This window comes from Luteipulveratus flavus (genome assembly GCF_029439465.1).
Lineage (GTDB): Bacteria > Actinomycetota > Actinomycetes > Actinomycetales > Dermatophilaceae > Luteipulveratus > Luteipulveratus flavus.
In genome coordinates, this window is sequence record NZ_JAROAV010000024.1 from 56,643 (window position 1) to 114,313 (window position 57,671).

General features: G+C 70.9%; 53 protein-coding genes (2 of these 53 cut by a window edge). 19 read left to right on the top strand and 34 right to left on the bottom strand.

Translation table 11 applies throughout. The features are described 5' to 3' along the window. The 3 genes in view from P4R38_RS07185 to P4R38_RS07195 are tightly spaced (at most 41 nt apart) and all read right to left on the bottom strand, a layout consistent with a single transcriptional unit that may run on beyond the window. Positions 1-142 carry the beginning of a tetratricopeptide repeat protein gene (locus P4R38_RS07185; protein ID WP_277191628.1) on the bottom strand. 2,096 nt of this gene lie to the left of the window's left edge, so 142 of the gene's 2,238 nt are visible here — the first part of the coding sequence; the start codon lies at positions 140-142; the stop codon falls past the left edge of the window. Positions 143-181: 39 nt separating this feature from the next. Next, on the bottom strand, positions 182-943 hold the full coding sequence (gene fabI / locus P4R38_RS07190) for an enoyl-ACP reductase FabI (RefSeq protein ID WP_275236930.1): 762 nt from the start codon (positions 941-943) through the stop codon (positions 182-184). Positions 944-984: 41 nt separating this feature from the next. Beyond that, complete coding sequence (locus P4R38_RS07195; RefSeq protein ID WP_277191629.1) at positions 985-1,707, bottom strand: beta-ketoacyl-ACP reductase; 723 nt, start codon at positions 1,705-1,707, stop codon at positions 985-987. A 114-nt stretch (positions 1,708-1,821) separates the two neighbouring features. Here P4R38_RS07195 and P4R38_RS07200 point away from each other — a divergent pair, with 114 nt between their 5' ends. Beyond that, positions 1,822-2,145, top strand: a complete 324-nt coding sequence (locus P4R38_RS07200; RefSeq protein ID WP_275236932.1) for a DUF3099 domain-containing protein — start codon at positions 1,822-1,824, stop codon at positions 2,143-2,145. Further along, the gene (locus tag P4R38_RS07205; RefSeq protein ID WP_275236933.1) at positions 2,142-2,345 is read left to right on the top strand and encodes a hypothetical protein; all 204 of its coding nucleotides are present in this window, start codon (positions 2,142-2,144) and stop codon (positions 2,343-2,345) included. The genes P4R38_RS07200 and P4R38_RS07205 overlap by 4 nt, the downstream gene beginning before the upstream one ends. A 17-nt stretch (positions 2,346-2,362) precedes the next feature. Here P4R38_RS07205 and moaA read toward each other — a convergent pair whose 3' ends face one another. Further along, positions 2,363-3,382 (bottom strand): GTP 3',8-cyclase MoaA, encoded by a 1,020-nt coding sequence (gene moaA / locus P4R38_RS07210; RefSeq protein WP_277191631.1) that lies wholly within the window; start codon positions 3,380-3,382, stop codon positions 2,363-2,365. 32 nt (positions 3,383-3,414) lie between these two features. On the opposite strand from moaA, the gene P4R38_RS07215 reads away from it, so the two are divergent. Next, positions 3,415-4,212, top strand: coding sequence for an SURF1 family cytochrome oxidase biogenesis protein (locus tag P4R38_RS07215; protein ID WP_277191632.1), 798 nt, complete (start codon positions 3,415-3,417; stop codon positions 4,210-4,212). Between the two features lie 13 nt (positions 4,213-4,225). Here the strand turns inward: P4R38_RS07215 and P4R38_RS07220 are convergent, their stop codons facing one another. The 3 genes from P4R38_RS07220 to P4R38_RS07230 form a co-directional block, all read right to left on the bottom strand. Next, positions 4,226-6,118, bottom strand: a complete 1,893-nt coding sequence (locus tag P4R38_RS07220; protein WP_277191634.1) for an ABC transporter ATP-binding protein — start codon at positions 6,116-6,118, stop codon at positions 4,226-4,228. A 62-nt stretch (positions 6,119-6,180) separates the two neighbouring features. Beyond that, positions 6,181-6,984 (bottom strand): enoyl-CoA hydratase/isomerase family protein, encoded by an 804-nt coding sequence (locus tag P4R38_RS07225; RefSeq protein ID WP_277191635.1) that lies wholly within the window; start codon positions 6,982-6,984, stop codon positions 6,181-6,183. A gap of 38 nt (positions 6,985-7,022) precedes the next feature. Next, complete coding sequence (locus P4R38_RS07230; RefSeq protein WP_275236938.1) at positions 7,023-8,621, bottom strand: ABC-F family ATP-binding cassette domain-containing protein; 1,599 nt, start codon at positions 8,619-8,621, stop codon at positions 7,023-7,025. A 165-nt stretch (positions 8,622-8,786) separates the two neighbouring features. Here P4R38_RS07230 and ypfJ point away from each other — a divergent pair, with 165 nt between their 5' ends. Together ypfJ and P4R38_RS07240 are read left to right on the top strand one after the other, a co-directional pair. Then, a complete protein-coding gene (gene ypfJ, locus P4R38_RS07235; protein ID WP_275236939.1) occupies positions 8,787-9,743 on the top strand; it encodes a KPN_02809 family neutral zinc metallopeptidase in 957 nt (318 codons plus the stop codon). A gap of 104 nt (positions 9,744-9,847) precedes the next feature. After that, positions 9,848-11,209 carry a sulfatase-like hydrolase/transferase gene (locus P4R38_RS07240; protein WP_277191637.1) on the top strand — a complete coding sequence of 454 codons (1,362 nt, stop codon included), beginning with the start codon at positions 9,848-9,850 and terminating at the stop codon, positions 11,207-11,209. Positions 11,210-11,235: 26 nt separating this feature from the next. Here P4R38_RS07240 and P4R38_RS07245 read toward each other — a convergent pair whose 3' ends face one another. The 10 genes from P4R38_RS07245 to P4R38_RS07290 all read right to left on the bottom strand — a co-directional run bounded on the left by P4R38_RS07245 (position 11,236) and on the right by P4R38_RS07290 (position 21,458). Further along, positions 11,236-13,353: an MMPL family transporter gene (locus tag P4R38_RS07245; protein WP_277191638.1), complete on the bottom strand. Its 2,118-nt coding sequence runs from the start codon at positions 13,351-13,353 to the stop codon at positions 11,236-11,238. A gap of 161 nt (positions 13,354-13,514) precedes the next feature. Continuing rightward, positions 13,515-13,841, bottom strand: a complete 327-nt coding sequence (locus tag P4R38_RS07250) for a metal-sulfur cluster assembly factor (protein ID WP_275236941.1) — start codon at positions 13,839-13,841, stop codon at positions 13,515-13,517. Then, on the bottom strand, positions 13,838-14,308 hold the full coding sequence (gene sufU / locus P4R38_RS07255; protein WP_277191639.1) for a Fe-S cluster assembly sulfur transfer protein SufU: 471 nt from the start codon (positions 14,306-14,308) through the stop codon (positions 13,838-13,840). The genes P4R38_RS07250 and sufU overlap by 4 nt, the downstream gene beginning before the upstream one ends. Before the next feature lies 1 nt (position 14,309). After that, positions 14,310-15,662 carry an aminotransferase class V-fold PLP-dependent enzyme gene (locus P4R38_RS07260; protein WP_277191640.1) on the bottom strand — a complete coding sequence of 451 codons (1,353 nt, stop codon included), beginning with the start codon at positions 15,660-15,662 and terminating at the stop codon, positions 14,310-14,312. A 5-nt stretch (positions 15,663-15,667) separates the two neighbouring features. After that, entirely contained in the window at positions 15,668-16,429 is a 762-nt protein-coding gene (gene sufC / locus P4R38_RS07265; protein ID WP_275236945.1) for a Fe-S cluster assembly ATPase SufC, read from the bottom strand. 14 nt (positions 16,430-16,443) lie between these two features. Continuing rightward, positions 16,444-16,800: a non-heme iron oxygenase ferredoxin subunit gene (locus tag P4R38_RS07270; protein ID WP_275236946.1), complete on the bottom strand. Its 357-nt coding sequence runs from the start codon at positions 16,798-16,800 to the stop codon at positions 16,444-16,446. Between the two features lies 1 nt (position 16,801). Next, positions 16,802-17,989, bottom strand: a complete 1,188-nt coding sequence (gene sufD, locus P4R38_RS07275; protein WP_277191641.1) for a Fe-S cluster assembly protein SufD — start codon at positions 17,987-17,989, stop codon at positions 16,802-16,804. Then, on the bottom strand, positions 17,989-19,407 hold the full coding sequence (sufB, locus tag P4R38_RS07280) for a Fe-S cluster assembly protein SufB (RefSeq protein WP_277191643.1): 1,419 nt from the start codon (positions 19,405-19,407) through the stop codon (positions 17,989-17,991). The genes sufD and sufB overlap by 1 nt, the downstream gene beginning before the upstream one ends. Then, a complete protein-coding gene (locus P4R38_RS07285; RefSeq protein ID WP_346770747.1) occupies positions 19,404-20,186 on the bottom strand; it encodes a helix-turn-helix transcriptional regulator in 783 nt (260 codons plus the stop codon). The genes sufB and P4R38_RS07285 overlap by 4 nt, the downstream gene beginning before the upstream one ends. A gap of 75 nt (positions 20,187-20,261) precedes the next feature. Continuing rightward, positions 20,262-21,458, bottom strand: coding sequence for a glycoside hydrolase family 3 N-terminal domain-containing protein (locus P4R38_RS07290; RefSeq protein WP_277191645.1), 1,197 nt, complete (start codon positions 21,456-21,458; stop codon positions 20,262-20,264). Positions 21,459-21,599: 141 nt separating this feature from the next. On the opposite strand from P4R38_RS07290, the gene P4R38_RS07295 reads away from it, so the two are divergent. From P4R38_RS07295 to P4R38_RS07305, 3 genes are read left to right on the top strand one after another with little or no spacing between them, the layout of a single operon-like run. Continuing rightward, positions 21,600-22,307 carry an ABC transporter ATP-binding protein gene (locus P4R38_RS07295; protein WP_275236950.1) on the top strand — a complete coding sequence of 236 codons (708 nt, stop codon included), beginning with the start codon at positions 21,600-21,602 and terminating at the stop codon, positions 22,305-22,307. Beyond that, the gene (locus P4R38_RS07300) at positions 22,304-23,050 is read left to right on the top strand and encodes an ABC transporter permease (RefSeq protein ID WP_277191646.1); all 747 of its coding nucleotides are present in this window, start codon (positions 22,304-22,306) and stop codon (positions 23,048-23,050) included. Before P4R38_RS07295 ends, P4R38_RS07300 begins: the two co-directional genes overlap by 4 nt. Continuing rightward, a complete protein-coding gene (locus tag P4R38_RS07305; RefSeq protein ID WP_277191647.1) occupies positions 23,028-24,002 on the top strand; it encodes a COX15/CtaA family protein in 975 nt (324 codons plus the stop codon). Before P4R38_RS07300 ends, P4R38_RS07305 begins: the two co-directional genes overlap by 23 nt. 193 nt (positions 24,003-24,195) lie before the next feature. Here P4R38_RS07305 and P4R38_RS07310 read toward each other — a convergent pair whose 3' ends face one another. Next, the gene (locus P4R38_RS07310; protein ID WP_275236953.1) at positions 24,196-25,164 is read right to left on the bottom strand and encodes a heme o synthase; all 969 of its coding nucleotides are present in this window, start codon (positions 25,162-25,164) and stop codon (positions 24,196-24,198) included. 181 nt (positions 25,165-25,345) lie between these two features. On the opposite strand from P4R38_RS07310, the gene tkt reads away from it, so the two are divergent. From tkt to pgl, 6 genes are read left to right on the top strand one after another with little or no spacing between them, the layout of a single operon-like run. Continuing rightward, on the top strand, positions 25,346-27,502 hold the full coding sequence (gene tkt, locus P4R38_RS07315) for a transketolase (protein ID WP_277191649.1): 2,157 nt from the start codon (positions 25,346-25,348) through the stop codon (positions 27,500-27,502). A 1-nt stretch (position 27,503) separates the two neighbouring features. After that, complete coding sequence (gene tal / locus P4R38_RS07320) at positions 27,504-28,649, top strand: transaldolase (protein WP_275236955.1); 1,146 nt, start codon at positions 27,504-27,506, stop codon at positions 28,647-28,649. A gap of 3 nt (positions 28,650-28,652) precedes the next feature. Beyond that, positions 28,653-30,314, top strand: a complete 1,662-nt coding sequence (locus tag P4R38_RS07325; protein ID WP_277191651.1) for a glucose-6-phosphate isomerase — start codon at positions 28,653-28,655, stop codon at positions 30,312-30,314. Then, a complete protein-coding gene (gene zwf / locus P4R38_RS07330) occupies positions 30,311-31,855 on the top strand; it encodes a glucose-6-phosphate dehydrogenase (RefSeq protein ID WP_275236957.1) in 1,545 nt (514 codons plus the stop codon). Before P4R38_RS07325 ends, zwf begins: the two co-directional genes overlap by 4 nt. Before the next feature lie 55 nt (positions 31,856-31,910). Next, complete coding sequence (locus P4R38_RS07335; RefSeq protein ID WP_277191653.1) at positions 31,911-33,131, top strand: glucose-6-phosphate dehydrogenase assembly protein OpcA; 1,221 nt, start codon at positions 31,911-31,913, stop codon at positions 33,129-33,131. Further along, entirely contained in the window at positions 33,128-33,865 is a 738-nt protein-coding gene (pgl, locus tag P4R38_RS07340; protein WP_277191654.1) for a 6-phosphogluconolactonase, read from the top strand. Before P4R38_RS07335 ends, pgl begins: the two co-directional genes overlap by 4 nt. A gap of 67 nt (positions 33,866-33,932) precedes the next feature. Here the strand turns inward: pgl and P4R38_RS07345 are convergent, their stop codons facing one another. The 11 genes from P4R38_RS07345 to uvrA form a co-directional block, all read right to left on the bottom strand. Continuing rightward, positions 33,933-34,283 carry an RNA polymerase-binding protein RbpA gene (locus P4R38_RS07345; RefSeq protein ID WP_275236960.1) on the bottom strand — a complete coding sequence of 117 codons (351 nt, stop codon included), beginning with the start codon at positions 34,281-34,283 and terminating at the stop codon, positions 33,933-33,935. Positions 34,284-34,320: 37 nt separating this feature from the next. Next, on the bottom strand, positions 34,321-34,563 hold the full coding sequence (secG, locus tag P4R38_RS07350) for a preprotein translocase subunit SecG (protein ID WP_275236962.1): 243 nt from the start codon (positions 34,561-34,563) through the stop codon (positions 34,321-34,323). A gap of 147 nt (positions 34,564-34,710) precedes the next feature. Then, positions 34,711-35,481 (bottom strand): triose-phosphate isomerase, encoded by a 771-nt coding sequence (tpiA, locus tag P4R38_RS07355; protein WP_277191819.1) that lies wholly within the window; start codon positions 35,479-35,481, stop codon positions 34,711-34,713. Between the two features lie 21 nt (positions 35,482-35,502). Then, complete coding sequence (locus P4R38_RS07360) at positions 35,503-36,702, bottom strand: phosphoglycerate kinase (RefSeq protein ID WP_275236964.1); 1,200 nt, start codon at positions 36,700-36,702, stop codon at positions 35,503-35,505. A 5-nt stretch (positions 36,703-36,707) separates the two neighbouring features. After that, on the bottom strand, positions 36,708-37,712 hold the full coding sequence (gap, locus tag P4R38_RS07365; protein ID WP_275236965.1) for a type I glyceraldehyde-3-phosphate dehydrogenase: 1,005 nt from the start codon (positions 37,710-37,712) through the stop codon (positions 36,708-36,710). A 151-nt stretch (positions 37,713-37,863) separates the two neighbouring features. Beyond that, on the bottom strand, positions 37,864-38,844 hold the full coding sequence (gene whiA / locus P4R38_RS07370; RefSeq protein ID WP_275236966.1) for a DNA-binding protein WhiA: 981 nt from the start codon (positions 38,842-38,844) through the stop codon (positions 37,864-37,866). A gap of 108 nt (positions 38,845-38,952) precedes the next feature. After that, on the bottom strand, positions 38,953-39,939 hold the full coding sequence (locus tag P4R38_RS07375; RefSeq protein ID WP_275236967.1) for a gluconeogenesis factor YvcK family protein: 987 nt from the start codon (positions 39,937-39,939) through the stop codon (positions 38,953-38,955). Next, positions 39,920-40,807, bottom strand: a complete 888-nt coding sequence (gene rapZ / locus P4R38_RS07380) for an RNase adapter RapZ (RefSeq protein WP_275236968.1) — start codon at positions 40,805-40,807, stop codon at positions 39,920-39,922. The genes P4R38_RS07375 and rapZ overlap by 20 nt, the downstream gene beginning before the upstream one ends. Before the next feature lie 56 nt (positions 40,808-40,863). Then, positions 40,864-42,855 carry an excinuclease ABC subunit UvrC gene (gene uvrC, locus P4R38_RS07385; RefSeq protein ID WP_275236969.1) on the bottom strand — a complete coding sequence of 664 codons (1,992 nt, stop codon included), beginning with the start codon at positions 42,853-42,855 and terminating at the stop codon, positions 40,864-40,866. Between the two features lie 81 nt (positions 42,856-42,936). After that, positions 42,937-43,455, bottom strand: a complete 519-nt coding sequence (locus P4R38_RS07390) for a QcrA and Rieske domain-containing protein (RefSeq protein ID WP_275236971.1) — start codon at positions 43,453-43,455, stop codon at positions 42,937-42,939. Between the two features lie 257 nt (positions 43,456-43,712). Then, complete coding sequence (gene uvrA / locus P4R38_RS07395) at positions 43,713-46,883, bottom strand: excinuclease ABC subunit UvrA (RefSeq protein WP_277191820.1); 3,171 nt, start codon at positions 46,881-46,883, stop codon at positions 43,713-43,715. A 76-nt stretch (positions 46,884-46,959) separates the two neighbouring features. On the opposite strand from uvrA, the gene P4R38_RS07400 reads away from it, so the two are divergent. From P4R38_RS07400 to P4R38_RS07420, 5 genes are read left to right on the top strand one after another with little or no spacing between them, the layout of a single operon-like run. Further along, positions 46,960-48,816: a glycoside hydrolase family 15 protein gene (locus P4R38_RS07400; RefSeq protein WP_277191655.1), complete on the top strand. Its 1,857-nt coding sequence runs from the start codon at positions 46,960-46,962 to the stop codon at positions 48,814-48,816. Then, a complete protein-coding gene (locus tag P4R38_RS07405; protein ID WP_277191657.1) occupies positions 48,806-49,528 on the top strand; it encodes a maleylpyruvate isomerase N-terminal domain-containing protein in 723 nt (240 codons plus the stop codon). The genes P4R38_RS07400 and P4R38_RS07405 overlap by 11 nt, the downstream gene beginning before the upstream one ends. Before the next feature lie 2 nt (positions 49,529-49,530). Next, complete coding sequence (locus tag P4R38_RS07410) at positions 49,531-50,199, top strand: MBL fold metallo-hydrolase (RefSeq protein ID WP_277191658.1); 669 nt, start codon at positions 49,531-49,533, stop codon at positions 50,197-50,199. A gap of 47 nt (positions 50,200-50,246) precedes the next feature. Beyond that, positions 50,247-51,008 (top strand): C40 family peptidase, encoded by a 762-nt coding sequence (locus tag P4R38_RS07415; RefSeq protein ID WP_277191660.1) that lies wholly within the window; start codon positions 50,247-50,249, stop codon positions 51,006-51,008. A 31-nt stretch (positions 51,009-51,039) separates the two neighbouring features. After that, positions 51,040-51,915: an EamA family transporter gene (locus tag P4R38_RS07420; RefSeq protein ID WP_277191661.1), complete on the top strand. Its 876-nt coding sequence runs from the start codon at positions 51,040-51,042 to the stop codon at positions 51,913-51,915. 54 nt (positions 51,916-51,969) lie between these two features. Here P4R38_RS07420 and P4R38_RS07425 read toward each other — a convergent pair whose 3' ends face one another. The 5 genes from P4R38_RS07425 to P4R38_RS07445 form a co-directional block, all read right to left on the bottom strand. Beyond that, a complete protein-coding gene (locus P4R38_RS07425) occupies positions 51,970-52,962 on the bottom strand; it encodes a TerC family protein (protein ID WP_277191662.1) in 993 nt (330 codons plus the stop codon). 172 nt (positions 52,963-53,134) lie between these two features. Further along, positions 53,135-53,491 (bottom strand): DUF3817 domain-containing protein, encoded by a 357-nt coding sequence (locus P4R38_RS07430; protein ID WP_277191663.1) that lies wholly within the window; start codon positions 53,489-53,491, stop codon positions 53,135-53,137. A gap of 78 nt (positions 53,492-53,569) precedes the next feature. Next, positions 53,570-55,681, bottom strand: coding sequence for an excinuclease ABC subunit UvrB (gene uvrB, locus P4R38_RS07435; RefSeq protein ID WP_277191665.1), 2,112 nt, complete (start codon positions 55,679-55,681; stop codon positions 53,570-53,572). A 40-nt stretch (positions 55,682-55,721) separates the two neighbouring features. Beyond that, a complete protein-coding gene (locus P4R38_RS07440; RefSeq protein WP_277191666.1) occupies positions 55,722-56,771 on the bottom strand; it encodes a lipoate--protein ligase family protein in 1,050 nt (349 codons plus the stop codon). Positions 56,772-56,812: 41 nt separating this feature from the next. Continuing rightward, positions 56,813-57,671: the 3' portion of a siderophore-interacting protein gene (locus P4R38_RS07445; protein ID WP_277191668.1), read on the bottom strand. It continues 62 nt past the right edge of the window; only the last 859 of its 921 coding nucleotides appear in the window; the start codon falls outside the window, past its right edge; it ends in the stop codon at positions 56,813-56,815.

Sequence of the window (57,671 nt, forward strand, 5' to 3'; positions counted from 1 at the left end):
CGTCGTCCATGCCGAGCAGGCCGGGCAGGCGTAGCGACACCTTCACCGCCGGGCGGGTGAAGTAAAGGTTGGGTCCCTCGAGCAGCCTCACCTCGGTGGCCTCGACCTCGCCACCGGGGTGACGCGCGTACGGCTCACTCATGCAGGCGAGCGTAACGACCGCGGCAGGGGCGGCGAGACCCTACTGACCGATGGCGTGGACGCCGCCGTCCACGTGCACGATCTCGCCCGTGGTGGCGGGGAACCAGTCGGACAGCAGCGCCACGCAGGCGCGAGCGGCCGGCTCGGCGTCGCGGATGTCCCAGCCCAGGGGTGCGCGCTCGCCCCAGACCGTCTCGAACGTCTCGAAGCCGGGGATCGACTTCGCCGCCGTGGTGCGGATCGGACCGGCGGACACCAGGTTGCAGCGGATGCCCTTCGGGCCGAGGTCGCGGGCGAGGTAGCGGCTCGTCGACTCGAACGCCGCCTTGGCCACGCCCATCCAGTCGTACACCGGCCAGGCGAACTGGGCGTCGAACGTCAGCCCGACCACCGCCGAGCCCTCGCTCATCAGCGGCAGCGCCGCCGCCGCGAGACCCTTGAGGGAGTACGCGGAGGTGTGCAGCGCCGGGGCGACGTCGTCCCAGCCCGCGTCCATGAAGTTGAACGCTCCGGGCGGAGCGTTGCCGATGGAGTGCAGCACGCCGTCCAGCCGGTCCACGTGCTCGCCCAGGCGCTCGGCGAGGGTGTCGAGGTGCTCGCGGTCGGTGACGTCGAGCTCGACGACGGGGGGTGTCGTCGGCAGCCGCTTGGCGATCGCCTGGGTGATCTTCATCGTGCGGCCGAACGAGGTGAGCACCACCTCGGCGCCCTCCTGCTGCGCGAGGCGCGCGACGTGGAAGGCGATCGAGCTGTCCATCAGGACGCCCGTCACCAGCAGCTTCTTGCCGTCCAGCAGTGCCATTCGAGTCCCTTGCCGTGGTGTGTCGTGATGGTGCGCGGGCGTCAGTGGCCCATGCCGAGGCCGCCGTCCACCGGCACGACCGCGCCGGAGATGTACGCCGCGTCCGGGCTCGCGAGGAACCGGACGACGCGGGCGACCTCCTCCGGCTCGGCGAACCGGCCGGCGGGGATCTGCTTCAGGTACGCCTCGCGCTGCGCCTCGGGGAGCGCGCGGGTCATGTCGGTGTCGATGAAGCCGGGTGCGACGACGTTCGCGGTGATGTTGCGGCCGCCCAGCTCGCGGGTGATCGAGCGGGCGAGGCCGACCAGACCGGACTTGCTCGCCGCGTAGTTGGCCTGGCCCGCCGAGCCGAGCAGCCCGACCACGCTGGAGACGAAGATCATCCGTCCGCGCTTGAGCCGCAGCATGCCCTTGCTCGCCCGCCGGGCGCAGCGGAAGGCACCGGTGAGGTTGGTGTCGAGCACCCGGTCGAAGTCCTCGTCGGACATCCGCATCAGCAGGGTGTCCTGGGTGATGCCCGCGTTCGCGACCAGCACCTCGACCGGGCCGCCGAGCCGCTCCTGGACGGCGTCGAAGGCCTGGTCGACCGAGGCGGTGTCGGTGACGTCGCAGGCGACGGCCTCCAGACCGTCGGGCGCCTTCCCCGAGCGCGAGGTCACGATGACCCGGTCGCCGGCCTCGGCGAGGGCGCGGGCGATGGCCTCGCCGATGCCGCGGTTCCCTCCGGTGACGAGCACGTTCCGGGGCTGCGGTGCAGAGGTCACCGTGGTCCTTCCGATCCGGGCCCGCACCGCCGCGAACCGCTCGGACGGCACGCTACATCCCTACCCCGCGGTAGCCGTTCTCGAGCCGTCAGGGCGGCGGCGTACCGTGGAGTGGTGAGCAGGAACAGTCGGCACGACGACGTCGTCCCCTCGGCGACGATGCTGCCGGTCAACCCGCAGGACGACCACCGCAAGCGGATGCGCAACTACCTGATCTCGATGGGGATCCGCACCGTCTGCTTCGTGCTCGCCGTCGTCTTCACCGGGCCGCTGCGCTGGATCTGCGTCGGCTTCGCGGTGATCCTGCCCTACGTCGCGGTCGTCGCCGCCAACGCCACGCAGCAGCGCCGGATCGACGTCATCGGCGCCGTCACGCCGGACGACCCCCCGCCGCAGATCGACCGGCGGCACGACGACTCCGAGCACCACCAGAAGTGACCTCCGCCGACCTGGTGTGCAGCGCGAAGGCCTGCCGCCGTCCAGCGACCCAGGCGTTGCGCTGGAACAATCCGCGCCTGCACACCCCCGAGCGCCGCAAGGTGTGGCTGGCCTGCGATGAGCACACCTCGACGCTGAGCGACTTCCTGTCGTTGCGCGGCTTCCTGCGCGACGTCGTCCCGGTGGACCGGCTGGACTGAGGGCCGTCCGGCCGCACTCAGCCGCCGATGCTCGACATCGGGCGGTCGGGCTGGACGAAGGACGGGTCGTCGATGCCGTGCCCCGCGCGCTTGACCCGCATCTCCCCCACGATCGCCGCCGCGATCTCCTCGTCGTCCGCCCCGGAGCGCAGCAGGGCGCGCAGGTCGGTCTCCCGCTGGGAGAACAGGCAGTTGCGCACCTGTCCGTCCGCGGTCAGGCGGGTGCGGTCGCAGGCTCCGCAGAACGGTGCCGTGACGCTGGCGATGACACCGACGGTCGCGGGTCCGCCGTCGATGAGGAAACGCTCGGCGGGCGCACTGCCGCGGTCGGCGTCCGGCAGTGGCGTCAGACCGAACCGCTCCCCCAGCCGGTCGCGAATCTCCGTGGCGCTCACCATCCGGTCGCGGTCCCAGCCGTGCTGGGCGTCCAGTGGCATCTGCTCGATGAACCGCAGCTCATACCCCCGGTCCAGGCACCACTGCAGCAGGTCCGGGACGCCGGTGTCGTTGACACCGCGCATGGCGACCGCGTTGACCTTCACCGGCACCAGCCCGGCGTCGGCGGCCGCCTTGAGCCCCCGCTCGACGTCGGCGAACCGGTCGCGCAGGGTGAGCTCGCGGAAGGTCTGCGGATCGATGGTGTCCAGCGAGACGTTGACGCGGTCCAGGCCGGCGTCGGCGAGCGGCGCGGCCAGACGGTCCAGGGCGATCCCGTTGGTCGTCATGGCGATCCGAGGGCGCTCCGGCAACGCCGCGATCCGCCGGACGAGGTCGACGAGAGAGCGCCGCAGCAGCGGCTCGCCACCGGTCAGCCGCACCTGCGTGACGCCGAGCGCGGTGAAGATCCCGACCAGCCGGACCAGCTCGTCGTCGGTCAGCATCTCCGGCTTGGCCAGCCACGGCAGCCCCTCGGCGGGCATGCAGTAGGTGCACCTCAGGTTGCACCGGTCGGTGACGGAGACGCGCAGGTCCCGCGCGACTCGGCCGTAGCCGTCGCGCAGCGAGCCCGCGGAGGCGGGAGCGGGGAGGTCCTGCATGGTCTCCAATCTACGGCGGGTACCGTCGCACAGTGCTTCACGTCCTGCTCTCCAGGCGCTGGCTCGCCTGGCTGGCGGTGGCCGTCGTCGTCTCGGTCGCGTGCCTGCTGCTCGGCCGGTGGCAGTGGCACCGGTGGGAGTCCAAGCACGCCATGCAGACCCGGATCAGCGAGAACTACGACGCTTCTCCGGTCGCCCTCGGCCAGATCCTCCCGACCGTGGACACTCCTCTACCCGGTGACCGCGAGTGGACGCAGGTCCGGCTGCAGGGCGAGTACCAGGCGCAGCAGCGGCAGCTGGTCCGCAACCGTCCGCACGAGGGCTCCTTCGGCTACGAGGTCGTGGTCCCCCTCCGCCTCGCCGACGGCGCGAGCGTCCTCGTCGACCGCGGCTGGGTGCCCAACGGCCCGAACGCCGCTACGCCTCCCTCCGTACCGGCGACGCCGACCGGGCCGGTGACGGTCGTGGGGTGGATGCGTCCGGGCGAGCCGTCGCTCGGCCGCGCACCGATCGCCGGCCAGCTCTCGTCGATCAACGTCCGGGACGCGCAGAGCCGTACGGGCGGGCGGCTGCACGACGCGTACGTGCTGATGCGCGGCGAGCGGCTTCCCTCCGGAGCGACTCCGGTACGCCCGCAGGCGCTGGAGAAGCCGGACCAGGGCTCCGCCGCCGGCATCAACCTCAGCTACGCGATCCAGTGGTGGGTCGGCATGCTGGCCGTGCCCGCGTACGTGCTCTTCGCCGCCCGCCGCGAAGCGCGTGACCGCTCGGGGGTCGTGCGTCCGGCCAAGCCCAAGAAGGTGCGCATCTGGGACGAGGAGGACGCCTGACCCGCCTTGCCCGTCAGGTGCCCTGGACGCCGACCGGCTGCTGCTCGCCGGCGTCGCGGAACTGGGTGCGGTAGAGGTCGGCGTACAGGCCGCCCTGCGCGAGCAGGGTCGCGTGGTCGCCCCGCTCCACGATCGTCCCGCCGTCGACCACCAGGATCTGGTCGGCGTCGCGCACGGTCGAGAGCCGGTGGGCGATGACCAGGGAGGTGCGACCCGCCAGGGCGCTGTCCAGGGCCCGCTGGACGGCCACCTCGGACTCACTGTCCAGGTGAGCCGTGGCCTCGTCCAGCACCACGACGGACGGCCCCTTCAGCAGCAGCCGTGCAATGGCCAGCCGCTGCTTCTCGCCGCCGGACAACCGGTGGCCGCGGTCCCCCACCACCGTGTCGAGTCCCTCGGGCAGCGTCTCCACGAGGCTCCACACGTGCGCGGCCCGCAGCGCCTGCTCGAGGTCGGACTCGGTCGCCTCAGGACGGGCGTAGAGGAGGTTCGCCCGGATCGTGTCGTGGAACAGGTGCGCCTCCTGCGACACGACGCCGAGCCGGTCGCGCAGGTCCTGCGAGGCGACCTCCCGCACGTCGACGTCGCCGATCCGCACCGCACCCTCGGTCGGGTCGTACAGGCGGGCGACGAGGCTGGTGATCGTGGTCTTCCCGGCGCCGCTCGGGCCGACCAGGGCGACCAGCTGACCGGGCTCGGCGCGCAGGCTCACGTCGTGCAGTACGGTCGAGCCGGCTCCGCGGTCGCGGCTGCTGACGGTCTCCAGCGAGCTCAGCGAGACCTCGTCCGCGGCCGGGTAGGTGAACCCGACCTCGTCGAGCTCGATCGGCAGCGGACCGGACGGGAGCGGGGTCGGCCGCTTCGGCTCCTGCACCAGCGGCCGCAGGTCGAGGATCTCGAAGACGCGCTCGAAGGACACCAGCGCGGTCATCACGTCGACGCGAACGTTGGACAGCGCGGTGAGCGGGGTGTAGAGCCGGGCGAGCAGCGCCGCCAGGGCGAGCAGGGTCCCGACGGTGAGCGTGCCGTCGACCGCCATCACGCCACCGAACCCGTAGACCAGGGCCGTGGCCACCGAGGCCATCAGCGTGAGCACGACCATGAACGCCGACCGGTTCAGGGCGATCAGGACTCCGATGTCGCGGACCCGACCGGCCCGCTCGGAGTACTCGAGATCCTCCTGGTGCGGGCGCCCGTACAGCTTGACCAGCAGTGCGCCCGCGACGTTGAACCGCTCGGACATGCGCGCACCGAGGTCGGCATTCTCCTGCATCTGCTCACGAGCCAGGCCGGCGAGCCGGCGCCCCATGATGCGGGTCGGGATCAGGAAGAGCGGGACGAGCACGAGGGCCAGGAGGGTGAGCTGCCAGGACAGCGTGCCCATGGCCGCCACGATCGCGATCAGCATCACGATGTTGCTCACGACGTTGGACAGCGTCGAGGTGAACGCCTGCTGGGCACCGATGACGTCGGAGTTGAGCCGGGTCACCAGGGCGCCGGTCTGCGTACGGGTGAAGAACGCGATCGGCTGCCGCAGGACGTGGGAGAACACCTGGCCGCGCAGGTCGTAGATCAGTCCCTCACCGATGCGCGCGGACATGAACCGCTCGAGCACCGACAGCCCCGCCCCGACGACCGCGACCAGACCGACGAGCAGCGCCAGCCGGACCACGAGACCGGAGTCCTGCTTGACGACACCGTCGTCGACGATGCGCTTGAGCAGCAGCGGTGTCGCGATGACCAGGAGCGCCTCGGCGATCGTCGTCACCAGGAACGCGACGATCGTGCGCCGGTACGGCTGGGCGTAGTCGAGCACCCGGCGCGCCGTCCCAGGACGCAACGAGGCGTTCTTGACGGACGCGTCGCGCGTCATCGAGCTCATGGCCTGCCAGGCCCCCATGGACATGTCCGCTCCTTCGCCGATCGGTCAGTGCGTGTGCCAGCCTCGCTCCTGAAGTCAACTTGAGGTCAACCCGGTGCATTCCTCCCGGCCGCCATCGCCGACAGCAGGCGGGCCTGCGCGGTGCGCTCGGCGTAGTGCTGCTGCTCCGGGGTGGAGCCCTGGGCGAACCGCAGCAGCCGCTTCAGCTCGCGGACCGCCTGGGGCGGGTTGGACATCACCGCGTCGGCGAGGTCGCGGGCGGCCTCGCCGAGCTCACCGGCAGGCACGCGCAGCGACGCCAGCCCGGTGTCGACCGCCTCGCCCGCCCCGACCGGACGGCCGGTCGCGCAGATCTCCAGGGCCCGGCTGTACCCCACCTGCCGCACCAGCGCGTGGGTACCGGTGAGGTCGGGTACGAGGCCGAGAGCGGTCTCACGCATGATCAGCTGCGCGTCCTCCGCCACGATCCGCAGGTCACACGCCAGGGCGAGCTGGAAACCGGCGCCCACGGCGTACCCCTGCACCGCCGCGATCGTGATCGCCGGCACGTCGGCCCACACCGCGAAACCCTTCTGGTACGAGGCGATCTCGTCCACCAGCTCGGGCTCACTCCCCTGCGCCTGCTGGACCAGGCTGCGCTCCCCCGGCAGGCCCTCGGGTGTCAGCAGGGCGCGGTCGAGGCCGGAGGAGAACGACTCCCCGGCGCCGCGCACGATCACCACCCGCACGTCGGGCGGCAGGGTCCGGCCGAGGCGCGCGAGGGCCAGCCACTGGCTGGGGACCTGCGCGTTGCGGGTCTGCGGGTGGTCGAGGGTCACCGTCAGGAGGGGGCCCTCCTGGGTCACCTCCAGACGTGGGTGCACACGTCGGCCGGGGCTGCTGTCGTTCACGCCGCGACTGTAGCCGCGACCCGCGACAGCAAGCGCGCTCAGGCGAGCGTCACCAGGTCCGCGTAGTCGGGGCCCCACAGGTCCTCGACGCCGTCCGGCAGCAGCAGGATGCGCTCGGGCTGCAGCGCCTCGACCGCGCCCTCGTCGTGGGTGACGAGCACGACGGCACCCTCGTACGTGCGCAGCGCGCCGAGGATCTCCTCGCGGGAGGCCGGGTCGAGGTTGTTGGTGGGCTCGTCCAGCAGCAGCACGTTGGCCGAGGACACCACCAGCAGGGCCAGGGACAGCCGGGTCTTCTCGCCACCGGAGAGCACGCCGGCGGGCTTGTCGACGTCGTCCCCACTGAACAGGAACGACCCGAGCACCTTGCGGACCTCGGTCTCGCCCAGGTCCGGCGCGGCGGACTTCATGTTCTCCAGGACCGTACGAGCGGTGTCGAGGTTCTCGTGCTCCTGGGCGTAGTAGCCGAGCTTGAGGCCGTGCCCGGGCTTGACCTCGCCGGTGTCCGGCCGGTCGACACCGGACAGGATGCGCAGGAGCGTGGTCTTGCCGGCTCCGTTGAGGCCGAGGATGACCACGCGCGAGCCGCGGTCGATGGCCAGGTCGACGTCGGTGAAGATCTCCAGCGACCCGTACGAGCGGGACAGACCCTCCGCAGTGAGCGGCGTGCGTCCGCAGGCGGCCGGCTTGGGGAACCGCAGCTTCGCGACCTTGTCCTGCACCCGCTCGCCCTCGATGCCCGCCAGCAGCCGTTCGGCGCGCTTGGCCATGTTCTGCGCCGCGGTCGCCTTGGTGGCCTTGGCGCGCATCTTGTCGGCCTGCGCCAGCAGCGTCGATGCCTTCTTCTCGGCGTTGAGCCGCTCGCGTCGACGGCGGCGCTCGTCGGTCTCCCGCTGCTGCAGGTAGGTCTTCCAGCCCACGTTGTACTGGTCCAGCTCGGCGCGGTTGGCGTCCAGGTGGAACACCCGCGTGACGACGGTGTCGAGCATCTCGACGTCGTGGCTGATGATGATCAGGCCGCCGCGGTAGGCCTTGAGGTAGTCGCGCAACCAGACGATGGAGTCGGCGTCCAGGTGGTTGGTCGGCTCGTCCAGCAGGAGGGTCTCTGCACCGGAGAACAGGATGCGGGTCAGCTCGACGCGGCGCCGCTGACCACCGGACAGCGTCCGCAGCGGCTGGCCGAGGATCCGATCGTCGAGCCCGAGGCTGGAGGCGATCGAGGCGGCCTCGGACTCGGCGGCGTACCCGCCCTGAGCGCTGAACTCCGCGTCCAGCCGGGAGTAGCGGCGCATCGCGCGCTCCCGGCGCTCCTCGTCCTCCTCGGCCATGGCCTGCTCGGCGGCGCGCAGGTCCCGGATGATGGTGTCCAGGCCACGCGCGGACAGGATCCGGTCCCGGGCCAGGACCTCGAGGTCACCGGTACGCGGGTCCTGCGGCAGGTACCCGACGTCGCCGCTGCTGGTGACCTGGCCCGCGGCCGGGACGCCCTCACCGGCCAGCACCTTGGTCAGCGTGGTCTTGCCGGCGCCGTTGCGACCGACGAGGCCGACCCGGTCGCCCGCTGCCACGCGGAACGTCGCGTCGTCCAGCAGGATCCTCGACCCGGCGCGCAGCTCGATGCCGGTGGCGGTGATCACGGGTGTGCTCCTGACGTCGTACCTGGGCCGGACAGCAGAACCGGACGCCGACCCGCACTCGTGCGGAACAGGCGTCCGGAGGTTCTCGCGCTAGTGTACGCATCGGTACCTGACGGCCCCGAACCTGCGCGTTCGGGAGCCCACCGCCGACCACGGAGGTCGCTCGTGACGTTCAACGACAACGCAAATCTCGACACCTCACAGGTCGAGTCCGGCGGCAGCGGCGGCGGTGGTGGCGGCATCTCCCCCGGCGGGATCGGGGTCGGCGGCATCGGCGGCCTGATCATCATGATCCTGATGGTGCTGTTCGGCGGCGGCCTCACCGGTGGGAGCGGCGGCGGCACGACCGACCAGTCCGGGGGTGGCGGCCTGACCCAGGACACCTCCCAGATCGGCGCCGCCGGGACCGGTGGCGACGCGGTCTCCCAGCAGATCGCCTCCTGCAAGACCGGCGCGGACGCCAACCGTGACGACACCTGCCGCGTGATCGGCACCGTCAACAGCGTCCAGAACTTCTGGAACGGCGCGCTGCCGAAGTACGGCCAGTCCTACACGCCCGCCAAGACGGTGCTCTACAGCGGCTCGACGCCGACCGCCTGCGGCACCGGCAGCGCCCAGATGGGCCCGTTCTACTGCCCGCTGGACAAGAAGGTCTACATCGACGCCTCCTTCTTCCAGGAGCTGTCCAGCAAGTACGGCGCCGACGACGGCGCCCTCGCCCAGGAGTACGTCGTGGCGCACGAGTACGGCCACCACGTCCAGGACATCTTCGGCGTCCTGGGCCGGGCCCAGCAGGACCCACAGGGTGCCGAGAGCGCGTCCGTGCGCACCGAGCTGCAGGCGGACTGCTACGCCGGTATCTGGGTGAAGTACGCGTCCCAGACCAAGGACTCCGAGGGCAACACGCTGCTGAAGCCGGTCACCGAGGAGGACATCAAGTCGGCCCTCTCCGCGGCCTCCGCCGTGGGTGACGACCGCATCCAGCAGAAGTCCCAGGGCCGGGTGACGCCCGAGTCCTGGACGCACGGCTCGTCCGCCCAGCGGCAGAAGTGGTTCCTGACCGGCTACCAGACCGGCGACGTGAACTCCTGCGACACGTTCAACGCCCAGGACCTCGGCTGACGCGAGTGCGGTAGGACGGGGTGCACACGGCTGAGGCCGGCTCACCTGACACGGGTGAACCGGCCTCGGCATGATGAGCGACAGGCTGGGCGCGGAGGTGAAGCATGCCGCGTCCCAACATCCTGTTCTTCCACGTGGACAACCTCGGCTTCGGGGAGCTCAGCTGCTACACCGCGGGTCCGTTCCGAGGCGTGACGACCGAGCGAATCGACCGATTCGCTCGCGAGGGGTTCCGCCTGACCAACTACTGCCCCGAGTCACAGTGCACCCCGACCAGATCAGCCCTGTTGACCGGCCGGCATGCGATCCGATCCGGAACCCACAGCGTCCCGCTGGGAGCACCGGCCGGGTGGGGTCTGGTCGGGTGGGAGCGCACCCTCGGTGACCTGTTCACCGGCGCCGGTTACGCATGTGCCGCGTACGGGAAGTGGCACGTCGGCGAGGGCACGGGTCGGTGGCCCACAGACAAGGGATTCCGGGAGTGGTACGGCCCGCCACGCACGTACGACGAAGCGCTGTGGCCGACCGACCCGTGGTACGACCCCGACCGCGACCCGGTCTCGCGGATGATCGAGGCGACGACGGACGGCCTCGTCGAGGGCGAGCAGCTGACTCTGGAGGTGCGGCGCGACTGCGACCTCGCCTACCTCGAGCGGGCCGAGACCTTCATCCGGGCCGCCCACGACGAGGGGGAGCCGTTCTTCGTGTACTTCAACCACTCGTTGATGCACATGCCCGTCATCCCCCGTCCGGAGTTCGCGGGTCGAACAGGGCAGGGCGACTGGGCCGACGCCCTGCTCGAGCTCGACACTGACTTCGGCTGGCTGCTCGACCTCCTTGATGGGCTCAGCCTCGCCCGGGACACCGTGGTCGTGTTCGCCGGCGACAACGGTCCCGAGGAGGTCCTTCCGTGGCGTGGGTCGCCGGGGTACTGGCGGGGGTCGTACTTCGCGGGAGGCGAAGGCAATCTGCGCACTCCCTGCATCGTCCGATGGCCAGGTCACACCCGAGCCGGCCAGACGAGCGACGACCTGATGCACGTGACCGACTGGTTCAGCACGCTGCTGGCTGCAGCAGGCATCGACCCTCCGAAGGACCGGATCATCGACGGCCTCGACCAGCTGGAGTGGCTCACCGGCGGCCGTGAGGAGTCCGCTCGGGATGGCTGCGTGTACTGGATGGGCGATCAGATCTACGGAGTGAAGTGGCGCAACTTCAAGCTCAGTCTTGTGCTGCAGGAGCACTCCACCGATGCTCCGCAACGCCTCGCCACACCCCGGCTGACCAACGTGGTCACCGATCCGCACGAGCGCGAGCCCGTCGCGCTGCCGCACCTGCACACGTGGGCCGCCACGCACCTCAACCGGATCCTGACCGACTTTCACGCCAGCCTTCGACGTGAGCCGCTGACGCCGGTCGCGGCACCGCTGAACCACGTGCCCGGCCTGACAGAGAACCGGCCTTGACGACACGTGGTCAAGGTGCGGGCACCTTACTCGTGCGCTCGCGCCACCGCGGCGGGTGCCAGGTGCTCGGCGACCGGTGCCTCGTCCGGCACCGTGCTGAGGCGGCCGGGCCACCAGATCTTGTTGCCGATGTCGAGGTTGAGCGCAGTGACCAGGACCGCACGCACGACGATCGTGTCGAGCAGCACGCCCAGCGCGACCGCGAACCCGATCTCGGCGAACGCGACGACCGGGATGGTGCCGAGGACCGCGAACGTCGCCGCGAGGACGATGCCCGCCGAGGTGATCACCCCACCCGTGGCCGCGAGGCCGACCAGGGCGCCGCGTCTGGTGCCGTGCTGCTGCGCCTCCTCGCGGACCCGGGTCATCAGGAAGATGTTGTAGTCGATGCCCAGTGCGACCAAGAACACGAACACGAACAACGGCAACGACTGGTCGGTCCCACCGAACCCGAAGACGTAGTGGAAGACCAGGCTGCTCAGGCCCAGCGCCGCGGCGAACGACAGCACGACCGTCGCGATCAGAACGACGGGCGCCACGATCGCCCGCAGCAGTCCGCCGAGGACGATCATCACCACGAGCAGCGTCAGCGGGATGATCACCCGGTTGTCGTGGGCGGACGCGTCGTGGATGTCCAGGGTCGTGGCCGAGCTGCCGCCGACCAGGGCGTTCGAGCCGTCGATCCCGTGCACCACCCGCCGGACGTCCTCGACCGTGTCGAACGCCTTCTGGGAGTAGGCGTCCCCGGCGACGGCCGCCTGGACCAGGGCGCGGTCACCCCGCACCTGGGGTGGGCCGAGCGTCTGGACGCCCGCGTCGGAGCGCAGCGCCGAGACCGTGGTCGTGGCCTTGTCGGCGTCGACGAGTACGTAGACCGGGTCGCCCGCGTTGGTCGGGAAGTGCTGCTCCAGCACCTTGCTGGCGACCACCGAGTCCTCGGTGTTGACGAACGTCTCGTCGGTGGACAGGCCGTTGGCGTTGAGCTTGACCAGTCCCAGCGCGCACAGCAGCAGGGCCGCACCGGTCACCACCCACACCGGACGCGGGCGCACCTTGATGAAGCCGCCGACGCGAGCCCACAGCCCCGACTCGGTGGGCTCCCGCGAGCCGAACGAGGGGCGGCGCGGCCAGAACATCCAGCGACCGAAGATGACCAGGAGTGCCGGGAGCAAGGTCAGCATCGACACCAGCGAGAACACGACGCCGAGCGCAGCCACTGGCCCGAGGCTCTTGGTGGAGTTCATCTCCGCGACCAGCAGACACAGCATCCCGAGGATCACCGTGCTGCCGCTGGCCAGGATCGCCGGCCCCGAACGGTGCAGGGCGAGCGCCATCGCCTCGTGCCGGTCCTCGTGCCTGCGCAGCTCCTCCCGGTAGCGCGCGATGAGCAGCAACGCATAGTCGGTGCCGGCGCCGATGACCAGCACGGTGAGGATGCCGTAGCTCTGGCCGTTCACCGTCAGGCCGGCGTGCTCCGCCAGCAGGTAGATCATCGCCTGCGCCGCGACCAGGGCCGCGAACGCGCAGGCGATCGGCAGCACCCACAGGACCGGGCTGCGGTAGGTGAGCAGCAAGATGAGGACGACGACGCCGAGCGTGGCCAGCAGCAGGGTCTTGTCCAGACTGCCGAACGCCGTGGCCTGATCGGCGCCGAAGCCGACCGGGCCGCCGACGTGCACGGCCATGCCACCGCTGTCCTTCGTCGCCGTGGCCTTGAGACCCTTGGCGATGTCCGGCAGGTCGTTCCAGCCGGTCTTCGGGTCGATGTGCAGCGGGACGATGGTCTGCAGGGCCTTCTTGTCCTGCGACGGGACCGGTCCGACCACCTTGCCGACGAGCCCCTTGGTCTTGGCGAACGCCGAGGCGTCGGCCGTGGCCTTGCTCAGGTCGGTGGCGGTGATCCCGCTCGGGCGTTCGTAGACCACGAGCGCCGGCATGCTGTCCTTGTCGATGAAGGCGCCGAGCTGGTCGAACGCCTTGGTGGACTCGGCACTGGCCGGCAACCAGGAGCTCGCCTGGTTGTCCTGCGCGTCCGCGAGCTTGCCGGCGAGCGGCCCGAGCCCGAGGAACAGGACGACCCAGATGGCGGCGACCACCCATTTGCTGCGCCGGCCGCAGACGATGTGAGCGTACGAGTGACTCATGTGCGTACTTCTCCCCGATGATCGCAGGTACGCGCGACCTGCCTCGGTCATCGAGTGTTACAGCGGAGCCGACGAGCCTTCTACTCCATTCCTGCTCTCAGCACGAGACTGCGGACAGCATCTGTCCGCAGTCTCGTCCTCGAGTCAGGCCGTGGTCGACCTCAGACGTTGAACCCCAGGGCGCGCAGCTGCTCGCGGCCGTCGTCGGTGATCTTGTCCGGACCCCACGGCGGCATCCACACCCAGTTGATGCGGTGGGAGGTGACCAGGCCCTCCAGCGCCGAGGCCGTCTGGTCCTCGATGACGTCGGTCAACGGGCAGGCCGCGCTGGTCAGCGTCATGTCGATGACCGCGTGAGACTCGGCGTCGACGGTGATGCCGTACACGAGGCCGAGGTCGACGACGTTGATGCCGAGCTCGGGGTCGACCACGTCGCGCATGGCCTCCTCGACGTCGGCGACGTTGGGCGGTGTGGCGGTCGTGGTCATGACGTGCTCCCGACGGTCTGGTTCTGGTGGTCAGTGGAGATGGTGGCGCCCGCGCGGACCAGTGCGTCGGTGAACGCACTCCACGACAGCAGCGCGCACTTCACGCGGGCGGGGTACTTGGCCACCCCCGCGAACGCGACGCCGTCGCCGATCTGCTCCTCGTCGCCGGCGTCCTGGCCCTTGCTGGTCAGCATCGCGCGCATGGCCCCGAAGGTGCCCATCGCCTCGGCGACCGTGTGGCCGATCACCTCTTCGGCGAGCACCGACGTGGACGCGACGGAGATCGAGCACCCGATCGCGTCGTACGACACGTCCGCGACGCGGTCGCCGTCGAGGCGGACGCGCAGGGTCACCTCGTCGCCGCAGGTGGTGTTGACGTGGTGGGTCTCGGCGTCGAAGGGCTCGCGCAGGCCCGCGTGCTGCGGCCGCTTGGAGTGCTCGAGGATCAGCTCCTGGTAGAGGTCCACGTCACGCTCCCTTCGCGGTGCCGAACACCTCGGGCACCCGGTCGAGAGCCTGCAGGAACACCTGGATCTCCTCCGGCGTGTTGTACGCGGCCACGCTCGCCCGGCTGCTGGAGGTCACCCGCATCCGGCGGTGCAGCGGCCACGCGCAGTGGTGACCGGTCCGGACGGCGACACCGGCGTCGTCGAGGACCTGGCCGACGTCGTGCGGGTGGACACCGTCCACCTCGAACGCCACCGCACCCGAACGCTGCTCGGCCTCCAGCGGACCCAGCACCCGCACCCACGGCCGCTCGGCGAGACCGGCGAGCAGCACGCGGAGCAGCTCGGCGTCATGCGCGCGGACCCGCTCCATGCCGATGGCGTCGAGGTAGTCGCAGGCCACCGCAAGGGCGACCGCCTGCGCGACGACCGGCGTACCGGCCTCGAACCGCTGCGGGGGCGCGGCGTACGTCGTGCCCTCCATCCGGACGGTCTCGATCATCGAGCCGCCCGTGATGAACGGCGGCATCGCGGCCAGCAGCTCCGGGCGGCCCCAGAGCACACCGATGCCGAGCGGGCCGAACATCTTGTGCCCGCTGAACGCCAGGAAGTCGACGTCGAGGTCGCGCACGTCCACCGGCAGGTGCGGCACCGACTGGCAGGCGTCCAGGACGGTCAGCGCGCCGACCGCCTTGGCCCGCGCCACCAGGGTGCGCACCGGGTTGATGGTGCCGAGCACGTTGGAGACGTGGGCGAACGCGAGCACCTTGGTGCGCTCGTTGACGATCTCCTCGAGGTCGCTCAGGTCGAGCTCGCCGTCGTCGGTGATCGCGATCCAGCGCAGCGTGGCGCCGGTGCGGCGGGCGAGCTCCTGCCAGGGCACGAGGTTGGCGTGGTGCTCCATCTCGGTGACCACGATCTCGTCGCCCGGGCCGATGCGCAGCCGGGCCGCGACCTCGGGGTCCGCCCCCTCCAGCGCACCGTCGAAGCCGGCGTTGCTGAACGCGTACGCGACCAGGTTGATCGCCTCGGTGGCGTTCTTGGTGAAGACGACCTCGCCCACACCCGCGCCGACGAACCGGGCAACCCGCTCGCGGGCGTGCTCGAACTCGTCGGTCGCCTCCTCGGCGAGCTGGTGCGCCCCGCGGTGAACCGCCGCGTTGTGCTGCTCGTAGAAGCGCCGCTCGGCGTCCAGGACGACAGTGGGCTTCTGCGACGTGGCCCCGGAGTCGAGGTAGACCAACGGTCGCTGCTCCCGGACGGTACGACGCAGCAGCGGGAAGTCGGCGCGGATGCGCTCGACCTCGGCAGGCGTGAGAGCCCCGCCGGACACGCCCTCGCGGGCGGCCGGCGCGGCGTCGTACGTCGTGGTCATGGCGCTCAGGCCTTCGCAGCCGTCACGTAGCGGTCGTAGCCCTCGGCCTCGAGGCGGTCGGCCAGCTCGGGGCCACCCTCCTCGGCGACCCGGCCGTCCACGAACACGTGCACGAAGTCGGGCTTGATGTACTGCAGGATCCGCGTGTAGTGCGTGATGAGCAGGACGCCGACGTCGGTCGACTCCTTCGCGCGGTTCACGCCCTCGGAGACGATGCGCAGCGCGTCGACGTCCAGGCCGGAGTCGGTCTCGTCCAGGACGGCGATCTGCGGCTGGAGCAGCTCCATCTGCAGGATCTCGTGGCGCTTCTTCTCACCACCGGAGAATCCCTCGTTGACGTTGCGCTCGGCGAACGCCGGGTCCATCCGCAGGTGCTCCATCGCACCCTTGACGTCCTTGACCCAGGTCCGCAGCTTCGGGGCCTCGCCGTCGATGGCGGTCTTGGCGGTCCGCAGGAAGTTCGAGACGGTGACGCCCGGCACCTCCACGGGGTACTGCATCGCCAGGAAGAGGCCGGCGCGGGCGCGCTCGTCGATCGCCATGGCCAGCACGTCCTCACCGTCCAGGGTGACGGTGCCGCTGGTCACGGTGTACTTCGGGTGACCGGCGATGGAGTACGCCAGGGTCGACTTGCCCGAGCCGTTCGGGCCCATGATCGCGTGGGTCTCACCCGACCGGACGGTCAGGTTGACGCCCTTGAGGATCTCCTTGGTGCCACCCTCGACGTCGACAGAGACGTGCAGGTCGCGAATCTCCAGTGTTGCCATGTCTTCTCGTTCCTTCAGCTCAGAGTGTTCTCGGGGGTCAGCGCGACGAGCACGTCGTCGCCCTCGACCCGGACGGCATAGACGGCGATGGGCTGGGTGGCGGGCAGACCGGTCGGCTCGCCCGTGCGCAGGTCGAAGCGCGACCCGTGCAGCCAGCACTCCACGGTGCAGCCGTCGACCTCGCCCTCCGACAGCGACACGTTCGCGTGGCTGCAGGTGTCGTCGACCGCGTGCACGGTGCCCTCGGCGTCGACCACGAGGGCGACGCGGTTGCCCTCGATGTCGGCGAGGGCGGCGCCCTCCTTCTCGGGCAGCTCGCCGCGGGCGCAGACCCGGACGAAGCCCTCGGTGGTCACGGCGTTCTCGGTCACGTCACTCCCCCGCCTGGGCGAGCTCGACCTCGATGGCCTGCATGACCGTCTCGACGACCTCCGGGACGCCGATCTTGCCGACGACGTCGGCGAAGAAGCCCCGCACGACCAGGCGTCGCGCCTCGATCTCCGGGATACCGCGGGCCATCAAATAGAACAGCTGCTCGTCGTCGAAGCGGCCCGTGGACGAGGCGTGCCCGGCGCCGGCGATCTCGCCGGTCTCGATCTCCAGGTTCGGGACCGAGTCGGCGCGCGCACCGTCGGTGAGGACGAGGTTGCGGTTGAGCTCGTAGGTCTCGATGCCCTCGGCCTCGGCGCGGATCAGCACGTCGCCGACCCACACGGTGTGGGCGGTCTCGCCCTGCAGCGCGCCCTTGTAGGTCACCAGAGACGTACAGGTCGGGGCGTTGTGGTCGACGAAGGAGCGGTGCTCCAGGTGCTGGCCCGCGTCGGCGAAGTACACCCCGAGGAGCGTGGCGTCGCCGCCCGGACCGTCGTACCGGACGTTGGTGTTGACCCGGACGATGCCGCCACCGAGGGTGACGACGATGTGCCGGTACGTCGCGTCCCGGCCGACCAGCGCGTCGTGCTGACCCAGGTGGTTGGCATCGTCGTCCCAGCGCTGCAGCGAGACCACCGTGAGGTGGGCTCCCTCGCCGACGATCGCCTCGAGGTTGCCCACGTGGTCGGCCGAGCCGGTGTGGTCCAGGATGACCAGCGCCTTGCTGTGCCGGCCCGCCTCGATCACGTGGTGCGCGTTGCTGCGGCGGCCGGCGCCGTTGCCGTGCACGTCGATCCGCAGCGGGTCGGCGATCTCCTGCTCCACCGGGATCTGCACGTGCAGGGCTTCCGGCGTGTTGGCGGAGCCGACCACCGCGGCGCGGTCGGCCGGCGTGAAGGCCGTACCGCGCGGGGCCTGGCCCGGCGCGAGCGGCTCACCGACGAGCGACCCGAGGGAGGACACGTCGAACGTCGCGGCGTGGTCGTCGGTCGGCTCGTCGGACAGCAGCGCGCTCAACCGGTCGACCGGGGTGAAGCGCCACTCCTCCTCACGACCGCTCGGGACCGGGAAGTCGGCGACCTCGTGGGAGGTCGTGCGCTCGGCGCGCGACTGGTCCGGGATGACCGCACCACTGGCGGCGGCGCCAGGATCGGTGTGGGTCTTGGCGTCAGGCGTCAGCAACGACATCAGCCGACGGCTCCTTCCATCTGCAGCTCAATGAGGCGGTTCAGCTCGAGGGCGTACTCCATGGGCAGCTCGCGCGCGATCGGCTCGACGAAGCCGCGCACGATCATCGCCATGGCCTCCTCCTCGGTGAGGCCGCGGCTGCGCAGGTAGAACAGCTGGTCCTCACTGACCTTGGAGACGGTGGCCTCGTGACCCATCTGCACGTCGTCCTCGCGGACGTCGACGTACGGGTAGGTGTCCGAGCGGCTGATCTGGTCGACCAGCAGCGCGTCGCAGACCACGCTGGACTTCGATCCGCTGGCACCCTCGAGGATCTGCACGAGACCGCGGTAGGACGTGCGGCCACCGCCACGCGCCACCGACTTGCTCACGATGGTCGAGCTGGTGTTGGGCGCGGCGTGCACCATCTTGGACCCGGCGTCCTGGTGCTGGCCCTCGCCGGCGAACGCGATCGAGAGGGTCTCACCCTTGGCGTGCTCGCCGAGCAGGAAGACGGCGGGGTACTTCATCGTGACCTTGGAGCCGATGTTGCCGTCGATCCACTCCATCGTCGCGCCCTCCTCGCAGGTGGCGCGCTTGGTGACGAGGTTGTACACGTTGTTCGACCAGTTCTGGATCGTGGTGTACCGCACCCGGGCGTTCTTCTTCACGACGATCTCGACGACGGCCGAGTGCAGCGAGTCCGACTTGTAGATCGGCGCGGTGCAGCCCTCGACGTAGTGCACGTACGAGCCCTCGTCGGCGATGATCAGCGTCCGCTCGAACTGGCCCATGTTCTCGGTGTTGATCCGGAAGTAGGCCTGCAGCGGGATGTCGACGTGGACGCCCTTCGGCACGTAGATGAACGAGCCACCGGACCACACCGCGGTGTTGAGCGCGGCGAACTTGTTGTCACCGGCGGGGATGACCGAGCCGAAGTACTCCTTGAAGAGGTCCTCGTGCTCGCGCAGGCCGGTGTCGGTGTCGACGAAGATGACACCCTTCTCCTCCAGGTCCTCGCGGATCTGGTGGTAGACGACCTCCGACTCGTACTGAGCGGCGACGCCGGCGACGAGACGCTGCTTCTCCGCCTCCGGGATACCGAGCTTGTCGTAGGTGTTCCGGATGTCCTCGGGCAGGTCCTCCCAGGAGGCGGCCTGCTTCTCGGTGGACTTCACGAAGTACTTGATGTTCTGGAAGTCGATGCCCGTGAGGTCGCTGCCCCAGGTCGGCATGGGCTTCTTGCCGAACAGCCGCAGCGCCTTCTGCCGGAGCGCGCTCATCCACTCCGGCTCGTTCTTACGACCAGAGATGTCGGCCACGACCTCGGGTGACAGGCCACGCTTCGCGGAGGCGCCGGCAGTGTCGCTGTCGGCCCAGCCGTACTCGTAGCGGCCGAGGTCCTTCAGGCCGGGGTTGAGCTCTTCGATGGTGCTCATCGAGGATCCCTTTCTGCTGTGTCGGGAGAGGTCGTGCTGCTGCCCGGCGCGCGGGGCACCGTGGGCAGGGGGATGAAGGTGGTGCAGACGTGGTCGCCGTGGGCCAGCGACGCAAGCCTCTGTACGTGAACGCCGAGCAGGTCGGAGAACATTTCCGCCTCCGCCTCGCACAGCTGCGGGAACTGCGCAGCGACGTCGCGCACCGGGCAGTGGCCCTGGCACAGCTGGACGCCGGCGAGCGGGGTCCCGGTCGCGACCGGGCGGGTGGATGCGGCGTACCCCTCGCGGCGCAGGCCGGTCGCCAGGGCCTCGGTGCGCAGAGCGACGTCGTCCCCGGCCGCCTCGACGTCGCGCGCCAGCCGCTGGGCCACCTCGCGAGCCCGCTGCTGCGCGTACGCGGTGACCGCGCCCGGACCTGCGTGCTCGGCGAGGAACCGCAGGACGTCGGCGGCCAGGACGTCGTAGTCCTCCCGCAGGTCCGCGTGACCGGCCTCGGTGAGCACGTACGCCCGGGCGGGGCGGCCGCGGCGCCGGGCGCCGGTGACGGCCTTCTCGTGCTCCTCCAGCAGACCGGCGTCGGCCAGGCAGTCCAGGTGCCGGCGGACGGCGGCGGGGGTCAGCCCGAGGCGCGCTGCCAGCTCCGCGGCGGTGATGGGACCGTGCTCGGACACCGCCTGCTTGACCCGGTCGCGCGTCCCCGTCTCCAGGCCGCCGCGCGCAGCGACATGCCCCGCGACGGGTGCAGAACCCGCCGTGGACTGGCTGCGCGACAAAATCACAACACCAGTGTGACCTAATTGCCTGGGAGCCTCCAGGAAGGGTGGCCTAACCGCTGTTCCGGGCGGTCGGAGGCCTCAGCACAGGTTGCCGAGCAGCCCTTGCTGCTGCTTGACCAGCAGCACGCTGTACGCCGCGTCGTTGACCCGCGCGTTCCACCAGGCACTGATCCGGGCGATGCTCACGACGTGGTCGTACATCGCCGCCACGACCGACGGATCGGCCGACCCGAGGACCAGGTCCACTCCGGCGGCGAGAGCGTTCTGGGCCCGCAGCGCCGGTGTCCATGGTGTCATCGCCCTCGCGCTGGAGACGTCGTCGGTCATCACCAGGCCGCCGTAACCCAGGCTGCCCTTGAGGAGGTCCGTCACCACCGGACCGGAGAAGACGGCGGGGTTCGCGCGGTCGATCAGGTCGTAGTACGCCGAGGACACCATGATCGTCGACACGTGCTGAGCGATGGCGTTCTTGAACGGGTTGACGGACGCGCCGTTCCTGGCCACCCACGAGTCGTGGACGTTGCTCGTGGTGTCGGTGTTCGCCTTGACCTGCCCCAGGGAAGGGAAGTGCTTGGCCGTGGTGGCGACGCCCCGGCTCTGCATCCCGCGGATGACGGCGCCCGAGCTGACGGACACCCCCGAGGTGTAGTGGCTGTACTCGCGGTCGTAGGACCCGATCGGCGGGTTGTACCAGCCCGGGGGCACGGTGTCCGCGACCGGCGCGAGGTTCATGTTGACCCCGACGTCGCGCAGCTGGGTCGCCCACGTCGCGGCGTTGGCCTGCTCCGTCGCAGCGCTCGACCCACCCTGCACCAGGGCCGTCGGGATGCGGGTGAAGCCGCTGCCCTGCAGCACCTGGACGGCGCCGCCCTCCTGGTCGGTGCTGATCAGCAGCGGCGTGCTCGAGGTGCTGGAGCTGGTCACTCGTGCCCGCAGTGCGGCCGTCGTGGCCTTGGGCGCCGCCGTGCCGCCGGTGCTGCGCCCCGACAGGAACGCGTTGCCGATGTGCCGGGTGGTGATCAGGCCGAGCGTCGTGCTGCTCGCGGCGGTGGCCGGGGTCCCCGCCATGAAGACCTGACCCGCGCGTTGCTCCAAGGTCATCCGGCGCAGCATCGTCAGGGCGGTGCACGTGCCCGCCGCCGTGGTCGTCGTCGCAGGCCCCGAGGCGGATGCCGCGGGCGTCAGGGTCGCCGCGGCGACCAGCCCGACGGCTGCGGCGGCCAACGTCGTCCTCCCTCGGTGCTGCGCGTGCCCTCGTCCTGCTGAGCTGCTCATGATGACCCCTCGTTCGAGCGTCCGTCCTCTTCGGAGGACGTCTCTTCACACTCGCACGTTGCCGCCGCGATGTCCTTCGGTCAGCGATACGAATACCCGTCGGTTCGGACCCTTCCGTTCACGGACCTACACTTGACGTTCGTGACCGAGACCGTTGTCGTGCGCGACCTGCACCACCGGTACGGCACGACTCCGGCGCTCGACGGCATGAGCTGGTCCGCCCGGGCCGGTGCCGTGACCGCCGTTCTCGGACCCAACGGCGCCGGGAAGACCACCACGATCGAGATGGCCGAGGGCCTGCGCCGCCCGGATGCCGGCGAGATCCGCGTCCTCGGGACCGACCCCTGGCAGGCATCCGCGCAGCACCGCGCCCGCGTGGGCGTCATGCTGCAGGAGGGCGGGCTTCCCGGGGGTACCCGGCCGTCCCGGCTGCTGCGGCACCTCGCGCGCATGTACGCCTCCCCGGTCGAGGTCGATCCCCTCATGGACCGGCTCGGCATCACCGCCTTCGACCGGACGACGATGCGACGGCTGTCCGGCGGGCAGCGCCAGCGCGTCGCCCTGGCTGCCGCGCTGGTCGGTCGGCCCGAGGTGCTGTTCCTCGACGAGCCCACGGCCGGCCTGGACCCGCACGCCCGGCGGGACGTCTGGACCCTCGTCAAGGAGACCCGCGACAACGGCGTCACCGTCGTCGTGACCACGCACTCCTTCGAGGAGGCCGAGCGGCTCGCCGACCGCGTGGTCGTGCTGGCCCGCGGGCGCGTCGTGGCCGACGGCTCGGTCGCCGAGGTCGCTGGTGCCCACGGGCTCGAGCAGAGCTACTTCTCCCTCACCGAGGACGTCCGATGAGCGCCGCCGCTCCCCCGGCCACCCGGGTTCGCGCCCAGGCGGCGTTCGAGACCCGCACCCTGCTGACCAACGGCGAGCAGCTGCTGGTGTCCGTCCTGCTGCCGGCGCTCGCGCTGGTCGGGCTCGCGACGGCGTCCGTCCCCGACCTGGGCTCCGGTCGACGCATCGACCTCGCTGTGCCGGGCGTCCTCGCGCTCGCCGTGGTGTCGACGGCCTTCACCGGGCAGGCGATCGCCACGGGCTTCGACCGTCGGTACGGCCTGCTGCGACTCCTCGGCGTCACGCCCCTCGGTCCTCGCGGGCTCCTCGCCGGCAAGGCGGTCGCGGTCCTGTCCGTGATCGCCGTGCAGACCGTCCTGCTGGGCGGCCTCGGTCTCGCTCTGGGCTGGCGTCCGCACTGGAGCGGACTGCCCGCCGCCCTCCTGCTGATGGTCCTCGGCGCGTGGGCGTTCGTCGGCATCGCCCTCCTCCTCGCGGCGCGGCTGCGCTCCGAGGGCGTCCTCGCCCTGGCCAACCTGATCTGGGTTCTGCTGCTCCTCGGTGGCGGCCTGATCCTGCCCACCGACCGGCTGCCGGCCGCCGTACGCGGCGTCGTACGGCTGCTGCCCTCCGGCGCGCTCGGCGACGGGCTGCGCGCGGCGCTCGCCGGCAGCGGATCGGTGTGGCTGCCCCTCCTCGTCCTGCTCGTCTGGTCCCTCGCCTGCTCGGTGGTGCTCTCACATGTCTTCCGCTGGACTGACTGACCGGCCCGCGGCCGGTCCCTCCACGACGGGCGAGTCCCCTCGCGGGGTGCTCCCGACGCCGCAGGACCGGCCCACCAACCCCTGGCTGCGGCGGCTCTTCTGGATCAACCTCGTGGTCGAGGTCCTCATCGTCGTCACCGGCGGACTCGTCCGGCTCACCGGCAGCGGGCTGGGCTGTCCGACCTGGCCACGGTGCACTGACGCCTCCCTGACGCCGCAGCGGCACGAGGCACTGGGCATCCACACCTACATCGAGTTCGGCAACCGCACGCTCACCTCGGTCGTGGGCGGCGTCGCGCTCGCGCTGCTGATCGCGACCTGGCGCTGGGCGCCGCACCGCAAGGGTCTGCGGCTGCCGATCGCCCTGGTGCTGGTCGGCATCGCCGTCCAGGCGGTCGTGGGGGGCATCTCGGTGCGGATGGACCTGAACCCCGCCATCGTGGCCACCCACTTCCTCGTCTCGATGCTGCTGGTCATGGCGTCCGCCTGGCTGGTCTGGCGCGAGCGTGAAGGTGACGGCGCACCGGTGCCGGTCGTGCGGCGCGAGGTCCGTCTCCTCTCGTACGCGGTCGCCGCGCTGGCGCTCGTCATCCTGGTGCTCGGCACGATGGTCACCGGGTCGGGGCCGCACTCCGGCGACGCCGACGAGCCCGCCCGGCTCGGGATCGACCCGCGCACCATCTCCTGGCTGCACGCCGACACCGTCATGCTCTTCATCGGACTGGTGGTCGCCGTGCTGGTGGCCGTCCGCATCAGCACCGACGACCGGGTGGCGCGGCGCAGCTGGCTCGTCCTGCTCGGCGTGACCCTGGCCCAGGGCGCCGTCGGCTACACGCAGTACTTCACCGGGCTGCCCTGGGTGGTCGTGCTGGTGCACATGCTCGGCGCGTCACTGCTGGTGGTCGCCACGACGTGGGCCGTCCTGAGCCTGCGTCACCGTCCCGCCGCCTGACGCCGCCCACGCAGCATCTCTTCTCCTCGACCCCTCGCACCCCTGCGCGAATCTCGTCTACCCGGCACGCCATGCATGACCGGACAGACAGCTTTCGCGACTGGCTCCTGCGGCGAATCTCGTCTGTCCGGTGCGCCATGCACGGCCGGACAGACGGGTTTCGCGGGAGGGGGGAGGCTCCGTGGGGGTCGCCTCAGAGGGCGAAGTGCAGCAGGGGGTCGACCGCGACGCCGATGAACAGCAGCGTCAGGTAGCTGATCGAGTAGTGGAACAGCCGCATCGGCCGCAGCGCCGCTGAGGACGCCTGCGAGCGCGCCCGGGCGAGCAGCTTGTGCGCCTCGAGCAGGAAGACCGCGCCGCTCGCGACCGCGGTCAGCAGGTAGATCCAGCCCATGTCGCCGACGGGCACCAGCGCGAGCGAGGTCAGCACCGTGGCCCAGCCGTAGAGGACGACCTGGCGCGCGACGGCGACGTCCTTGGCGATCACCGGCAGCATGGGGACGCCGGCGTTGGCGTAGTCGTCGCGGAACCGCATCGACAGCGGCCAGTAGTGCGGCGGCGTCCAGAAGAACACGACCAGGAACAGGACCAGCGCCTCCCACGACAGGGAGTCGGTCACCGCAGACCAGCCGATGAGCACCGGCATGCACCCCGCCACGCCGCCCCAGACGATGTTCTGGGAGGTGCGCCGCTTGAGCAGCAAGGTGTAGAAGCCGACGTACAGAGCGTTCGCGGCGAGCGAAAGCGCGGCGGACAGCCAGTTGACCAGGAGGCCGAGCCAGAGGACCGAGACGACCCCGAGGACGACGCCGAAGATCAGCGCGTTGCGCGGTGCGATCGCACCCGTCGCGAGGGGACGGCCCTCGGTCCGGTGCATCTTGGCGTCGATGTCGCGGTCGAGGTAGCAGTTCAGCGTGTTGGCCGAACCGGCCGAGAGCGACCCGCCGATGAGCGTCGCCACGATCAGCCACACCTCGGGCACACCCTGCTCGGCGAGGAACATCACGGGGAAGGTCGTGACCAGCAGGAGCTCGATGATGCGCGGCTTGGTGAGCGAGACGTAGTCGGCGACCACCTGTCGTGGCGTGCGATCCCGCGGGGGTGCCCCCGGCGTACCCGTCGTCCCTCGTGCGGCTGCAGAGCGCGGCTCGATGGCGGTCACGGTGTCCTTCGGGGTGCTGGTGGGTAGAGGCCTGTCCGACGAGCTGTCGCTGCGGTGCCGCTACGACACGCTGTCGTCGACCGACAGTCTAGCCCGCGCCAGGGCACTCTCCCGCCGGGTGTCGCCTGCGGTCTAGGCTCGAAGCGAAACGCCGATGCTCGAGTGCGAAGGAGCCCTATCCGTGAGTCAGGACCAGCAGGAGAGCAGCGTGGGACAGCGTGACCCCAGCCTCGCCGCCCCCGTCGTCGAGAAGACCGGGTGGAACGACCTGGACCTGCGCGCGGTCGACACCGTGCGCGTCCTCGCCGCGGACGCGGTGCAGAAGGTCGGCAACGGCCATCCCGGGACCGCCATGAGCCTGGCGCCGCTGGCCTACCTCCTCTACCAGAAGGTCATGCGGATCGACCCGACCGACCCCGAGTGGTTCGGGCGCGACCGGTTCGTGCTGTCGTGCGGCCACTCCAGCCTCACCCAGTACATCCAGCTCTACCTCTCCGGCTACGACCTTGAGCTGGACGACCTGAAGTCCCTGCGGACGTGGGGCTCGAAGACGCCCGGCCACCCCGAGGTCCATCACACCAAGGGCGTCGACATCACGACCGGTCCGCTCGGGTCCGGCCTCGCCTCCGCCGTGGGCATGGCGATGGCGCAGCGCCGCCAGCGTGGGCTGTTCGACCCCGAGGCCGCGCCGGGCGAGAGCCCGTTCGACCACCACGTGTACGTCATCGCCTCCGACGGCGACATCATGGAGGGCGTCGCCTCCGAGGCGAGCTCGCTGGCCGGCCACCAGGAGCTCGGCAACCTCACCCTCGTCTACGACGAGAACTTCATCTCGATCGAGGACGACACCGACGTGTCCTTCTCCGAGGACGTCGCCAAGCGGTACGAGGCGTACGGCTGGCACACCCAGGTCGTCGACTGGCGCGCCTCCGCCGAGGACGGCGGCTACACCGAGGACGTCGATGCCCTGCTCGCGGCCGTCGAGGCGGCCGAGCGCGTCACCGACAAGCCGTCGATCGTGGTGCTGCGGACGATCATCGGCTGGCCGGCGCCGAACAAGCAGAACACCGGCAAGGCGCACGGGTCGGCCCTGGGCGACGACGAGGTGGCCGCCACCAAGAAGCTGCTCGGGTTCGACCCCGACAAGACCTTCGAGGTCGACGACGCTGTCCTCGCGCACACCCGCGAGGTCGCCGAGCGCGGCAAGCAGGCGCACGCCGAGTGGCAGCAGACGTACGACGCGTGGCGCTCGGCGCACCCCGAGCGGGCGGCGCTGCTGGATCGCATCCTGGAGCACCGGCTGCCGGACGGCTTCGAGGACGCGTTCCCGGTCTTCGAGGCCGATGAAAAGGGCATCGCGACCCGCGCCGCGTCGGGCAAGGTGCTCTCCGCGCTCGCGCCGGTCGTGCCCGAGCTGTGGGGTGGTTCCGCCGACCTCGCCGAGTCCAACAACACGACCATGGAGGGCGAGCCGAGCTTCGTGCCCGCCTCCAAGCAGACCAAGATGTGGGAGGGCGGCCCGTACGGTCGCACCCTGCACTTCGGCATCCGTGAGAACGCCATGGGCATGATCCTCAACGGCATCGCGCTGGAGGGCCTGACCCGACCGTACGGCGGCACGTTCCTGGTCTTCTCCGACTACATGCGTCCGGCCGTCCGGCTCGCCGCGATCCAGCAGCTGCCGGTCACCTACGTCTGGACCCACGACTCGGTCGGCCTGGGCGAGGACGGCCCGACGCACCAGCCGATCGAGCACCTCGCCGCACTACGCGCGATTCCCGGCCTCGACGTCGTCCGCCCGGCCGACGCCAACGAGACGGCCGTCGCCTGGCGCACGATCCTGGGCCACGTCGACCACCCGGCCGGTCTCGCCCTCACCCGTCAGGCGGTGCCGACCCTGGACCGCACGGAGTACGCGTCGGCCGACGGCGTGGCCAAGGGTGCGTACGTGCTGGCCGACTCCGAGAAGGACACCCCGGACGTCATCCTCATCGGCACGGGCTCGGAGCTGAGCCTCGCCGTCGAGGCGCGAAAGATCCTGAAGGACCAGGGCGTTGACGCCCGTGTGGTGTCGATGCCGTGCCGCGAGTGGTTCGACGGGCAGGACCAGTCCTACCGGGACGAGGTGCTGCCGCCGGCCGTGCGGGCGCGCGTCAGCGTCGAGGCGGCGACGCCGTTCGGCTGGCGCGAGATCGTCGGCGACGCAGGCCGCATCATCGGCATCGACCACTTCGGGGCCAGCGCGGACGCGAAGACCCTGTTCACGCAGTTCGGCTTCACCACGGACGCCGTGGTGCAGGCCGCCCAGGAGTCCATCACGGCAGCAGGAGGCAACTGACATGGCCACCACCAACCCGCGGATCAAGGCGCTGTCCGACGTCGGAGTGTCGATCTGGCTGGACGACCTGAACCGGCCGATGATCGGCTCGGGCGACCTGCAGAAGCTGATCGACGAGCAGGACGTCGTCGGAGTCACCACCAACCCGACGATCTTCGCGTCGGCGCTGAAGGACGGCACCGCGTACAACGACCAGGTCAAGCAGCTCGCGGACGGCGGTGCGACGGTCGACGAGGCGGTCTTCGCGATCACCACCGACGACGTCCGCAACGCGTGCGACGTCATGCGTCCGGTGTACGACGCGACCGACGGTCAGGACGGCCGGGTCTCGATCGAGGTCGACCCGCGCCTGGCCAAGGACACCGACGCCACCATCGAGTCCGCGAAGAAGCTGTGGGCCAGCGTCGACCGGCCCAACGTCATGATCAAGATCCCGGCCACCGTCGAGGGGCTTCCGGCCATCACCGCCGCTCTCGCCGAGGGCATCAGCGTCAACGTCACTCTGATCTTCAGCCTCGACCGCTACCGGGGTGTCATGAACGCGTTCCTGTCCGGGCTGGAGCAGGCTCGCCAGAACGGCAAGGACCTGTCCACGATCCGCTCGGTCGCCTCGTTCTTCGTCTCCCGGGTCGACAGCGAGATCGACAAGCGGCTGGACCAGATCGGTTCGGACGACGCCCAGCAGGTCAAGGGCAAGGCGGGCGTCGCGAACGCGCGGCTGGCCTACCAGGCGTACGAGGAGGTGTTCAGCACCTCCCGCTGGCAGACCCTGGCCGACGACGGTGCGCACGCCCAGCGTCCGCTGTGGGCCTCGACCGGCGTCAAGGACCCGGCCTACCCCGACACGCTCTACGTCGTGGAGCTCGCGGCACCCGACACCGTCAACACCATGCCGCCCAAGACGCTGGACGCGCTGGCCGACCACGGCGAGATCAAGGGCGACCAGGTCACGGGCCGGTACGACGAGGCCAAGCAGGTCCTCGACACCCTCGAGGGGCTCGGCGTCAGCTACGCCGACGTCGTGGAGGTGCTGGAGTCCGAGGGGGTCGAGAAGTTCGAGAAGTCCTGGGGAGAGCTGCTCGCGAGCGTCCAGGAAGAGCTGAGCACGGCCGCGGGCAACGCGGACTACGCGACCCAGGAGGCCTGAGTCGTGAACCACGTACCCGGGAGCTCGGTCGCCGTCGCCGCCTCGGGCGCGGCCGCCGACGCCGTGGAGGCGCACCTGGGCTCGCTGGTCGAGCAGAAGTTCGCCAGCAGGCTGTTCGCCCAGGACCACACCCTGTGGGGCTCGGCCGCCGAGGAGGAGTCGGCCAAGCGGCTCTCCTGGGTCGGGCTGGCACGGTCGTCCCGACCGCTGGTCGGCGAGATCGCCGCGATCCGGGACGACATGTCCTCCCGCGGCCTGGACCACGTGGTGCTGTGCGGCATGGGCGGCTCCTCGTTGGCGCCGGAGGTGATCTGTGCGACCGCAGGCGTGCCGCTGACCGTGCTGGACTCCTCGCAGCCCGACATGGTGCGCGCCGCCGTCGCGGACCGGCTGGACCGCACGGTCGTGGTCGTCTCGTCCAAGTCCGGCTCGACCGTGGAGACCGACAGCCAGCGACGCGTGTACGAGAAGGCGTTCACCGACGCCGGTATCGACCCGGCCGAGCGGATCGTGGTCGTCACCGACCCGGGCAGCCCGCTGGACGAGGAGGCGCGTTCCGCCGGCTACCGCGTCGTCAACGCCGACCCGCAGGTCGGTGGGCGCTACTCGGCGCTCACCGCGTTCGGGCTCGTGCCCAGCGGCCTGGCCGGCGCCGACGTCGAGGCGCTGCTGGACGAGGCCGAGGCGGTCACCGACGTCCTGGCTGCAGACGACGACGCGAACCCGGCGCTGCGTCTCGGCGCCGCGCTCGGAGGCACCTCGCCGCTGCGGAACAAGATCGTCATCCTGGCAGCCGGCTCCCCTATCGTCGGGTTCGCCGACTGGGCCGAGCAGCTGATCGCCGAGAGCACGGGCAAGGACGGCACCGGCCTCCTGCCCGTGGTCGTCGGTTCCGACCAGGACCCCGAGGTGCGGTGGCCGGCCGACGACGTCCTCCTGGTGCGTCTGGTGGACGACGAGGACGAGTCCCCCGCAGCCGACGGGGAGGCGTCGGTCTCGGTGGCCGGCGCACTCGGAGCGCAGCTGCTGCTGTGGGAGGCCGCGACCGCCGTCGCGGGCCGTCTGCTGGGCATCAACCCGTTCGACCAGCCCGACGTCGAGAGCGCCAAGCAGGCCGCGCGCGACCTGCTCAGCGGCGGCGCGGGTGGCGGCGAGGCCCCGGCGTTCACCGACGGGTCCGTCGAGGTCCGCGCCCTCGGCGGGGACGGCGGGTGGCTGGGTGAGGCGAAGACGGTCGACGACGCACTCCGGGCTCTGCTGGACCAGCTGCGCCATCACGGCTACGTCGCCGTGATGGCCTACCTGGACCGCATCGCCGACGCCGCCCTGGCGGACGTCCGGGTGCCGCTGGCTCTGGCGACCGAACGACCGGTCACCTTCGGCTGGGGCCCGCGGTTCCTGCACTCCACCGGGCAGTACCACAAGGGTGGGGCGCCCGAAGGGGTGTACCTCCAGATCACCACCACGCCTCGGGAGGACCTGCCGGTACCCGGTCGCGACTTCACCCTCGGGGACTTCATCGCTGCGCAGGCCGGCGGCGACGCCAAGGTCCTGGCCGAGCACGGTCGTCCCGTCCTGCGGCTGCACCTCACCGACCACGACGAGGGGCTGGCGCAGATCATGGAGGCCGTGAGCGCGCTGCGCGGGGGCGGAGCGGGTCGGTGAGCCCCGCCCGGGTTGCGCGCGGGCTCAACCCGCTGCGCCAGGTCGAGGACAAGCGGCTCCCCCGCATCGCCGGTCCGTGCGGCATGGTGCTGTTCGGCGTCACCGGCGACCTGGCGCGCAAGAAGCTGATGCCGGCGATCTACGACCTGTCCAACCGCGGTCTGCTGCCGCCCGGCTTCTCCCTCGTGGGATTCGCCCGCCGCGACTGGGAGGACCAGGACTTCGGCAAGATCGTCTACGACGCCGTCCGTCAGCACGCGCGCACCCCGTTCCGTGAGGACGTCTGGCGCAACCTCGCCGAAGGCTTCCGCTTCGTCCCCGGCACGTTCGACGACCCGGCGGCGTTCGACCTGCTCGCGCAGACGGTCGCCGAGCTGGACGAGACCCGGGGCACCGGCGGCAACCACGCGTTCTACCTGTCCATCCCGCCGGGCTTCTTCTCGGTCGTCTGCGAGCAGCTCGAGCGCAGCGGCCTGTCCAAGCCGGGCGAGGGGCAGTGGCGGCGCGTGGTGATCGAGAAGCCGTTCGGTCACGACCTGGCCAGCGCGCGCGAGCTGAACAGCATCGTCGAGGGCGTCTTCCCGCCGGACGCGGTCTTCCGCATCGACCACTACCTGGGCAAGGAGACCGTCCAGAATATCCTGGCGCTGCGCTTCGCCAACCAGATGTTCGAGCCCATCTGGAACTCCCACTACGTCGACCACGTGCAGATCACGATGGCCGAGGACATCGGCATCGCGGGCCGGGCCGGCTACTACGACGGAATCGGCGCCGCCCGGGACGTCATCCAGAACCACCTCCTGCAGCTGCTCGCCCTCACCGCCATGGAGCAGCCGAACTCCTTCGACGCGAACGACCTGCGCACGGAGAAGGAGAAGGTGCTGGCCGCCGTACGGCTGCCCAAGGACCTCGCCAGGTCCAGCGCGCGAGGTCAGTACGGCTCCGGCTGGCAGGGCAGCGAGCAGGTGATCGGCTACCACGAGGAAGACGGCATCGACCCGAAGTCCACCACGGAGACGTACGCCGCGCTCAAGCTGGAGGTGCACACCCGCCGCTGGGCGGGCGTCCCGTTCTACCTGCGCACCGGCAAGCGCCTCGGCAAGCGCGTCACCGAGATCGCCGTCGTGTTCAAGCGGGCGCCGCACCTGCCGTTCGCCGACACCGCGACCGAGGAGCTCGGTCAGAACGCCATCGTCATGCGGATCCAGCCGGACGAGGGCATCACGATGCGGTTCGGCTCCAAGGTCCCGGGCGCAGGGTCGATGGAGGTCCGCGACGTCACCATGGACTTCGGGTACGGCTCGGCGTTCAACCAGGCCAGCCCTGAGGCCTACGAACGCCTGATCCTCGACGTCCTGCTCGGGGACCCGCCGCTGTTCCCGCGGCACCAGGAGGTCGAGCTGTCCTGGCGCATCCTGGACCCCGTCGAGCAGTTCTGGTCCCGCAAGGGCCGGATCGAGACGTACGAGCCCGGAGGCTGGGGCCCGAGCTGTGCCGACCAGATGATGCGCCGTGACGGACGGACCTGGAGGATGCCGTGACCACCCCACTCAGTTCTTCGCTCGTTCCTCGCTCCGATACTGATCGGGGACCCCGGTGATCGTCGACCTGCCCAGCGCGAGCAGCCAGGACGTCAGCAAGAAGCTGGTGCGGCTGCGCAACCAGACCGGGGCCATGACCCTCGGTCGGGTGCTCACCCTCCTCATCGTCGCCGACGAGGCGGACGCCGACGCCGCGCTGGAGTCGGCCAGTGACGCGACCCGGCAGCACCCCAGTCGGATCATCGCGCTGATCCTGGGTAACAAGCGCGGGGCCAGCCGGCTGGACGCACAGATCCGGCTCGGCGGTGACGCCGGTGCCAGCGAGATCGTGGTGCTGCGGCTCTACGGCCCGCTGACCAACCACGGGCGCTCGGTGGTCACTCCCCTGCTCCTGCCCGACTCGCCCATCGTCGTCTGGTGGCCGGCGGAGTCGCCGAACGACATCAGCGCCTCCCCGATCGGTGCGATCGCCCAGCGGCGCATCACCGACTCCGCGACCGACAAGGCACCGCGCAAGGCGCTCCAGCGCCGCGCCCGGTCCTACGCGGACGGCGACACCGACCTGGCCTGGACCCGGCTCACGCGCTGGCGCGGCCTGCTCGCCGCCGCGCTCGACCAGGCGCCGTACGAGCCGGTCACCGAGGCGACCGTCACCGGTTCCTCCGACTCCCCGAGCACCGACCTGCTCGCGGGCTGGCTGGCCACCCGGCTGCGGTGCCCGGTCCAGCGTGCGCGTACCCGCCCGGGTCAGGGGATGGTGAGCGTGCGGCTGGAGCGGGCGAGCGGTCCCATCGACCTGGTCCGCACCGACGGCAGCATCGCGACCCTGACCCAGCCCGGCCAGCCCGTACGCCGGATCAACCTCGCCCGCATCAGCGACGCCGAGGCCCTCGCCGAGGAGCTGCGGCGCCTCGACCCCGACGAGGTGTACGAGGAGGCGCTCGTCCGGGGCCTGTCCGTGGTCGGAGCCAGCTCCATCACCGCCTCCCGGGCGGTAGCCGAGGGCGAGGCTCCTTCGCTCGACGAGGCCGAACGTGCCGGCCGCAAGGCGCAGCGGGAGGGCCGTCGGCTGACCGGCAGTGCCATGGTGGACGCGGAGCCCGCGCCGGCCCCCTCCTCCGAGGAGGAGGTCAAGCAGGCGTCCGCGCGACGGCTGGACCGGAAGAAAGCAGAGCGGGAGGGCGAGAGCGATGGCGCCTCCCGCCCCGCCAAGGGCTCCGGCACCGCGAAGAAGGCGGCAGGACGCTCGTCCGCGGCCCGGAAGTCCTCGTCGTGAGCGAGCCGTCGCCCGAGGTGCTGCGCCACCCCGACAAGCAGGCGACGGCCGACGCCGCCGCCGCACAGCTCGTCTCCACCCTGGCCACCGCCCAGCGCGAGGGACGCGAGCCGCAGGTCGCCCTGACCGGCGGGTCGATGGGTTCGGCGATCATCGCCTCGGTCCTCGCCCGGCCCGACCACGCCGACGTCGACTGGTCCCGGGTCACCGTCTGGTGGGGCGACGAGCGCTATCTCCCCGCCGGCGACGCCGAACGGAACGACACCCAGAACGACGCCGCGGGCCTGGGCTCCCTCGGTATGGACCCCGCGAGGGTGCACCGGGTCGACGGGCCTGACCGGGCCGCCTCGGTGGAGGCCTCCGCGCAGGCGTACGGCGACCTGATCCGGCAGGAGGGCGGCGGCGAGTTCGAGGTCGTGATGTTCGGCGTCGGACCCGACGGGCACATCGCCTCGCTCTTCCCGCACCACCCTGCGCAACGGGTCTTCGACCGGATCGCCGTCGCGGTCCACGACTCCCCCAAGCCGCCGCCGGACCGGGTGACCCTGACCTTCGAGGCGCTCAACCACGCTCGAGAGGTGTGGTTCCTCGTCGCCGGTGAGGACAAGGCGCAGGCCGTCGCCGCCGCCCTGGCCCCCGGCGCGGACCGCTGGGACGTCCCGGCGAGCGGTGTCTCGGGCGGGACGGCGACTCGCTGGTTCGTCGACGAGGCCGCCGCCGCCGACCTGCCCTGAGCTCGTCCGGACAGCAACGAGGCCCGGAGACCAGCTGGTCACCGGGCCTCGTTCCGTGCTCGTGCTCTCAGGTGATGAGGCCGCGCGAACGGAGGCTCTCGAGGGCCTCGTCGAGGATGACGGCGCCCTCCTCGTCGCTGCGACGCTCCTTCACGTACGCCAGGTGCGTCTTGTACGGCTCCACGCGCGGGGGCGCGGGCGGGTTCTGCTGGTCCTGGCCCGCGGGGAAGCCGCAGCGCGGGCAGTCCCACTGCTCGGGGACGCTCAGACCGGGCTCCTCCGCGAAGCTCGGTCGCGTCTCGTGCCCGTTGGAGCACCAGTAGGAGACGACGACCCGGGGTGCCGCCTCGCCGCGCTCGGCCTCGCCCATGGGGCCTGCGCCGACTCGGCTGCCACGAATAGCGTTGCCACCGGCCACGTTGGATCTCTCCTCGTTGTCAGTTGGGGGTTGGAGCTCAGGCGAACCGCTCGACCAGACCGAGCCCGATGATGGTCAGGGCCCAGAGCAGGCCGACGCCGACCGTGATGCGGTTGAGGTTGCGCTCGGCGACCGACGAGCCACCGAGACTGCTGGACACGCCGCCACCGAACATGTCGGAGAGGCCGCCGCCCTTGCCCTTGTGCATGAGGATCAGCATGACCAGGAACAGTCCACTGATGATCAGCAGCACCTGAAGGGCGATGCGTACCACGTCCACGAACTTCACCTTACGACGTCTGGACAGAACGGGCAGAGAGGCCGAGATGGCCATCCGCTACAGATTACAGGAGCCGCGGCGCCCGACCGGACAAGCGGGGGCACGCGGTGGTGACCCCGCCTCGTACCGGCGGGGTCACCACGGCGGTCACGCGGTCAGATGACTGCGGTAGCGGCAGATCGACGCGAACTCGGCCGGGTCGGTCGAGGCGCCACCGACCAGGGCGCCGTCGACGTCCTCCTGGTTCATGATCGCCGCGACGTTGCCGGCCTTCACGCTGCCTCCGTAGAGCACGCGCACACCGGCCGCGAGCTCCTCGTCGTACAGCGTCGCCAGGCGCGCTCGGATCGCCGAGCACACTTCCTGGGCGTCCTCGGGGGTCGCGACCTCACCGGTGCCGATGGCCCACACGGGCTCGTAGGCGACGACCACGGACGTGGCCTGCTCGGCGGCCAGACCGTCCAGCGCCGCGTCGAGCTGCGCCACGACGTGCGGGACGTGCTCGCCGGCCTGCCGGACCTCCAGCGCCTCACCGACGCACAGGATCGGCGTCAGGCCGTGCTTGTACGCGGCCTGCACCTTCAGCCGGACGACCTCGTCGGTCTCCTGGTGGTACTGCCGGCGCTCGCTGTGCCCGACGACGACGTAGGTGCAGCCGAGCTTGGCCAGGAACGTGCCGGAGACCTCGCCGGTATAGGCGCCGCTGTCGTGCACCGACAGGTCCTGCGCACCCAGCCGGATCTTCAGCTTGTCGCCGTCGATGAGGGTCTGCACGGTCCGCAGGTCGGTGAACGGCGGCAGCACCGCCACCTCCACCGCGCCGAAGTCGTGCCGACCGTCACGCAGCGTCCAGTCCAGCTTCTGGACCAGATGAGCCGCCTGGAGGTGGTCCAGGTTCATCTTCCAGTTGCCCGCCATCAGGGGGGTACGGGCCACGGCTCAGTCCTCCAGCACGGCGAGACCCGGCAGGGTCTTGCCCTCGAGGTACTCCAGGCTGGCGCCGCCGCCGGTGGAGATGTGGGTGAAGCCGTCCTCCGGGAAGCCCAGCGCGCGGACCGCAGCAGCGGAGTCACCGCCGCCGACGACCGTGACCGCTCCGTCCGCCGTCGCCTCGACCAGGGCCTGCGCGAGCACCTTCGTGCCGTCGGCGTACGGCGCCATCTCGAACGCGCCCATCGGGCCGTTCCAGAACACCGTGCGCGCGGACCGGACCTTGTCGGCGAACAGGCGCGCCGACTCCGGACCGATGTCGAGCCCCATCCGGTCGGCCGGGATGCGATCCGCAGGTACGACGTCGTGGTCGGCGTCCGCGGAGAACGCGTCCGCCGCGACGACGTCGACCGGCAGGACGATGTCGACACCGCGGTTCTCCGCGTCGGCGAGGTAGCCCTTCACCGTGGCGACCTGGTCCTGCTCCAGCAGGCTCTTGCCGACCTCGTGGCCCTGGGCCGCGAGGAAGGTGAACGCCATGCCGCCGCCGATCAGCAGCATGTCGGCGGTCTTGAGCAGGTTCTCGATCACGCCGAGCTTGTCGCTGACCTTCGCCCCGCCGAGCACGACGGCGTACGGCCGGCGCGGCTTGGTGAGCTGCTGCAGCACCTCGACCTCGGTGATGACCAGACCGCCGGCGGCCTGCGGGAGCCGCTCGGCGACGTCGTAGACGCTGGCCTGCTCGCGGTGCACGACACCGAAGCCGTCGCTGACGAACACGTCCGCGAGCGAGGCGAGCTGATCGGCGAACGCGGCCCGGTCGTCGGCGGACTTGGCGGTCTCGCCGGGGTTGAACCGCAGGTTCTCCAGCAGCGCGACCTGCCCGTCCTCCAGGCTGTCGACGACGGCCTGTGCGGAGTCACCGACGGTGTCCTGGGCGAACGCGACCGGGCTGCCGAGCAGCTCGCCGAGCCGCTCGCCGACCGGCTTGAGCGAGTACTTCGCCTCCGGCTCACCCTTCGGGCGACCGAGGTGGGCGCACACGATGACCCGGGCGCCACGCTCGGTGAGGACCTTGATGGTCGGCACCGAGGCACGCACCCGGCCGTCGTCGGTGATGGCGCCGGAGTCGTCGAGCGGGACGTTGAGGTCGCTGCGCAGCAGGACCCGCTTCCCCGACAGGTCGCCGAGGTCGTCGATCGTGCGCATCCGGCTCACAGGTCCTTGCCGACGAGCGCGACGAGGTCGACGAGGCGGTTGGAGTAGCCCCACTCGTTGTCGTACCAGCCGACGACCTTGACCTGGTTGCCGATGACCTTGGTGAGGCCGGCGTCGAAGATGCAGGACGCCGGGTCGGTCACGATGTCGGAGGAGACGATCGGGTCCTCGGTGTAGCGCAGGTAGCCCTTCAGCGGGCCCTCGGCGGCCTTCTTCACCGCGGCGTTGACCTCCTCGACGGTGGTCTCGCGACCCGCCTCGAAGGTGAGGTCGGTGGCCGAGCCGGTGGGCACCGGGACGCGCAGGGCGTAGCCGTCGAGCTTGCCCTTCAGGTCGGGGAGCACCAGGCCGATGGCCTTGGCGGCGCCGGTCGAGGTCGGGACGATGTTCAGGGCGGCGGCGCGGGCACGGCGCAGGTCCTTGTGCGGGCCGTCCTGCAGGTTCTGGTCCTGGGTGTAGGCGTGGATCGTCGTCATCAGGCCCTTGACGATGCCGAACTCGTCGTTCAGCGCCTTGGCCATCGGGCCGAGGCAGTTGGTGGTGCAGGAGGCGTTGCTGATGACGGTGTGCGTGCTGCCGTCGTAGTCGCCGTCGTTGACGCCCATGACGATGGTGACGTCCTCGTTCTTCGCGGGCGCGGAGATGATGACCTTCTTGGCGCCGCCGTCGACGTGCACCTTGGCCTTCTCGGCGTCGGTGAAGATGCCGGTGGACTCGATGACGACGTCCGCGCCCAGCTCGCCCCACGGCAGCTGGGACGGGTCCTTCTCGGCGAACGCCTTGAACGTCCGGCCACCGGCGGTGATGTCGGTGTCGGTCGAGGTGACCTCACCGTCGAAGCGGCCGAGGATCGAGTCGTACTTCAGCAGGTGCGCGAGGGTGGCGTTGTCGGTCAGGTCGTTGACGCCGACCACCTCGATGTCGGCACCCGAGGCCACCGCGGCCCGGAAGAAGTTACGGCCGATCCGGCCGAATCCATTGATACCCACGCGAACGGTCACGAGACCAAGCCCTTCTCTAGCGGAAGTCCGCTGTCGGCGACGCCTGGAGGAGGCGGCCGTGCAGCGCTGAACGACGCCCCAACCCTATAGCGGGGGCGGCACCGGGCCTGCGGGCGGCCAGCGCGTGGACGGCGGCGCGGGTCGCGCGTCCTCAGCTGTCGAGCATGTCGGGGGTGAGGTTGGCGTCGGTGCCGGCGACGCCGAGCTCTTCGGCGCGCTTGTCCGCCATGGCCAGCAGCCGGCGGATGCGTCCGGCGACGGCGTCCTTGGTCATCGGCGGGTCGGCCAGCTGGCCGAGCTCCTCGAGGCTGGCCTGCTTGTGCTTCAGCCGCAGCTGACCCGCCTCGGCCAGGTGGTCCGGGACCTCCTCGGCCAGGATCTCCAGCGCCCGCTCGACCCGCGACCCTGCAGCGACGGCGGCACGCGCCGACCGGCGCAGGTTGGCGTCGTCGAAGTTGGCGAGGCGGTTGGCTGTGGCGCGCACCTCGCGGCGCATCCGGCGCTCCTCCCACTCCAGCACCGAGTCGTGGGCGCCCAGCCGAGTGAGCATCGCGCTGATGGCGTCGCCGTCGCGGATCACGACGCGGTCGACGCCCCGCACCTCACGGGCCTTGGCCTGGATGCCGAGCCGGCGGGCGGCGCCGACCAGGGCGAGAGCGGCCTCGGGACCGGGGCAGGTCAGCTCCAGGGAGGAGGAACGTCCGGGCTCGGTCAGGGAGCCGTGGGCGAGGAAGGCGCCCCGCCACGCGGCCTCCGCGTCGCAGGCCGCACCGTTGACGACCTTCGGCGGCATCCCGCGGACCGGCCGGCCGCGCTGGTCGATGAGGCCGGTCTGGCGCGCCAGCGACTCACCGTCCTGCACCACGCGGACGACGTAGCGGGTGCCCTTGCGCAGGCCGCCGCTGGTCAGCACCATCACCTCGGAGGGATGGCCGTAGACGTCGGCGATGTGCTGCCGGAGACGGCGCGCCGCCTGGGCGGTGTCGAGCTCGGCCTCGATGACGATGCGGCCGCCGACGATGTGCAGGCCGCCCGCGAACCGCAGCACCGCGGCGATCTCGGCCTTGCGGCAGCACGTCTTGGTGACCGTGGTCCTGCTGAGCTCGTCCTTGACCTTCGCCGTCATGGCCATGCGCCCCACCATTCCTCTCGCCGGTTCACGACAACCGGTGCGTCCTCTCCCCCGAGTGCGGCCTTCCCGAACTCTAACCAGTCCGAGGCCTGTTCCTGCTGCTCGCGGCTACTCCATCACGTCGCGGTAGGCGGCGGCCAGGCGGAGGGTGTCGTGCGTTCCGGGCTGGTCCGGATCGGCGACCGCGGCGCGGACCAGCTCGGCGCCCATGGCAGCGGCCGTCTCGCTCAGCTGGTCGTCGTCGCCGTCGATGACCGACGGGTCGGCGAGCACGACGTCCAGGTGCAGGTCGGGGGCGTGGGCGGCCAGCACCTCCAGGTGGTCGGAGGCGCTGAAGCCGCTGGTCTCACCGGTGTTCATCACCATGTTGAGCGTGAGCATCCGTCGGGCGCGGGTGTGCACCAGCGCCTCTCGCAGCTCGGGCACGAGCAGGTGCGGCATCACCGAGGTGAACCACGAGCCCGGCCCGAGGATCACCCAGTCGGCGTCCAGGATCGCCTGGGCCGCCTCCGGGCAGGCGCGGGGCGGGTCGGGGTCGAGGCGGACCGACAGCACCCGGCCGGACGTGGAAGCCACCCGGACCTGCCCGACGACCTCGCTGACCTGGTCGGCCGCGTCCGGGTCGACGCCGAGCACGGACGCGGCGATACGGACCGGCTCGACCGCCATCGGCAGCACTCGGCCGCGCGCGCCGAGCAGCCGGCCGACGAGGTCCAGGCCCGCCACCGGGTCGCCGAGCAGGTCCCACAGCGAGGCGATGATGAGGTTGCCCAGCGCGTGCCCACCGAGGTCGCCCTCGCCCGGGAAGCGGTGCTGCAGCGCGTCGCGCCACTGCAGCCCCCACTCCGAGGTGCTGCACAGAGCGGCAAGGGCCATCCGCAGGTCGCCGGGCGGGAGGATGTCGAACTCCTGCCGCAGCCGCCCGCTCGAGCCGCCGTCGTCCGCGACGGTGACGACCGCGGTGATCCGGTCGGTCACCGGCTGGAGCGCCTGCAGCGAGGCGGCAAGCCCGTGACCGCCACCGAGCGCGGCCACCGCCGGCCGGCGGCCCGCGCCGGGGCGCAGGCCCGCCAGCTCATTCCCGGCCCAGGTCACGATGCACCACCAGGGTGCCCACCTGGGGCACCTCGATCCGGCGGCCCAGCTCCTCGGCGACGGCCACCGAACGGTGCTTGCCGCCCGTGCAACCCACCGCGAGCGTGACGTAGCTGCGCCCCTCGCGCAGGTATCCGGCCGTCATCGGCTCCAGCAGGGCCAGCACCCGCTCGATGAAGTCCGCCGCACCCGGCTGGGCGAGCACGAAGTCCGCGACGACCTGGTCCAGACCGCTGAACGGACGCAGCTCGGGGTTCCAGAACGGGTTGGGCAGGAAGCGCATGTCGAAGACCAGGTCGGCGTCCAGCGGGATGCCGTACTTGAACCCGAACGACATGACGGCGATCCGCAGCGGCGGCCGCTCGTCGGCGCCGACCAGCTCGTGCACCTTGGCGGTGAGCTGGTGGACGTTCAGACCGCTGGTGTCGATCAGCAGGTCGGCGTTGGCGCGCAGGTCGCGCAGCATCTCCCGCTCCCGGACGATGCCGTCGAGCATCCTGCCGTCCTCCTGCAGCGGGTGCGGGCGACGGACCGACTCGAACCGGCGGACCAGCGACTCGTCGGTCGCGTCGACGAAGACGACCGTCGGGCGCCAGCCGTGCTCGCGCAGCCCGTCCAGACCGTCGCGGAAGTCGGCAAAGAACGCCCGGCTGCGTACGTCGACGACGGCAGCGAACCGCGCGCCCGCCTGACCCTCGCGCTCCAGCAGCTCGGCCATCGGCATCAGCATCTGCGGCGGCAGGTTGTCGATGACGTACCAGCCGCGGTCCTCCAGCACGTTCGCCACGGTCGAGCGACCGGCACCGCTCATGCCGGTCACGATCAGCAGCTGGGCCGATCGAGGGCCGGTCGGTTCCGACTCCGACATCACGCGCTCTCCTTGCATCTCACTCGAGGATCTCCCCTGACAGGACGCTCGACCGCTCAGTCGAGGACCTCACCGGTCGTGACGTTGACCGCGGGGGTGCGGTCGGTGTCCTGGCTCAGCGACTCGTGCACCGTACGCGCCAGGGCCGGACCGATGCCCTTCACCGCGGCGATCTCCTCGGCGGTGGCGTTCCGCAGCTTCTTCACCGAGCCGAACTCCTTCAGCAGCGCCTTGCGACGCACCTCGCCGAGCCCGGGGATGTCGTCCAGCGCCGAGGTCGTCATCGCCTTGGAGCGCCGCTGCCGGTGAAAGGTGATCGCGAAGCGGTGCGCCTCGTCGCGCACCCGCTGCAGCAGGTACAGGCCCTCACTGGTGCGTGGCAGCACCACCGGGAACTCGTCGTCGGCCAGCCACACCTCCTCCAGGCGCTTGGCCAGACCGACCACCGCGACGTCGTCGATGCCGAGGCGGTCCAGAGCGCGACGCGCGGCCTGGACCTGCGGCCGTCCGCCGTCGACCACGACCAGCTGCGGTGGGTACGCGAAGCGCTTGGGCTTGCCCGTCTCCTCGTCGATCAGGCCGCCCGCGCTCTCGCCGGCATCCATCTCGACCTCGCCGGAGGTGTCCCGCTCCTCCAGGTAGCGGCGGAACCGACGCGTCAGGACCTCGTCCATCGCCGCGGTGTCGTCCAGCCGCAGCGAGCCGTCGGCCTCCAGCCGACCGCGGACGATGAACCGACGGTACTCGCCCTTGCGCGGCAGACCGTCCTCGAAGACGACCATCGACGCGACCACCTGGGTGCCCTGCACGTGGCTGACGTCGAAGCACTCGACGCGCAGCGGCGCCTGCTCCAGCCCGAGCGACTCCTGCAGCTCCTCCAGGGCCTGGCTGCGGGCCGTCAGGTCACCGGCGCGGGCCACCTTGTGCCGCGCGAGCGACTGGGTGGCGTTGCGGGTGACGGTCTCCATCAGGGTGCGCTTGTCGCCGCGCTGCGGGACCCGCAGGTCGACCAGCGCGCCGCGCACGGTGCTCAGCCACTCCGCGACGCTGTCGGGGTCCGGGGGCAGGACGGGCACGAGCACCTCGCGCGGGACGCCGTCCGGGGACTCGCCGCCGTACACCTGCTGGAGCAGGTGCTCCATCACCTCGGGCAGCCCGACGTCGCCCTCGGACTGGATCTCCACGACCCACCCGCGCTGGCCGCGCACGCGACCGCCGCGGACGTGGAAGACCTGGACGGCCGCCTCGAGCTCGTCGTTGCTGATGCCGAAGACGTCGGCGTCGGTCGCGTCCCCGAGCACGACCGCCGAACGCTCCAGGGCCTTCTGCAGGGCACCGATGTCGTCCCGCAGCCTCGCCGCCTGCTCGAACTCCAGCTCGGCGGAGGCGGTCTTCATCTGCTGCTCCAGGCGCTTGACGAAGCGGCCGGTGCTGCCCGCCATGAAGTCGCAGAAGTCCGCCGCGATCGCCCGGTGCTCCTCCGGGGAGACCCGGCCCACGCACGGGGCGGAGCACTTGTCGATGTACCCCAGCAGGCAGGGCCGGCCGACCTGACCCGCGCGCTTGAACACCCCGCTGCTGCAGGTGCGCAGCGGGAACACCCGCAGGAGCTGGTCGAGCGTCTCGCGGATCGCCCAGGCGTGCGCGTACGGGCCGAAGTAGCGGGTGCCCTTGCGCTTGGCGCCGCGCATCACCTGCGCGCGGGGGAACTCCTCGCCCATCGTGACCGCGAGGTAGGGGTAGGACTTGTCGTCGCGGTACTTGACGTTGAACCGCGGGTCGAACTCCTTGATCCAGGAGTACTCCAGCTGCAGCGCCTCGACCTCGTTGCGGACGACGGTCCACTCGACGCTCGCACCGGTCTGCACCATCGTCCGGGTACGCGGGTGCAGGGCCGCGATGTCCTGGAAGTACGACGACAGCCGGCTGCGCAGGGACTTCGCCTTGCCGACGTAGATGACCCGGCCGTCCTTGTCCCGGAAGCGGTACACCCCCGGGTCGACGGGGATCTCCCCCGGCTTCGGACGGTAGGTCGACGGATCAGCCACGACACCACCTTAGGAACCGGCTCGGACAGCGCGGGACCGGCCGGTCGGAGAACGCCCCGAGCAGCCGGTCCCGCGGCCGGCTCAGCTGATCGTGATCGTGTCGCCGGACAGCGTCGCGGTCTTCGACGGCAGCGGCTTCTTCGCCGGGCCGTCCACGACATCGCCCGTCGCGATGTCGAAAGCGCTTCCGTGACAAGGACACTCGATCTTCTTCGACGCGACCTTGTCCACCGTGCATCCCTCGTGGGTGCACACGGCGCTGAATGCCTTGAACGTGCCCGACTCGGGTTGGGTGACGACGACCTTCTGGTCCTTGTCGATGAATCCCCCGCCCACCGCGACCTTCGAGGCCGGGACGGTGATGCCGCCGCCCGCGGCCGCGCTGCTCGTCGGCGCTGCACTGCTGGCAGCGCTGGACGTCGAGGCGCTGGACGAGCTGCCCTCCGCCGCAGACGTACTGCCCCCGGCGGAGCTGCCGGAGTCGTCGCCGCACGCGGCGAGCCCCGTGGCGGCCGCGAGCGCCATTCCCCCTGCTCCGACGCCACGGACGACGTGGCGCCGGGTCGGTCCGGTCGTGCTGGTCTCGGACTCCGAACTCATCAGATGCCTCCGATGTGTGAGTGATCAACCATTGACGACTTCAACGTACGGGCCGCTCGGGCCGTTCCAGGGGTTCCGCGCTCACCGTTCCTCGCCGTGCCCCGGCTGGCCCCGAGCGGTCACTCGTCGCGGCGCACCCCGCCCCCGGGCCTGCCACGAGTACCCCGAGCGGTCAGTCGTCGCGCGCCACCCCACCCCGGGCACGCCACCAGCGCGCCGAGCGGTCAGTCGTCGCGTCGTGGGCGGGAAACGCGTGCTCAGGACTCGCCGGCGGCCTTGCGGGGCGTGCGGGTGGACTTCGTGGCGGGCGTCCGCTTCGCTGCCGTCTTCTTGGCCGTCGTCCGCTTCGCCGTACCGGGCTTGGCCGCCTTGGCCGACGCGGCCACCGACTTCTTCGTCGAGGCCCTCTTGCGCGCAGCGTCGGTGTCACCGCTCGCCAAGGTCTTGCTGGCGGTGGCCTTCCCCGTGGTGCGCACGGCTGCGGCCGGTGCCCGACGGGTGCTCGAGGGTCGAGCCGCGCCGGCGGCCTTGGCCAGGACCGGTGCGAGGAACCGCCCGGTGTGGCTCGTCGTGTCGGCCGCGATCTCCTCCGGGGTGCCTTCGGCGACCACGGTGCCGCCGCCGTTGCCGCCCTCCGGGCCCATGTCGACGATCCAGTCCGCGCTCTTGATCACGTCGAGGTTGTGCTCGATGACGATGACGGTGTTGCCCTTGTCCACCAGTCCCTGCAGCACGCCCAGCAGCTTGCGGATGTCCTCGAAGTGCAGACCGGTGGTGGGCTCGTCCAGGACGTACACCGTCCGGCCGGTCGAGCGCTTCTGCAGCTCGGCCGCGAGCTTGACCCGCTGAGCCTCGCCGCCGGAGAGGGTCGGCGCCGGCTGCCCGAGGCGGACGTAGCCGAGCCCGACCTCGTTGAGGGTCCGCATGTGCCGGGCGATCGCCGGCACCGCGGCGAAGAACTCCGCGGCCTCCTCGATCGGCATGTCGAGGACGTCGGAGATCGTCTTCCCCTTGAAGTGCACCTCGAGCGTCTCCCGGTTGTACCGGGCTCCGTGGCACACCTCGCACGGGACGTACACGTCCGGCAGGAAGTTCATCTCGATCTTGATCGTGCCGTCACCGCTGCAGGCCTCGCAGCGGCCGCCCTTGACGTTGAACGAGAACCGGCCCGGCTGGTAGCCGCGGACCTTCGCCTCGGTCGTCTCGGCGAACAGGCGCCGGACGTGGTCGAAGACCCCGGTGTAGGTCGCCGGGTTGCTCCGCGGCGTCCGACCGATCGGGCTCTGGTCGACGTGCACCACCTTGTCGAGCTCGCCCAGGCCGTCGACCGTGCGGTGCCGCCCGGGGACGTGCCGCGCGCCGTTGAGCTGGTTGGCGAGGACCCGGTAGAGGATGTCGTTGACCAGGGTCGACTTGCCCGAGCCGGAGACGCCGGTCACCGCGACGAGGTTGCCGAGCGGGAAGCCGACGTCGACGTTCTTGAGGTTGTGCTCCCGCGCGCCGCGGACGGTGACGACGCGGCCGTCCTGCGGGCGACGCACCGCCGGGGTCTCGATCTCGCGGCGACCCGAGAGGTAGGCACCGGTGATCGAGTCCGCGTGGTCCAGCAGCCCCTTGACCGGTCCGCAGTAGACGACGTCTCCGCCGTGCTCGCCCGCGCCCGGGCCGATGTCGACGACCCAGTCCGCGGTCGCGATGGTGTCCTCGTCGTGCTCGACCACGATCAGGGTGTTGCCGAGGTCCCGCAACCGGGACAGCGTCTCGATCAGCCGATGGTTGTCCCGCTGGTGCAGACCGATGGAGGGCTCGTCCAGGACGTACAGGACCCCGACCAGCCCGGACCCGATCTGCGTCGCGAGCCGGATCCGCTGTGCCTCGCCGCCGGACAGCGTCCCCGCCGGCCGGTCCAGCGACAGGTAGTCCAGCCCGACGTCGAGCAGGAAGCCCAGCCGGGCGTTGATCTCCACGATCACCCGCTCGGCGATGGCGCGCTCGCGGGCGCTCAGCTCGACGTGGTTGAGGAACGTCGCCGACTCCGAGATCGGCAACGCACAGACCTGCGCGATCGACTGACCGCCGATCGTCACCGCCAGGGACTCCGGCTTCAGCCGGGCGCCCTTGCAGACCGGGCACGGGACCTCGCGCATGTAGCCCTCGTACCGCTCCCGGCTCCAGTCCGACTCGGTCTCGGCGTGCCGACGCTTGACGAAGGTGATGACGCCCTCGAAGCCGGTGGAGTAGCTGCGCTCCCGGCCGTACCTGCTGCGGTAGCGGACGTGCACCTTGTGGTTCTGCCCGTGCAGCAGGGCCTGCTTGGCCCGGTCCGGCAGGGAGTGCCACGGCTGGTCGAGGGTGAACTTCAGGTCCTCGGCCAGCGCGCCGATCACCCGCATGAAGTAGTCGTTGGTGCCCTGGCCCTGCGCCCACGGCAGGATCGCGCCCTCGGAGATCGACTTGTCCTCGTCCGGGACGACCAGCTCGGGGTCGACCTCGAGCTCGGTGCCGATGCCGGTGCAGGAGGGGCAGGCGCCGAACGGGGAGTTGAACGAGAACGACCGCGGCTCGATCTCGTCCATGCTCAGCGGGTGGTCGTTCGGGCAGGCCATCTTCTCGGAGAAGCGGCGCTCGCGAGCGGGGTCGTCCTCGTCGAGGTCGACCATCTCGATGACCAGCACGCCCGAGGCCAGGCCTAGCGCGGTCTCGACCGAGTCGGTCAGCCGCTGCTTGCCGCCGGCGTCGCTGCCCTTGGCGACCAGCCGGTCGACGACCACGTCGATGGTGTGCTTCTTCTGCTTCTCCAGCTTCGGCGGGTCGCTGAGGGTGATCACCTCACCGTCGACGCGGGCCCGGGAGAAGCCCTTGGCCTGCAGCTCACCGAACAGGTCGACGTACTCGCCCTTGCGAGCGCGCACGACCGGCGCGAGCACCTGGAAGCGGGTGCGCTCGGGCAGCTCCAGCAGCTGGTCGACGATCTGCTGCGGGGTCTGGCGACCGACCGGCTCGCCGCAGACGGGGCAGTGCGGCCGGCCGGCGCGGGCGAACAGGAGCCGCAGGTAGTCGTACACCTCGGTGATGGTGCCGACGGTCGAGCGCGGGTTGCGGTTGGTCGACTTCTGGTCGATCGACACCGCCGGGGACAGGCCCTCGATGAAGTCGACGTCCGGCTTGTCCATCTGCCCCAGGAACTGGCGGGCGTACGCCGACAGGGACTCGACGTACCGTCGCTGGCCCTCGGCGAAGATCGTGTCGAACGCGAGAGAGGACTTGCCGGACCCGGAGAGGCCGGTGAACACGATGAGACTGTCCCGCGGGATGTCCACCGAGATGTTCCTCAGGTTGTGCTCGCGGGCCCCGCGGACGCGCAGATGATCGCGGGTCGAGGGCGCGCCGACGGTGCCGGAGGTCGAGGGAGATGCCACGACGACCATGCTATGCGCCGCCACCGACAGCCCCTGCGGGCATGCTCACGCGTGCCCGTAGGCGCCGCGGTCCTAGGCTCGGACCATGACCGATCCGGACTCCACCTACAACGCGGGCGCGTCGGTGCCCCCGCGCGTCCCGATCGAGGAGTACGCCGTCATCGGCGACACCGAGACGGCGGCGCTGATCAGCCGCGCCGGCTCGCTGGACTGGCTGTGCATCCCGCGGTTCGACTCGCCGTCCTGCTTCAGTGCGCTCCTCGGTACCCCGGAGCACGGGCGCTGGCTGATCGGACCGGTCGATGAGGCCCGCAGCACCCGGGCCTACCGCGGCAGCTCCTGCATCCTGGAGACGGTCCACGAGACCGACACCGGCCGGGTACGGGTGACCGACCTGATGCCGCTGGGTGACGGTCGCGCGGACATCGTCCGGGTGGTCGAGGGCCTCGAGGGCGAGGTCGAGATGCAGCACGAGTGGATCGTGCGGTTCACCTACGGCAAGGTCCGTCCCTGGGTGTCCCACCACCCCGGCCACGAGCGGGACGACGAGGTCATCGTCGCCATCGCCGGCCCGGACATGCTCCTGCTGCGCGGCCAGCGGCTCCCGGTGGCCTCGGACGGGCACCACCGCGACCAGTGGACGGTGCGCGCCGGCGACCGGGTGCAGTTCAGCCTCAGCTGGTTCGCGTCGTGGAAGGAGGTGCCGCCACCCCTGGACATCCCGTCCCGGATCGAGGCGACCTACCAGAAGTCGGCCGACTGGGCTGCCCGCTGCACCTACGACGGGCCGTACCGCGACGCGGTCGTCCGGTCCCTGCTCATCCTGCGGCTGCTCACCGACACCCGTCGTGGCGGCATCGTCGCCGCCGCCACCACGAGCCTGCCCGAGGACTTCGGCGGCGAGCGCAACTGGGACTACCGGTACTGCTGGCTGCGGGACGCCTCGCTCACCCTCGAGGCGCTGCTGGCGGTGGGGTACGTCGGCGCCACCAAGCTGTGGCGCGACTGGCTCGTGCGTGCCCTCGCCGGTGATCCCGAGGACATGCAGATCATGTACGCCGTCGACGGCGGCCGCGAGCTGCCCGAGCGGGAGCTGGCCCACCTCCCCGGCTACGCCGACTCCCGGCCGGTCCGGGTCGGCAACGGCGCGGTCGACCAGAAGCAGACGGACGTGCTGGGCGAGGTCATGATCGCGCTGGAGAACGCGCGCGGGCAGGGTCTGAAGGAGACCTCGCAGAGCTGGGCCGTACAGCGGGCGCTGGTCGAGGACCTGGTCAAGCACTGGGACGAGCCGGACAACGGGCTGTGGGAGATCCGCGGCCCGCTGCGCCACTTCACGCACTCCCGGGTGATGGTCTGGGCGGCGTTCGACCGCGCGATCCGGGCGGTCGAGCAGCACGGGTACGAGGGACCGGTCGACCGCTGGCGCGAGGTGCGCGACGCGGTCCGGCAGGAGATCCTGGACAAGGGCTTCGACCGGGCGAAGAACACCTTCACCCAGCACTACGACACCACGGAGGTGGACGCCTCCCTCCTGCTGATCCCGCTCGTCGGGTTCCTGCCCGCTGACGACCCGCGCGTCCGCGGCACCGTCGCCGCCGTCGAGAACGACCTGATGCGCGACGGGCTGCTGCTGCGCTACCGCACCGAGAGCGGTGTCGACGGGCTGAGCGGCGACGAGCACCCGTTCCTCGCCTGCTCGTTCTGGCTGGTCGCCGCGTACGCCGTCACCGGCGAGCTCGAGAAGGCCCGGGAGCTGATGGACCGCCTGGTCGGGCTGGCCAACGACGTCGGCCTGCTGGCGGAGGAGTACGACCCCAAGGAGCAGCGGATGGTGGGCAACTACCCACAGGCGTTCTCCCACCTGACCTTGATCAACGCCGCTGTCCACCTCGCCCAGGCCGAGGCCGCCGCTCGAGCAGGAGCCGACGATGACCGCTGACCTCCCGGACCACCCCTCGGCCGTCGCCACCCCGGAGGCGCTGGAACGCGAGACGGGACGCCTGCGTGACACCGTGGGCCGGCTGACGCCCGACGACCTCGTCGGTCCGTCGCTGTGCACGGGCTGGAGCCGGGGGCACGTCGTCAGCCACCTCACCGCGAACGCGCTCGGGCTCGCCGACGTCGTCCGCTCGGCCGTGGACGGCGCCGACACGACCATGTACGCGAGCGAGGCCGCCCGCGACGCCGACATCGAGGCAGGCGCAGGCCGCAGCCCGGCGGAGCACCTGGACCGGCTGACGACCGCCTCGCGCGAGCTCGCGGGCCTGCTGTCCCGGCTGACCCCCGCGCACGACGACGCGACCTGCGAGCGGACCCCCGGCGGCGTCACCGTCCTGGTTCGCGCCGTCCCGTTCCTGCGGCTGCGTGAGGTGGCCTACCACCACGTGGACCTGCTGCACGGCTTCGCCTTCGCCGACCTGGACGACCGGACCTGCGCGGCGTTCCTCGGCCATGAGCTGAAGGGCCTCGCGGCCGCGGACGCACCACCGGACCTGGTCGTCGCGGCCGAGGGGTACGCGCCCGTACGACTCGAAGCGGGCGGCGTCACGGTCAGCGGCGCGGCCCCCGCCCTGCTCGGCTGGCTGACGCGCGGGCTCACCGACGGCGTCACCTCCGACGCCGGCGACCTTCCCCACCGACCGGAGGCCTGAGCATGAGCGCGTACGACGGTCACGTCGAGCCCGGCGGTCCGACCGCCGTCCGCGAGCTGGAGCACGCCGTCATCCGCAAGGCGGCGGTGTCGGAGATGAACAACAACGTCTACCTGATCACCTGCCGGTCCACCGGCGAGCAGCTGCTCGTCGACGCCGCGGACGACCCGGCGCGGATCTCGCGGCTGGTCGACGAGGGCTCCGGCCGGCTCGACGCCCTCGTCACGACTCATCAGCACTGGGACCACGTCCGGGCGCTGGAGGAGGTCCTGCGGTCCACGGGTGCGACGTCGTACGCCGGCTCCGACGACGCTGGTGCCCTGCCCGTCGCGCCCGACGTACGGCTGGACGACGGCGACGTCGTCCGGGTCGGCGAGCTCACGCTCTCGGTGATCCACCTGCGCGGGCACACCCCCGGCGGCGTCGGGCTCGCCTACGACGACCGAGCGGGTCACACCCACCTCTTCACCGGCGACAGCCTCTTCCCCGGTGGGGTCGGCGCCACGAGCCGATACCCGTACCAGTCGTTCCCCCAGCTCATCGACGACGTCGAGCACAAGGTGTTCGACCGGTTCGACGACCGCACCTGGTTCTACCCGGGTCACGGGGACGACGGGACGCTCGGGGCCGAACGGCCGTCCCTGGCCTCCTGGCGTGCTCGGGGCTGGTAGCCCACCCCACGCGTCCCGGTCGGCACCGCCCCTGGTGTGATGACTCGGTGCACGAATCCCTCACCACTCCCCGGGCCGGTCGCGTCGTCGTACCGGTAACCGTGCTCTGGCGCTCCCCCGACGTACCCCGCGGCGTGGACGCCACGATGCTCGCCGACGCACCCGACCAGGCACGCTGGCTCGCCGAGATGGACGCGGCCGCGGACCGGGCCGACAGCCGGTGGGGCCTGGACGAGCGCATCGACTCCCAGCTCGTGGACGGCGAGCCCGTCATCGTCCTGGAGGAGCAGCAGGGATGGCTGCGCGTCGCCGCCCCGTGGCAGCCGCACCACGCCGACGCGCGCGGCTACCCCGGCTGGGTGCGCGCGGCGCACGTGCGGACCGCCGATCCGTCGGACCCGTCCTTCGACCGCCTCCCGCCCTGCGCGCCGGCGACGCCCGCCGACGTGGTCGAGACGGCACGGCGGTACGTCGGGCTGCCGTACCTGTGGGGCGGGGTGTCCCCGACGGCGCTCGACTGCTCGGGCCTGGTCCACCTCGCCTGCCGCGCCCACGGCGTCGTGGTCCCGCGCGACGGCGGCGACCAGTCCGACGCGAGCGACCCCGTCCACGCGGGCAGCGAGCAGGTCGGCGACCTGTACTTCTTCGCCCACCCCGGCCGGCTGATCCACCACGTCGGCTTCGTGACCGGTCCGGGACGGATGCTGCACGCTCCGGGGACGGGCACGACCGTCGTCGACGAGCCGCTCCCCCGAGACCGCCAGGAGACCCTGGTCGCGATCGGTCGCATCCGCGGGCTGTCGCGCTGAGGCGCACCCAGCCACCCGCCGCCGAGCGACCATGACACCGAGGGCCCGGCCGGCGGTCCCCGCACCGACGCTCGTCCTGGTGGCGATCGCGTCGGTGCAGCTCGGCGGTGCGCTCGCGGCGACGCTGCTCCCGGCCATCGGCGTGACCGGGTCGGTGACGCTGCGCATCCTCGTCGCTGCGGTGATCCTGCTCGTCGTCGCCCGGCCGGACCTGCGCTCGCGCAGCCGGCACGACTGGATCACCGTCGGCTCGTACGCCGCGTGCCTCGGCCTGATGAACCTCGCCTTCTACGCGGCGCTGGAGCGGCTGCCCATCGGCGTCACCGTCACGATCGAGTTCGTCGGGCCGCTCACCCTCGCCGCGTTCACCTCACGCCGGCGCTGGGACGTCCTCGCGGTCGTGGCCGCCGCGTTCGGCGTCGTCCTGGTCTCGGGCGCGCTCGACACCAGCTGGAGCGACCTGGATCTCGTCGGGATCGCCCTCGCGCTCCTCGCCGGAGCGTGCTGGGCGGGGTACATCGTGACCAGCGCCCGGACGGGCGCCCGCTTCGCGGGGCTGGACGGCATCGCCATCGCCATGCTGCTCGCGACCGTGGTCATCGCGCCGTTCGGTGTGGTCCACGCGGGAACCGACCTGCTCGACGGGGCGGTGCTGCTCAAGGGCGCCGGCATCGCGCTGCTGTCGTCGGTGGTGCCGTACTCCCTGGAGCTCGTGGCGCTGCGAACGCTGCACGCCAACGTCTTCGGGATCCTCCTCAGCCTCGAGCCGGCGGCCGCGGCACTCGCCGGCCTCGTCGTCCTCGGACAGTCCCTCACTCCCCTGCGCCTGGTCGGCATGGCCCTGGTCGTGCTCGCCAGCGGGGTCGTGCTCGGGACCCGGCGGACGACCGCCGCACCCGAGGGATGAGACGACGCCGGCCGCAGCACGGGCAGAGCTGCGACCGGCGTCAGAGGGCCGTGCTCAGACGGACAGCGACGAGCGGTCGTCGTGGCGCGACTTGGCCAGGCTCGCGACCGCGGTGATCCCGAGGACACCGACGATCACCACCAGCGACAACCAGATCGGGATGTCCGGCACGGCGTGGATGGGCTGGCCGCCGTTGATGAACGGCAGGTTGTTCTCGTGCAGGGCGTGCATGATCAGCTTGACGCCGATGAACGCCAGCAGCACCGACAGACCGATGCTGAGGTAGACGAGCTTCTTGAGCAGGCCGCCGATGAGGAAGTACAGCTGGCGCAGACCCATCAGCGCGAAGATGTTGGCCATCAGGACCAGGAAAGGCTCCTTGGTCAGACCGAAGATCGCGGGGATCGAGTCGAGGGCGAAGAGCAGGTCGGTCGTCCCCAGCGCGAGGATCACGATGGCGAACGGCGTCAGCACCTTCTTGCCGGCCTCGACCGTGCGCAGCCGCACGCCGGCGTCCCAGGACTGGGTGACCGGGAAGCGCGCCTCGACGAACTTCATCAGGCGGTTCTCCTCGTACTCCTCGTCCGCGTCGCCGTTCTCGCTCGCGAGGTTGTACGCGGTGTAGATGAGGAACGCGCCGAAGATGTAGAAGATCCAGGCGAACTGGTTGATGGCCACGGCGCCGACGGCGATGAAGATCCCGCGCAGGACCAGGGCGATGATGATGCCGACCATCAACGCCTCCTGCTGGAACTTCGCCGGCACGTTGAAGCGCGCCATGATGATCAGGAAGACGAAGAGGTTGTCGATCGAGAGCGAGTACTCGGTCAACCAGCCGGCGAAGAACTCCCCCGCGTAGCGACCTCCGGAGAAGTACCAGACGCCGAGGCCGAAGAGCACGGCCAGCCCGACGAAGAAGATGAGCGCGGTGGACGTCTCACGGTTGGAGGGGACGTGGGGGCGACGTCCGATGATGAAGACGTCGGCGAGCAGGATCGCGGCGGTGGAACCGACGACGACGATCCAGACCCAGGGTTCTACATGCATGGGCAACAGCCTTCCGGGCACGGCAACAGTGACCGGAGGTCTCTCCCGCCCTGCTCGGGCGAGCAACCCCGGGCTGCTGGCCGTGCTGACGGGGGTGCGCTTGGGGGATACTCCCCTCCGCCGATCAGTTTCTCAGATGGCCGGGGCTGATGGCGAATGCGGGTCCGGTCGGTCAGGCGGACTCGGACATCAGGGCGGGCGTCCGGTCGACGCCGAGGCGACCGGTGCGCTCGGCCCAGCGCTCGAAGATCACCGTGCAGAAGGGCGGGATCGAGCTGAGGAGCGCCAGGGCGGTCGTCCGGACGTCCCAGCGTGCCGAGCGCGCCACCCACAGCGAGACGAGCACGTACGCGACGAAGATCGTGCCGTGGATGGGGCCGAACACCTTGACGCCGCCCTCACCGGCCTGCGCGATCCACTTGAAGTACATCCCGATCAGCAGACCGAGCCAGGAGAGCGCCTCGGCGAAGGCGACGATGCGGAAGACGGTGCGGTGCCGGGCACGCGGCGATGAGGTCGAGGTCGTCACGACTACACATCGTAGTAGGCGACCGGCGGGCGGTGCGCGCCGGACGGTCGTCGCGGCGACCTGATCGCCGCGCACGGCCTAGCGGGTCGCCTCCTGCATCTGCCGCAGCTCCTTCTTGAGGTCGCCGAGCTCGTCCCGCAGCCGGGCGGCCAGCTCGAAGTGCAGGTCGGCGGCCGCCTGGTGCATCTGCGTCGTGAGCTCCTGGATCAGGTTGGCCAGGTCGCTGGCGGGCATGTCGTCGAGCCGGCCGGAGGCCACACCGGCGTCCGCCTGGACCTGACCGGCTCCCCTGCCACGTCCGCCGCTCTTGCCGCGCGACTGGCTGCGCCCGGAACCCATCAGCGTGTCGGTGTCGGCGTCCTCCCGCTGGAGCATGTCGGTGATGTCGGCGATCTTCTTGCGCAGCGGCTGCGGGTCGATGCCCTTCTCCAGGTTGTACGCCAGCTGCTTCTCGCGCCGGCGCTGGGTCTCGTCGATCGCCTCCTGCATCGAGGGCGTCACCGAGTCGGCGTACATGTGCACCTGGCCGGAGACGTTGCGCGCCGCACGTCCGATGGTCTGGATCAGCGAGCGGGCCGACCGCAGGAAGCCCTCCTTGTCGGCGTCCAGGATCGACACCAGGGACACCTCCGGGAGATCCAGGCCCTCGCGCAGCAGGTTGATGCCGACGAGGACGTCGAACTCGCCGAGCCGCAGCTCGCGCAGCAGCTCGACGCGCCGCAGCGTGTCGACCTCGGAGTGCAGGTACCGGACCCGGACGTCCTTCTCCAGCAGGTAGTCGGTGAGGTCCTCGGCCATCTTCTTGGTCAGCGTGGTGACCAGCACCCGCTCGTCCCGCTCGGCGCGCTCGCGGATCTCGTGCAGCAGGTCGTCGATCTGGCCCTTGGTCGGCTTCAGGACGACCTCGGGGTCGACCAGACCGGTCGGGCGGATGACCTGCTCGACGTAGCCGTCGGACTTGGCCAGCTCGTAGTCGCCCGGCGTCGCCGACAGGTACACGGTCTGACCGATCCGCTCCAGGAACTCCTCCCACTTCAGCGGGCGGTTGTCCATCGCCGACGGCAGCCGGAAGCCGTGGTCGACCAGGGTGCGCTTGCGCGACATGTCGCCCTCGTACATCGCGCCGATCTGCGGGACGGTCTGGTGCGACTCGTCGAGGACCAGCAGGAAGTCCTCGGGGAAGTAGTCGAGCAGGCAGTTCGGCGCCGTGCCGGGACCGCGGCCGTCGATGTGGCGGCTGTAGTTCTCGATGCCCGAGCACGAGCCCACCTGGCGCATCATCTCGATGTCGTAGGTGGTGCGCATCCGCAGCCGCTGCGCCTCCAGCATCTTGCCCTGGCGCTCGAACGTCGCCAGCTGCTGCTCCAGCTCGCTCTCGATGCCCGCGATCGCGCGCTCCATCCGCTGCGGCCCGGCGACGTAGTGGGAGGCCGGGAAGACGTACATCTCCTGCTCCTCGTTCACCACCTCGCCGCTGAGCGGGTGCAGCGTGTAGATGCGCTCGATCTCGTCGCCGAAGAACTCGATCCGGATCGCGAGCTCCTCGTAGACCGGGATGATCTCCACGGTGTCCCCGCGCACCCGGAACGTGCCGCGAGTGAAGGCCAGGTCGTTGCGGGTGTACTGCATCTGCACGAACCGGCGCAGCAGGTCGTCGCGCTCGATCTGCTGGCCCACCTTGAGCTGGACCATCCGGTCGACGTACTCCTGCGGGGTGCCCAGACCGTAGATGCAGGACACCGACGCGACCACGATCGCGTCGCGGCGGGTCAGCAGCGAGTTGGTCGCGCTGTGGCGCAGCCGCTCGACCTCGTCGTTGATCGAGGAGTCCTTCTCGATGTAGGTGTCCGTCTGCGGGACGTACGCCTCGGGCTGGTAGTAGTCGTAGTAGGAGACGAAGTACTCGACGGCGTTGTTCGGCAGCAGCTCGCGGAACTCGTTGGCCAGCTGCGCGGCGAGCGTCTTGTTGGGCGCCATCACCAGGGTCGGCCGCTGCACCTGCTCGATCAGCCACGCGGTGGTCGCCGACTTGCCCGTACCCGTCGCACCCAGCAGCACGATGTCCTGCTCACCCGCCTGCACCCGCCGGGTCAGGTCGGCGATCGCGGTCGGCTGGTCACCGCTCGGGCTGTACTCCGACACCACCTCGAACGGAGCCACCCGGCGCTGCAGGTCAGTCGTGGGACGCATACGTCAACGGTAGACGCTGCCACCGACAGTCCCACCAGGGTCAGGGCACGCGGTGGGTCCACTCCGGTGTACCGAACTTCTCCTCGACCAGCCGCGCAGCCTCGGTCAGCTCGGCCTCGGTGTACGCGGAGTCGTGCGTGGCGTACATCCCGCGGAAGGTGTCCAGGAAGGAGGACATGATCGCCTCGCGGGACAGGCCGGTCTGGCTGCGCATCGGGTCGACCCGCTTGTTGGCCGACTTCGTGCCCTTGTCCGACATCTTCTCCCGGCCGATCCGCAGCACCTCGAGCATCTTGTCGGCATCGATGTCGTACGCCATCGTCACGTGGTGCAGGACCGCGCCCGAGGCGAACCGCTTCTGCGCGGCGCCGGCGATCTTGCCCTTGTCCGAGGCGATGTCGTTGAGCGGGACGTAGCGCGCGTTGACGCCGACCTCGGCGAGTGCGGCGATCACCCACTCGTCCAGGAAGGCGTACGAGCGCTCGAAGGACAGGCCCTCGACCATCGAGCTCGGCACGACGAGGGAGTAGGTGATGCAGTTGCCCGGCTCCATGAACATCGCGCCGCCGCCGGACACCCGCCGCACCACCCCGATGTCGTGGCGAGCCGCGCCGTCGGCGTCGATCTCGTTGCGGTACGACTGGAACGAGCCGATCACCACCAGCGGGGAGTCCCAGTCCCAGAACCGCAGCGTCGGCGGCCGGTCACCGCGGGCCACCTCCTGGGCGATGACCTCGTCGAGCGCAACGTGCATGACCGGCGCCATGGCCCGTGCCGAGATGACGTCGAAGGTGTGGTCGGCCCACCCCGTCGCTCGCCCGAGCGCCCGGCGTACGGCCACGCCCACCGCCGCGGGCGAGAATCCGATGAGGGACACCGAGTCGTCCAGCGCGCCGGTGATCGCCGAGGCGAGCTGGTCGACGGAGGCGTCCTCCGGCATCCCCACCAGTGCGGCGTCGATGTCCTCCAGCGCCTCGTCGGGCTCGAGGAAGAAGTCTCCCGAGACGGACACCTTCGACAGCCGGCCGCCGGCCACCTCGACGTCGACCGCCACGAGCTTGCCGCCGGGGACCTTGTACTCGCCTCGCATGACCCGACCGTACGCCGTTGCTCAGCAGCGGTACCGCGTGGTCAGCACTCCCGGTGCCCCTCGCGCCAGTAGCCCATGAACGCCACCGCGGACCGCGGGACGTCGTACTCGCCCACCAGCAGCCGGCGCATCGCTCGCACCACGGAGGACTCCCCCGCGATCCAGGCCGACAGCGGGGGCAGGTCGGCGCCGCGGTCGGTGGTCACCTCCCAGTACGCGGAGTCCTCCCCGTCGGCGACGACGGTGCTGGCGCCGCTGTGGGACGCGCCCGCGACGGCGTGGTCGTCCAGCCACGCTCGGACGGCGTCCCGCTGGCGCTCGCCGCGCTCCGGTCCGCGGATGCACCAGGTGAGCGTGACGCCGGGCGGCGTCCGCAGGTCCAGGACGTCCTCCGCCGCACCCACCTCGAGGCACGCGAGCCCGCGGGCGTGCTCCGGCAGCCGCTCGAGGATGCTCGCCACGGCGGGTACGGCCGACTCGTCGCCGACGATCAGCTGGTCGGTCACGCCGGCCAGGTCGGTGCGGAACTCCATGCCGCCCGGCTCCCCGGGGTAGGCGGCGTGCGGGCCGTACAGGATGACCTCGTCCCCGGGTCGGGCGGTGCCGGCGAACGCCGAGGCCGGGCCGGTGTCCCCGTGGTCGACCATGTCGACGTCGACCTCGGCGACCTCGGACCGCACCGCGCGCACCGTGTACGTACGGATGACCGGTCGCCGGTCGGCGTCCATCAGGCGCCACAGCCCGAACCAGTCGTCGCCGGTCGGCATGTCCGCCAGCGTCCCGGTCGCCGAGGCCAGCACCAGCTTGATGCGCTGGTCGTAGCCGATGTCCGCGAGATCGTGCAGGTCGGGACCCGTGAAGGTCAGGCGCACGAGGTGGGGGCTGATCCGGGTCACGCGG

Bases quoted from the DNA above. Each gene is read 5' to 3' on its own strand.
- P4R38_RS07260 (WP_277191640.1), bottom strand. From the start codon at position 15,662: ATGACCACGACGTACGACGCCGCGCCGGCCGCCCGCGAGGGCGTGTCC.
- P4R38_RS07410 (WP_277191658.1), top strand. From the start codon at position 49,531: ATGAGCGCGTACGACGGTCACGTCGAGCCCGGCGGTCCGACCGCCGTC.
- P4R38_RS07405 (WP_277191657.1), top strand. From the start codon at position 48,806: ATGACCGCTGACCTCCCGGACCACCCCTCGGCCGTCGCCACCCCGGAG.
- P4R38_RS07400 (WP_277191655.1), top strand. From the start codon at position 46,960: ATGACCGATCCGGACTCCACCTACAACGCGGGCGCGTCGGTGCCCCCG.
- whiA (WP_275236966.1), bottom strand. From the start codon at position 38,844: ATGGCCATGACGGCGAAGGTCAAGGACGAGCTCAGCAGGACCACGGTC.
- P4R38_RS07305 (WP_277191647.1), top strand. From the start codon at position 23,028: ATGTCTTCCGCTGGACTGACTGACCGGCCCGCGGCCGGTCCCTCCACG.
- uvrB (WP_277191665.1), bottom strand. From the start codon at position 55,681: ATGCGTCCCACGACTGACCTGCAGCGCCGGGTGGCTCCGTTCGAGGTG.
- sufB (WP_277191643.1), bottom strand. From the start codon at position 19,407: ATGAGCACCATCGAAGAGCTCAACCCCGGCCTGAAGGACCTCGGCCGC.
- P4R38_RS07425 (WP_277191662.1), bottom strand. From the start codon at position 52,962: ATGCATGTAGAACCCTGGGTCTGGATCGTCGTCGTCGGTTCCACCGCC.
- sufC (WP_275236945.1), bottom strand. From the start codon at position 16,429: ATGGCAACACTGGAGATTCGCGACCTGCACGTCTCTGTCGACGTCGAG.
- P4R38_RS07420 (WP_277191661.1), top strand. From the start codon at position 51,040: ATGACACCGAGGGCCCGGCCGGCGGTCCCCGCACCGACGCTCGTCCTG.
- fabI (WP_275236930.1), bottom strand. From the start codon at position 943: ATGGCACTGCTGGACGGCAAGAAGCTGCTGGTGACGGGCGTCCTGATG.
- P4R38_RS07290 (WP_277191645.1), bottom strand. From the start codon at position 21,458: ATGAGCAGCTCAGCAGGACGAGGGCACGCGCAGCACCGAGGGAGGACG.
- P4R38_RS07245 (WP_277191638.1), bottom strand. From the start codon at position 13,353: ATGAGTCACTCGTACGCTCACATCGTCTGCGGCCGGCGCAGCAAATGG.
- tpiA (WP_277191819.1), bottom strand. From the start codon at position 35,481: ATGGCGGGCAACTGGAAGATGAACCTGGACCACCTCCAGGCGGCTCAT.
- P4R38_RS07300 (WP_277191646.1), top strand. From the start codon at position 22,304: ATGAGCGCCGCCGCTCCCCCGGCCACCCGGGTTCGCGCCCAGGCGGCG.
- rapZ (WP_275236968.1), bottom strand. From the start codon at position 40,807: ATGTCGGAGTCGGAACCGACCGGCCCTCGATCGGCCCAGCTGCTGATC.
- uvrA (WP_277191820.1), bottom strand. From the start codon at position 46,883: ATGGTCGTCGTGGCATCTCCCTCGACCTCCGGCACCGTCGGCGCGCCC.
- P4R38_RS07440 (WP_277191666.1), bottom strand. From the start codon at position 56,771: ATGCGAGGCGAGTACAAGGTCCCCGGCGGCAAGCTCGTGGCGGTCGAC.
- P4R38_RS07220 (WP_277191634.1), bottom strand. From the start codon at position 6,118: ATGTCCATGGGGGCCTGGCAGGCCATGAGCTCGATGACGCGCGACGCG.
- P4R38_RS07240 (WP_277191637.1), top strand. From the start codon at position 9,848: ATGCCGCGTCCCAACATCCTGTTCTTCCACGTGGACAACCTCGGCTTC.
- P4R38_RS07250 (WP_275236941.1), bottom strand. From the start codon at position 13,841: ATGACCACGACCGCCACACCGCCCAACGTCGCCGACGTCGAGGAGGCC.
- moaA (WP_277191631.1), bottom strand. From the start codon at position 3,382: ATGCAGGACCTCCCCGCTCCCGCCTCCGCGGGCTCGCTGCGCGACGGC.
- P4R38_RS07390 (WP_275236971.1), bottom strand. From the start codon at position 43,455: ATGAGTTCGGAGTCCGAGACCAGCACGACCGGACCGACCCGGCGCCAC.
- tal (WP_275236955.1), top strand. From the start codon at position 27,504: ATGGCCACCACCAACCCGCGGATCAAGGCGCTGTCCGACGTCGGAGTG.
- sufD (WP_277191641.1), bottom strand. From the start codon at position 17,989: ATGTCGTTGCTGACGCCTGACGCCAAGACCCACACCGATCCTGGCGCC.
- P4R38_RS07360 (WP_275236964.1), bottom strand. From the start codon at position 36,702: ATGCGCACGATCGACGACCTCGGCGACCTGTCGGGGAAGCGGGTCCTG.